Origin of the sequence: Burkholderia perseverans, assembly GCF_022870505.1 — a bacterium.
GTDB classification, from domain to species: Bacteria; Pseudomonadota; Gammaproteobacteria; order Burkholderiales; family Burkholderiaceae; genus Burkholderia; species Burkholderia plantarii.
This window is the reverse complement of sequence record NZ_CP045093.1, coordinates 2,081,171-2,138,232: the sequence shown is the minus strand read 5'-3', so window position 1 is coordinate 2,138,232 and position 57,062 is coordinate 2,081,171. Positions and strand designations below refer to the sequence as shown.

Annotated in this window: 50 protein-coding genes, 1 tRNA gene and 2 pseudogenes (1 of these 53 cut by a window edge); 44 read left to right on the top strand and 9 right to left on the bottom strand. The window is 68.1% G+C overall.

The features are described 5' to 3' along the window. The 7 genes from sdhA to BpN12_RS08745 form a co-directional block, all read left to right on the top strand. On the top strand, positions 1-501 hold the 3' end of the coding sequence (sdhA, locus tag BpN12_RS08775) for a succinate dehydrogenase flavoprotein subunit (protein WP_246792055.1). Its footprint begins 1,275 nt before the window's first position; only the last 501 of its 1,776 coding nucleotides appear in the window; its start codon lies off the left edge, out of view; its stop codon occupies positions 499-501. Positions 502-522: 21 nt separating this feature from the next. Beyond that, positions 523-1,224: a succinate dehydrogenase iron-sulfur subunit gene (locus tag BpN12_RS08770; RefSeq protein ID WP_246792054.1), complete on the top strand. Its 702-nt coding sequence runs from the start codon at positions 523-525 to the stop codon at positions 1,222-1,224. A gap of 11 nt (positions 1,225-1,235) precedes the next feature. Next, a complete protein-coding gene (locus BpN12_RS08765) occupies positions 1,236-1,508 on the top strand; it encodes an FAD assembly factor SdhE (protein WP_246792052.1) in 273 nt (90 codons plus the stop codon). A 53-nt stretch (positions 1,509-1,561) separates the two neighbouring features. Next, on the top strand, positions 1,562-2,866 hold the full coding sequence (gltA, locus tag BpN12_RS08760; protein WP_198252975.1) for a citrate synthase: 1,305 nt from the start codon (positions 1,562-1,564) through the stop codon (positions 2,864-2,866). Between the two features lie 166 nt (positions 2,867-3,032). Next, a complete protein-coding gene (locus BpN12_RS08755; RefSeq protein ID WP_246792050.1) occupies positions 3,033-3,422 on the top strand; it encodes a VOC family protein in 390 nt (129 codons plus the stop codon). A 116-nt stretch (positions 3,423-3,538) separates the two neighbouring features. Beyond that, positions 3,539-3,943: a hypothetical protein gene (locus tag BpN12_RS08750; RefSeq protein WP_246792048.1), complete on the top strand. Its 405-nt coding sequence runs from the start codon at positions 3,539-3,541 to the stop codon at positions 3,941-3,943. 160 nt (positions 3,944-4,103) lie between these two features. Continuing rightward, on the top strand, positions 4,104-4,913 hold the full coding sequence (locus BpN12_RS08745) for a helix-turn-helix transcriptional regulator (protein WP_246792046.1): 810 nt from the start codon (positions 4,104-4,106) through the stop codon (positions 4,911-4,913). 77 nt (positions 4,914-4,990) lie between these two features. Here the strand turns inward: BpN12_RS08745 and BpN12_RS08740 are convergent, their stop codons facing one another. Beyond that, positions 4,991-6,082, bottom strand: coding sequence for a threonine aldolase family protein (locus tag BpN12_RS08740; RefSeq protein ID WP_246792044.1), 1,092 nt, complete (start codon positions 6,080-6,082; stop codon positions 4,991-4,993). A 154-nt stretch (positions 6,083-6,236) separates the two neighbouring features. Between BpN12_RS08740 and BpN12_RS08735 the strand changes: the two genes are divergently transcribed. The 18 genes from BpN12_RS08735 (at position 6,237) to BpN12_RS08650 (ending at position 26,294) form a co-directional block, all read left to right on the top strand. Next, the gene (locus BpN12_RS08735) at positions 6,237-6,866 is read left to right on the top strand and encodes an alanyl-tRNA editing protein (protein ID WP_246792042.1); all 630 of its coding nucleotides are present in this window, start codon (positions 6,237-6,239) and stop codon (positions 6,864-6,866) included. Between the two features lie 230 nt (positions 6,867-7,096). Beyond that, positions 7,097-8,506: a 3-isopropylmalate dehydratase large subunit gene (gene leuC / locus BpN12_RS08730; RefSeq protein ID WP_246792041.1), complete on the top strand. Its 1,410-nt coding sequence runs from the start codon at positions 7,097-7,099 to the stop codon at positions 8,504-8,506. Between the two features lie 5 nt (positions 8,507-8,511). After that, complete coding sequence (locus tag BpN12_RS08725; RefSeq protein ID WP_246792039.1) at positions 8,512-8,655, top strand: entericidin A/B family lipoprotein; 144 nt, start codon at positions 8,512-8,514, stop codon at positions 8,653-8,655. A 71-nt stretch (positions 8,656-8,726) separates the two neighbouring features. Further along, positions 8,727-9,377 carry a 3-isopropylmalate dehydratase small subunit gene (leuD, locus tag BpN12_RS08720; protein ID WP_042628243.1) on the top strand — a complete coding sequence of 217 codons (651 nt, stop codon included), beginning with the start codon at positions 8,727-8,729 and terminating at the stop codon, positions 9,375-9,377. 85 nt (positions 9,378-9,462) lie between these two features. After that, positions 9,463-10,530, top strand: a complete 1,068-nt coding sequence (gene leuB, locus BpN12_RS08715; protein WP_246792037.1) for a 3-isopropylmalate dehydrogenase — start codon at positions 9,463-9,465, stop codon at positions 10,528-10,530. 375 nt (positions 10,531-10,905) lie between these two features. After that, a complete protein-coding gene (asd, locus tag BpN12_RS08710) occupies positions 10,906-12,027 on the top strand; it encodes an aspartate-semialdehyde dehydrogenase (RefSeq protein WP_246792036.1) in 1,122 nt (373 codons plus the stop codon). A gap of 342 nt (positions 12,028-12,369) precedes the next feature. Next, positions 12,370-14,916, top strand: coding sequence for a FimV/HubP family polar landmark protein (locus tag BpN12_RS08705; protein WP_246792034.1), 2,547 nt, complete (start codon positions 12,370-12,372; stop codon positions 14,914-14,916). Then, on the top strand, positions 14,916-15,749 hold the full coding sequence (gene truA / locus BpN12_RS08700; protein ID WP_246792033.1) for a tRNA pseudouridine(38-40) synthase TruA: 834 nt from the start codon (positions 14,916-14,918) through the stop codon (positions 15,747-15,749). The genes BpN12_RS08705 and truA overlap by 1 nt, the downstream gene beginning before the upstream one ends. A 43-nt stretch (positions 15,750-15,792) precedes the next feature. After that, on the top strand, positions 15,793-16,482 hold the full coding sequence (locus BpN12_RS08695; RefSeq protein WP_246792032.1) for a phosphoribosylanthranilate isomerase: 690 nt from the start codon (positions 15,793-15,795) through the stop codon (positions 16,480-16,482). Positions 16,483-16,535: 53 nt separating this feature from the next. Then, positions 16,536-17,729, top strand: a complete 1,194-nt coding sequence (gene trpB / locus BpN12_RS08690) for a tryptophan synthase subunit beta (protein WP_246792031.1) — start codon at positions 16,536-16,538, stop codon at positions 17,727-17,729. A gap of 7 nt (positions 17,730-17,736) precedes the next feature. Next, entirely contained in the window at positions 17,737-18,585 is an 849-nt protein-coding gene (locus BpN12_RS08685; protein WP_246792030.1) for a DNA-methyltransferase, read from the top strand. Between the two features lie 60 nt (positions 18,586-18,645). Continuing rightward, positions 18,646-19,458 (top strand): tryptophan synthase subunit alpha, encoded by an 813-nt coding sequence (trpA, locus tag BpN12_RS08680; protein ID WP_246792029.1) that lies wholly within the window; start codon positions 18,646-18,648, stop codon positions 19,456-19,458. A 104-nt stretch (positions 19,459-19,562) separates the two neighbouring features. Then, the gene (gene accD / locus BpN12_RS08675) at positions 19,563-20,435 is read left to right on the top strand and encodes an acetyl-CoA carboxylase, carboxyltransferase subunit beta (RefSeq protein ID WP_042628235.1); all 873 of its coding nucleotides are present in this window, start codon (positions 19,563-19,565) and stop codon (positions 20,433-20,435) included. Positions 20,436-20,549: 114 nt separating this feature from the next. After that, complete coding sequence (folC, locus tag BpN12_RS08670) at positions 20,550-21,860, top strand: bifunctional tetrahydrofolate synthase/dihydrofolate synthase (RefSeq protein WP_246792028.1); 1,311 nt, start codon at positions 20,550-20,552, stop codon at positions 21,858-21,860. A gap of 23 nt (positions 21,861-21,883) precedes the next feature. Then, a complete protein-coding gene (locus tag BpN12_RS08665; RefSeq protein ID WP_246792026.1) occupies positions 21,884-22,771 on the top strand; it encodes an SPOR domain-containing protein in 888 nt (295 codons plus the stop codon). 6 nt (positions 22,772-22,777) lie between these two features. Further along, positions 22,778-23,272, top strand: coding sequence for a CvpA family protein (locus BpN12_RS08660; RefSeq protein WP_246792025.1), 495 nt, complete (start codon positions 22,778-22,780; stop codon positions 23,270-23,272). Between the two features lie 46 nt (positions 23,273-23,318). Next, the gene (gene purF, locus BpN12_RS08655) at positions 23,319-24,851 is read left to right on the top strand and encodes an amidophosphoribosyltransferase (RefSeq protein WP_246792024.1); all 1,533 of its coding nucleotides are present in this window, start codon (positions 23,319-23,321) and stop codon (positions 24,849-24,851) included. A gap of 252 nt (positions 24,852-25,103) precedes the next feature. After that, positions 25,104-26,294 (top strand): O-succinylhomoserine sulfhydrylase, encoded by a 1,191-nt coding sequence (locus BpN12_RS08650; protein ID WP_246792023.1) that lies wholly within the window; start codon positions 25,104-25,106, stop codon positions 26,292-26,294. A gap of 123 nt (positions 26,295-26,417) precedes the next feature. On the opposite strand, the gene BpN12_RS08645 is transcribed toward BpN12_RS08650, so the two are convergent. The 3 genes from BpN12_RS08645 to BpN12_RS08635 are packed head-to-tail and all read right to left on the bottom strand — an operon-like array spanning position 26,418 to position 29,522. Next, the gene (locus BpN12_RS08645) at positions 26,418-27,416 is read right to left on the bottom strand and encodes an NAD-dependent epimerase/dehydratase family protein (protein ID WP_246792022.1); all 999 of its coding nucleotides are present in this window, start codon (positions 27,414-27,416) and stop codon (positions 26,418-26,420) included. Further along, a complete protein-coding gene (gene gmd, locus BpN12_RS08640) occupies positions 27,403-28,446 on the bottom strand; it encodes a GDP-mannose 4,6-dehydratase (RefSeq protein ID WP_246792021.1) in 1,044 nt (347 codons plus the stop codon). The genes BpN12_RS08645 and gmd overlap by 14 nt, the downstream gene beginning before the upstream one ends. Continuing rightward, complete coding sequence (locus BpN12_RS08635; RefSeq protein ID WP_246792020.1) at positions 28,443-29,522, bottom strand: acyltransferase family protein; 1,080 nt, start codon at positions 29,520-29,522, stop codon at positions 28,443-28,445. Before BpN12_RS08635 ends, gmd begins: the two co-directional genes overlap by 4 nt. Before the next feature lie 630 nt (positions 29,523-30,152). Here BpN12_RS08635 and BpN12_RS08630 point away from each other — a divergent pair. The 3 genes from BpN12_RS08630 to BpN12_RS08620 are packed head-to-tail and all read left to right on the top strand — an operon-like array spanning position 30,153 to position 36,262. Next, entirely contained in the window at positions 30,153-32,330 is a 2,178-nt protein-coding gene (locus BpN12_RS08630) for an NHL repeat-containing protein (RefSeq protein ID WP_246794668.1), read from the top strand. A gap of 48 nt (positions 32,331-32,378) precedes the next feature. Next, positions 32,379-33,845 (top strand): oligosaccharide flippase family protein, encoded by a 1,467-nt coding sequence (locus BpN12_RS08625; protein ID WP_246792018.1) that lies wholly within the window; start codon positions 32,379-32,381, stop codon positions 33,843-33,845. Then, entirely contained in the window at positions 33,842-36,262 is a 2,421-nt protein-coding gene (locus tag BpN12_RS08620) for a glycosyltransferase family 4 protein (RefSeq protein ID WP_246792017.1), read from the top strand. The genes BpN12_RS08625 and BpN12_RS08620 overlap by 4 nt, the downstream gene beginning before the upstream one ends. Before the next feature lie 457 nt (positions 36,263-36,719). Here BpN12_RS08620 and BpN12_RS08615 read toward each other — a convergent pair whose 3' ends face one another. Beyond that, on the bottom strand, positions 36,720-37,886 hold the full coding sequence (locus BpN12_RS08615) for an acyltransferase family protein (protein WP_246792016.1): 1,167 nt from the start codon (positions 37,884-37,886) through the stop codon (positions 36,720-36,722). Positions 37,887-38,133: 247 nt separating this feature from the next. Between BpN12_RS08615 and BpN12_RS08610 the strand changes: the two genes are divergently transcribed. From BpN12_RS08610 to BpN12_RS08600, 3 genes are all read left to right on the top strand, one after another. Beyond that, positions 38,134-38,274: a hypothetical protein gene (locus BpN12_RS08610; RefSeq protein WP_246792015.1), complete on the top strand. Its 141-nt coding sequence runs from the start codon at positions 38,134-38,136 to the stop codon at positions 38,272-38,274. Between the two features lie 121 nt (positions 38,275-38,395). Continuing rightward, positions 38,396-39,283: a UTP--glucose-1-phosphate uridylyltransferase GalU gene (gene galU, locus BpN12_RS08605; RefSeq protein WP_042628222.1), complete on the top strand. Its 888-nt coding sequence runs from the start codon at positions 38,396-38,398 to the stop codon at positions 39,281-39,283. 433 nt (positions 39,284-39,716) lie between these two features. Beyond that, positions 39,717-40,160, top strand: a complete 444-nt coding sequence (locus BpN12_RS08600; protein ID WP_042628221.1) for an HU family DNA-binding protein — start codon at positions 39,717-39,719, stop codon at positions 40,158-40,160. Between the two features lie 304 nt (positions 40,161-40,464). Here the strand turns inward: BpN12_RS08600 and BpN12_RS08595 are convergent, their stop codons facing one another. Together BpN12_RS08595 and BpN12_RS08590 are read right to left on the bottom strand one after the other, a co-directional pair. Continuing rightward, positions 40,465-41,616 carry a porin gene (locus BpN12_RS08595; RefSeq protein ID WP_246792014.1) on the bottom strand — a complete coding sequence of 384 codons (1,152 nt, stop codon included), beginning with the start codon at positions 41,614-41,616 and terminating at the stop codon, positions 40,465-40,467. 381 nt (positions 41,617-41,997) lie between these two features. After that, complete coding sequence (locus BpN12_RS08590; RefSeq protein WP_246792013.1) at positions 41,998-42,903, bottom strand: YihY/virulence factor BrkB family protein; 906 nt, start codon at positions 42,901-42,903, stop codon at positions 41,998-42,000. 358 nt (positions 42,904-43,261) lie between these two features. On the opposite strand from BpN12_RS08590, the gene BpN12_RS08585 reads away from it, so the two are divergent. From BpN12_RS08585 to BpN12_RS08540, 10 genes are all read left to right on the top strand, one after another. Continuing rightward, complete coding sequence (locus tag BpN12_RS08585) at positions 43,262-44,287, top strand: succinylglutamate desuccinylase/aspartoacylase family protein (RefSeq protein ID WP_246792012.1); 1,026 nt, start codon at positions 43,262-43,264, stop codon at positions 44,285-44,287. A gap of 534 nt (positions 44,288-44,821) precedes the next feature. Further along, positions 44,822-47,890 carry a formate dehydrogenase-N subunit alpha gene (gene fdnG, locus BpN12_RS08580; protein ID WP_246792011.1) on the top strand — a complete coding sequence of 1,023 codons (3,069 nt, stop codon included), beginning with the start codon at positions 44,822-44,824 and terminating at the stop codon, positions 47,888-47,890. 12 nt (positions 47,891-47,902) lie between these two features. Beyond that, positions 47,903-48,817, top strand: coding sequence for a formate dehydrogenase subunit beta (gene fdxH / locus BpN12_RS08575; protein WP_198253006.1), 915 nt, complete (start codon positions 47,903-47,905; stop codon positions 48,815-48,817). Then, positions 48,814-49,458, top strand: coding sequence for a formate dehydrogenase subunit gamma (locus tag BpN12_RS08570; protein ID WP_246792010.1), 645 nt, complete (start codon positions 48,814-48,816; stop codon positions 49,456-49,458). Before fdxH ends, BpN12_RS08570 begins: the two co-directional genes overlap by 4 nt. A 398-nt stretch (positions 49,459-49,856) precedes the next feature. Then, complete coding sequence (gene fdhE / locus BpN12_RS08565; protein ID WP_246792008.1) at positions 49,857-50,792, top strand: formate dehydrogenase accessory protein FdhE; 936 nt, start codon at positions 49,857-49,859, stop codon at positions 50,790-50,792. A gap of 13 nt (positions 50,793-50,805) precedes the next feature. Further along, positions 50,806-52,281 (top strand): L-seryl-tRNA(Sec) selenium transferase, encoded by a 1,476-nt coding sequence (selA, locus tag BpN12_RS08560; protein ID WP_246792006.1) that lies wholly within the window; start codon positions 50,806-50,808, stop codon positions 52,279-52,281. Beyond that, positions 52,278-54,188: a selenocysteine-specific translation elongation factor gene (selB, locus tag BpN12_RS08555; protein ID WP_246792005.1), complete on the top strand. Its 1,911-nt coding sequence runs from the start codon at positions 52,278-52,280 to the stop codon at positions 54,186-54,188. The genes selA and selB overlap by 4 nt, the downstream gene beginning before the upstream one ends. A gap of 37 nt (positions 54,189-54,225) precedes the next feature. After that, positions 54,226-54,321: transfer RNA gene (locus BpN12_RS08550), tRNA-Sec, on the top strand. Between the two features lie 150 nt (positions 54,322-54,471). Beyond that, positions 54,472-54,876: an Arm DNA-binding domain-containing protein gene (locus tag BpN12_RS08545; protein WP_246792004.1), complete on the top strand. Its 405-nt coding sequence runs from the start codon at positions 54,472-54,474 to the stop codon at positions 54,874-54,876. Then, a complete protein-coding gene (locus BpN12_RS08540) occupies positions 54,852-55,301 on the top strand; it encodes a hypothetical protein (RefSeq protein ID WP_246792003.1) in 450 nt (149 codons plus the stop codon). The genes BpN12_RS08545 and BpN12_RS08540 overlap by 25 nt, the downstream gene beginning before the upstream one ends. A 66-nt stretch (positions 55,302-55,367) precedes the next feature. Here the strand turns inward: BpN12_RS08540 and BpN12_RS08535 are convergent, their stop codons facing one another. Next, on the bottom strand, positions 55,368-55,658 hold the full coding sequence (locus tag BpN12_RS08535) for an addiction module antidote protein (RefSeq protein ID WP_246792001.1): 291 nt from the start codon (positions 55,656-55,658) through the stop codon (positions 55,368-55,370). Positions 55,659-55,661: 3 nt separating this feature from the next. Next, positions 55,662-55,956: pseudogene (locus BpN12_RS33440) on the bottom strand (type II toxin-antitoxin system RelE/ParE family toxin). Positions 55,957-56,002: 46 nt separating this feature from the next. On the opposite strand from BpN12_RS33440, the gene BpN12_RS08525 reads away from it, so the two are divergent. From BpN12_RS08525 to BpN12_RS08515, 3 genes and pseudogenes are all read left to right on the top strand, one after another. After that, complete coding sequence (locus BpN12_RS08525; RefSeq protein WP_246791999.1) at positions 56,003-56,317, top strand: hypothetical protein; 315 nt, start codon at positions 56,003-56,005, stop codon at positions 56,315-56,317. After that, positions 56,266-56,379: pseudogene (locus BpN12_RS08520) on the top strand (lysis system i-spanin subunit Rz); the annotation flags it as partial. The gene BpN12_RS08525 and the pseudogene BpN12_RS08520, both read left to right, overlap by 52 nt. Before the next feature lie 154 nt (positions 56,380-56,533). Continuing rightward, positions 56,534-56,857 (top strand): ArsR/SmtB family transcription factor, encoded by a 324-nt coding sequence (locus tag BpN12_RS08515; RefSeq protein ID WP_246791997.1) that lies wholly within the window; start codon positions 56,534-56,536, stop codon positions 56,855-56,857. The last annotated feature ends 205 nt before the right edge of the window (positions 56,858-57,062 follow it).

Sequence of the window (57,062 nt, the reverse complement as noted above, 5' to 3'; positions counted from 1 at the left end):
GTCAAGAAGCAGCGCGAGCACAAGCCGCTGCCGAAGGATGCGGCCGACTTCGCGCTGTCGCGTCTGGCCAAGCTCGACAGCTCGAGCTCGGGCGAGTACGCGCAAAGCGTCGCCAACGAGATTCGCGGCTCGATGCAGAAGCACGCCGGCGTGTTCCGCACCTCGGCGCTGCTGGCCGAGGGCGTGGAAGACATCAAGAAGGTCACGGAACGTGCCCAGCACATCCACCTGAAGGACAAGTCGAAGGTGTTCAACACCGCGCGCGTGGAAGCGCTCGAAGTGGCGAACCTCGTCGAAGTGGCGCGCGCCACCATGGTGTCGGCCGAAGCGCGCAAGGAAAGCCGCGGCGCGCATGCGCAGGACGACTACCCGCATCGCGACGACGAAAACTGGATGCGTCATACGCTGTGGTTCAGCGAAGGCGATCGTCTCGACTACAAGCCGGTGCACATGCAGCCGCTGACGGTCGAATCCGTGCCGCCGAAGGCGCGTACGTTCTAAGCCGAATTCGAGGAATCTGACATGGCTAAACGCATTTTCGAACTCTATCGTTACGATCCGGACAAGGACGCGGCGCCGCGCATGCAGACGTACGAAGTCGAGATCACGCATGAACGCATGCTGCTCGACGCGCTCGTCAAGCTGAAGGAAATCGACGAGACGCTGTCGTTCCGTCGCTCGTGCCGCGAAGGCGTGTGCGGCTCGGACGCGATGAACATCAACGGCAAGAACGGTCTGGCGTGTCTCACGAACCTGAACGAGCTGCCGGAGAAGATCGTGCTGCGTCCGCTGCCGGGCCTGCCGGTGGTGCGCGACCTGATCGTCGACATGACGCACTTCTTCAACCAGTACCACTCGATCAAGCCGTTCCTGATCAACGACACGCCGCCGCCCGAGAAGGAGCGTCTGCAGTCGCCGGAAGAACGCGAAGAGCTGGACGGCGTGTACGAGTGCATCCTGTGCGCGAGCTGCTCGACGTCGTGCCCGAGCTTCTGGTGGAATCCGGACAAGTTCGTCGGCCCGGCCGGCCTGCTGCAGGCTTACCGCTTCATCGCCGACAGCCGCGACGAAGCCACCGCCGAACGCCTCGACAACCTCGAGGATCCGTACCGTCTGTTCCGTTGCCACACGATCATGAACTGCGTCGACGTTTGCCCGAAGGGGCTGAACCCGACCAAGGCGATCGGCAAGATCAAGGAATTGATGGTTCGCCGCGCGGTCTGAGCTGATTCGACATGACTGAACCGTCGCACCAGTCCGACCCGCACCGCCGCGCGCGCCTTCGCTGGCGCGCGCGGCGCGGTCTGCTGGAGAACGATCTGATTTTCGAACGTTTCTTCAGCCGATACGAGCATGACCTCACCGATACCGACGTGGGCGCGCTGACCCGCCTGCTCGAACTATCCGACAACGACCTGATGGACTTGCTGCTTGCCCGCAAGGAACCGGAAGGCGACCTTGCCGGCCCGGACATTTCCCGGCTGCTGGAGATGCTGCGCAGTGCATGAGAGCGCTGCGCCCGTTATCGAATCCCGTTTCCATTTTCGATTGAGGATGTGCCATGACTCCGTCTGATGTTAAAGCCACGCTATCGTTCAGCGACAATTCGCCGAGCGTCGAACTGCCGATCTACAAGGGCACGATGGGCCCGGACGTGATCGACATCCGTAAGCTGTACGGCCAGACCGGCAAGTTCACGTATGACCCGGGCTTCATGTCCACGGCGTCGTGCAATTCGGAGATCACGTACATTGACGGGGACAAGGGCGAGCTGCTGTACCGCGGTTACCCCATCGACAATCTCGCGCAAAACGCGGACTTCCTCGAAACGTGCTACCTGCTGCTGAAGGGCGAACTGCCGAACGCCGCCCAGAAGGCGGAATTCGTCGACACCGTCACGAAGCACACGATGGTGCATGAGCAGATGCACTTCTTCTTCCGTGGCTTCCGTCGCGACGCCCACCCGATGGCGATCCTGGTCGCCGCGGTCGGCGCGCTGTCGGCGTTCTACCACGACTCGCTCGACATCAACGACCCGCGTCACCGCGAAGTCTCGGCGATCCGCATGATCGCCAAGCTGCCGACGCTCGTCGCGATGGCCTACAAGTACAGCATCGGCCAGCCGTTCGTCTATCCGAAGAACGAGCTGTCGTACAGCGCGAACTTCATGCACATGATGTTCTCGAACCCGTGCGAAGAGTACAAGGTCAACGACGTGCTGGTGCGCGCGCTCGACCGGATCCTGATCCTGCACGCCGACCACGAGCAGAACGCCTCGACCTCGACGGTGCGTCTGGCCGGTTCGTCGGGCGCGAACCCGTTCGCGTGTATCGCGGCCGGTATCGCGTGTCTGTGGGGTCCGGCGCACGGCGGTGCGAACGAAGCCGCGCTGAACATGCTCGAGCAGATCGGTTCGCCGGACAACATCCCCGAGTTCATCAAGCAGGTGAAGGACAAGAACTCGGGCGTGAAGCTGATGGGCTTCGGCCACCGCGTGTACAAGAACTACGATCCGCGTGCGAAGCTGATGCGCGAAACGTGCCATGAAGTGCTCGAAGAGCTCGGCCTGCACGACGATCCGCTGTTCAAGCTCGCGATGCAGCTCGAGAAGATCGCCCTCGAGGACGAATATTTCGTGTCGCGCAAGCTGTACCCGAACGTCGACTTCTACTCGGGCATCGTCCAGCGCGCGCTGGGCATCCCGACCTCGATGTTCACCTGCATCTTCGCGATGGCGCGTACCGTCGGCTGGATCGGCCAGTGGAACGAAATGATCGCCGATCCGGAGCAGAAGATCGGCCGTCCGCGTCAGCTGTTCGTCGGCGAGACGCCGCGCGAAGCGGCACCGATCGACAAGCGTTCGTGATCGTGTCCGGTCGCGATCGACCGGTCCCGCTTCACGCGTAAAGAACACCCCGGCGGCTTCGGCCTCCGGGGTGTTTTTTCTTGCGGGCGGGATGGCTCGCGGTGGCGCCGCGGTGCCGGGCGGCGCCGTGGCATGATCGGGGTTTTGATCCGCCCGGGAGCCGTCGATGCTGTCGCATGTCTGTATCGGAGTTCATGACGTCGAGCATGCCCATGCGTTCTACGCGCCGCTGATGGAGGCGCTGGGCCTGCCGCTGAAATTCCATGCGCCGCCCGACATGACGGGCTGGATGCCGGCCGACGCGGCGCGGCCGCTGTTGCTGATCTGCCGGCCGTTCGACGGCGGCGCGGCGGCGCCCGGCAACGGCCAGATGGTGGCGCTGCTCGCGCGCGACCGCGCCACCGTCGATCGCTGCCACGCGCTCGCGCTGGCGGCGGGCGGCAGTTGCGAAGGGCCGCCGGGGCTGCGCCCGCAATACCATGCCGATTACTACGGCGCATACTTCCGCGATCCGGACGGCAACAAGCTCTGCGTCTGCTGTCACGCGCCGGCATAGGGCTTGCCGATAGCGGCTTCCCAGCGGCGGCGCGCTGACAAAACTCGACAGGACCCACGCCGGATCGCCGCTACACTGCGGCCCACCATCGAATCCATCCGTTCACGAGGCCGCCCATGAATCGTCGTTCCGTCTTGCCGGCGCTGCTGATCGGGGCGCTGCTGGGGACCGTGCCCGGCGCGCGCGCCGACGTGATCGAGCAGAACATTCACGACGCCGCGGCCGGCACCGTGAAGAGCCAGGCCGGGGAGCCGGGCCGCTGCCGGCCGTCGCCGGGCCGGGCGCCGGTGCCGGCGCCGATGCTGCACGGCGAGGGCAACAGCCTGTTCGGCGCCGGCATGGGGCTCGCCTCGCTGGCCGTGCTGGCGGCGGGCGTGTCGATGTTCGCGCCGTCGAAGGACCCGCGCGACCTGCTGTTCGCGCCGCCGTGCGATCCGAAGCGGATCGCGAAGTCGTCGCCCGACGGTTATCCGTTCGTGCCGCCGTCCTCGGCTACGGCACCACCCGCGGCGACGGAATAGGGTACCGGCGCCGCCGTGCGCCGCGCGGGCGGATCACGGCGACGAGGCGATGGCGGGACGGCCGCCGGTGCATGCCCACGCGCTCGGGCAGGGCATGCTAAGCTCGTCGCGCCCCCAGCTTCCGCACCTGGTTTCCGTTTCCCGCCCCGCAGCCGTTCCCATGAAAGACCGTGTCGAATACACCCGCAGCCGCGATGTCCCCGGACTCGTGCTCGGCGACGCGCGTTTCAGCGATTTCCGTTTCGATCGCCACTACCACCTCGATTTCCATGTCGGCGTCATTACCGAGGGCGTGCAGCGCCAGCAGTTCGCGGGCCGCTCCGTGCTGCTCGGCCCGGGCAGCGTCTCGATCATGCCGCCGGGCGAGGTCCACGACGGCACGCGCGTGGGCGACGGCGCCTACACCTTGAAGACGTTCCGGCTGCCGACCGAACTGATGGCGAGCGTGATCGAGGAACTGTCGGGCCGCCCGGGCGAGCCGGCGCTGCGCGGCGCGGCGCTCGACGATCCCTCGCTCGCGCAGCGGCTCGGCGGCCTGCACGCGGCGCTGCGCGTCGAGTGCGGCGAGGCGGCGCTCGGCGTGCAGTCGGCCTGGCTCGCGCTGCTCGAACGGCTGTTCGCCGCCTCGGGCGCGCTGACGCCGCGCGAGGTGGGCGGCGCGCTGCCGGCGGCGCAATGGGCGCGCGTGCGCGACTACTGCGAGGCGCATCTGGCCGACAAGATCACGCTCGACGAACTGGCCGCGCTGTGCGGCGTCGATCGCTTCGTATTCCTGAAGCTGTTCAAGCGGACCACCGCGATGACGCCGCACGCGTGGCTGGTGCGGCTGCGCCTCGAGCGCGCGTGCCTGATGCTGCATCGCGGCACGCCATCGATCGCCGAGGTGGCGCAGGCGGTCGGCTTCTACGACCAGAGCCACTTCAATCGCGCGTTCCGGCGCGCGTTCGGCTGCGCGCCGTCGCGGTACTGACCACGCGGGCGCGTCGCGATGCGCGCACCGGGGGCGCGGGGCAGGTCACGACCTGCACCATGTCCGGACGGACCTGCTCAGGCCGCCGCGCTGAGCCCGCGCGCGAGCGCGATCAGCCGGTCGACTTCATCCTCGGTGGTCGCGAACGAGGTGACGAAGCGCACCACGCCCGGCGCCCAGCGGTCGTGATAGAAGGACACGCCGGCCGCCAGCAGCCCCGCGATCACCGCTTGCGGCAGCCGGCAGAACAGGATGTTCGCGGCGTTGCCGCCCACCAGCGCGACGCCGGGCAGCGACTGCAGCCCGTCGGCGAGGCGCTGGGCCATCGCGTTCGCGTGGCGCGCGTTGCGCAGCCACAGCCCGTCGGCCAGATAGGCGTCGAGCGGCGCGGACAGGAAACGCATCTTCGAACTCAGGTGGCCGGCGCGCTTGCGGCGAAACGCGAGTTCGGCCGCGCGGCGCGTGTCGAACAGCACCACGGCCTCCGAGCCCGGCACGCCGTTCTTGGTCGCGCCGAACGAGAGCGCGTCCACGCCCGCGCGCCAGGTCATCTCGGCGGGCGTGCAGCCGAGCGAGACCAGCGCGTTGGCGAAGCGCGCGCCGTCCATGTGCAGCGACAGCGATTCGGCGCGGCAGATCTCGCCGATCGCGCCGATCTCGTCGAGCGTGTAGACGCTGCCCACCTCGGTGGCCTGCGTGATGCTGACGGCCGACGGCTGCGTGGTGTGGACGTCGCCGCGCTTGGCGCGCGCCGCCGCGGCGAGCCGCGCCGGATCGAGCTTGGCGTCCGGCCCCTCGATCGTGACGAGCTTCGCGCCGTCGGCGAAGAACGCCGGCGCGCCGCATTCGTCGTTGTTGATGTGGCTGTCGGGATGGCAGAGCACGCTGCCCCAGGGCGGTGTCAGCGCGGCCAGCGCGAGCGAGTTCGCGGCCGTGCCGGTCGGCACGATGCAGACCGCCACCTCGTGCTCGAACAGCTCGGCGAGGCGCCGCTCGACGCTGGCCGTCCACGGGTCGGCGCCGTAGGCCGGCGCGTGGCCGCTGGCGCAGGCCACCAGCGCGTCGAGCACGGCCGGCGAGGCGCCGGCGGCGTTGTCGCTGCTGAAGTTGAGCGGCGCGCCGGCCGGGTTAGGGCTGACCCGGGAAGCGGGGGAGGCGGCGTGATCCATCGTGAATCCTGTCGAAAAAAGAAAACGGTGGCGGCAACCTTAGCGCGGCGCGCAGTGCCCCGATTGTAAAAAATTGAATGGCCCGGCCCCCTTGAGCGGCGGCGCCGGCGCCCGCATAGTCGGGGCCTCGATGGCATTCGCCCCAGGAGTTGTGATGACGATTCGACGCTATTTCGACAGCGATGCGCTGACGCTCGACACCGAAGTGCTGGCCTGCGAGCCCGACGACGACGGCCATTTCCGCGTGAGGCTGGCCGAGACGCCGTTCCATCCGCAGGGCGGCGGCCAGCCTTCCGACACCGGCCGGATCGGCGCGGCGCGCGTGCTGCACGTGGTTGCCGACGGCGAGGCGATCGTGCATCGCACCGAGCGCGCGGTGGCGCCGGGCGAGGTGTCCGTTGAAGTCGACGCGGCGACGCGCGCGCTGCATGCGCGGCTGCACTCGGCGGGCCACCTGATCGGCTATGCGGGCGCGGCGTCGGGCTGGCGCGCGGTGAAGGGCCACCACTGGCCCGGCGAGGCGCGCGTCGTGTTCGAGCCGGACGAGGGCGCGCGGCCGATCGAGGCCGGGGCGTTCGCGCGCGAGGTCGATGCCGTGGTGGCGGCCGCGCTGCCGCGCACGATGCGGATTCGCGACGGCGTGCGCGTCATCGGTTTCGGCGAGTTCGAGGCCTATGGCTGCGGCGGCACGCATGTGGCGTCGAGCGAGCAGGTCGGGCGGATCGTGATCGTCAGGCTCAAGGAGAAGAAGGGGCAGCTGACGGTGCATTACGAGGTGGCCTGAACGTGCGCCGGCCGCCTCGTCGCGGCATCCATCATCGGCTCCACGCGCCCTCCCGCCGCGGCCAAAATCAGGGCCGGGCTCCCGGGTAACACTTATCCAGGTATTGAAAATACCACTCAAACCACTGTTTTCATTGGGTTTTCCCGAGCGCGGGCCGTGCCGGGAGACGGCGTTGATGGCATAATCGCTACCATTGAAGCGCCCGTTGTCACCATAACCCCCGCATATCCATGGCACAGACTCTCTACGACAAATTGTGGAACTCTCACGTCGTCCACACCGAGGAGGACGGCACCGCGTTGCTCTACATCGACCGTCACCTGCTGCACGAAGTGACGAGTCCGCAGGCGTTCGAGGGCCTGAAGATCGCCGAGCGCCCGGTCTGGCGCATCAGCGCGAACCTCGCGGTGTCGGACCACAACGTGCCGACCACCGACCGCACGCACGGCATCGCCGATCCGGTCTCGAAGCTGCAGGTCGATACGCTCGACGCGAACTGCGACAGCTACGGCATCACCCAGTTCAAGATGAACGACCTGCGTCAGGGCATCGTCCACATCATCGGGCCGGAGCAGGGCGCGACGCTGCCGGGCATGACGATCGTCTGCGGTGATTCGCACACCTCCACGCACGGCGCGTTCGGCGCGCTCGCGCACGGCATCGGCACTTCGGAAGTCGAGCACGTGCTGGCCACCCAGACGCTGCTGCAGAAGAAGAGCAAGAACCTGCTCGTGAGGGTCGACGGCCAGCTGCCGCGCGGCTGCACGGCCAAGGACATCGTGCTCGCGATCATCGGCAGGATCGGCACCGCCGGCGGCACCGGCTACGCGATCGAATTCGGCGGCTCGATGATCCGCTCGCTGTCGATGGAAGGCCGCATGACGGTCTGCAACATGGCGATCGAGGCGGGCGCACGCGCCGGCATGGTGGCCGTGGACGACACCACGATCGACTACCTGAAGGGCCGGCCGTTCTCGCCGACGGGCGCCGAATGGGATCAGGCCGTGCAGTACTGGCGCGGTTTCGCGTCCGACGCGGGCGCGCATTTCGACCGCGTGGTCGAGCTGACCGCCGCCGACATCGTGCCGCAGGTCACCTGGGGCACCTCGCCGGAGATGGTCACGGCGGTGGACAGCCGCGTGCCCGATCCCGAGCGCGAGAAGGATCCGGTCAAGCGCAACGCGATGGAGCGCGCGCTGGCCTACATGGCGCTCGAACCGAATACGCCGATCGAATCGATCAAGGTCGACAAGATCTTCATCGGCTCCTGCACCAACGCCCGCATCGAGGACATCCGCGCGGCCGCCTACGTCGTGAAGAAGCTGAACCGGCGCGTGGCCGCGAACGTGCGGCTCGCGATGGTGGTGCCGGGTTCGGGCCTCGTGAAGGCGCAGGCCGAGCGCGAGGGGCTCGACAAGGTGTTCCTCGAGGCCGGCTTCGAATGGCGCGAGCCGGGCTGCTCGATGTGCCTCGCGATGAACGCCGACCGGCTCGATCCGGGCGAGCGCTGCGCGTCCACCTCGAACCGCAACTTCGAGGGGCGTCAGGGCGCGGGCGGCCGTACCCATCTGGTGAGTCCCGCGATGGCGGCGGCCGCGGCCATCGAAGGCCATTTCGTCGACATTCGCCGCCTCGGGTAAGCCTCATGCAACGCACGCAGCTGCGCCGCCTCGCGGCGGCTTTCGCCCTCGCGGGCATGGTGCTCGGTCTCGCGGCCTGCAACACGGTGGCGGGCATGGGCGAAGACCTCAACGCCGCCGGCCGCGCGATCACGCGCGCGGCGAGCTGAGCGGCGCGCCCCACCCGACGGACAATCGATTTCGCCGGCCCGCGGGCCGGCATCCAATCTGGTCACGGATCATGGAAAAATTCACTGTACACACCGGCGTCGTGGCGCCGCTCGATCGCGCGAACGTCGACACCGATGCGATCATCCCGAAGCAGTTCCTGAAGTCGATCAAGCGCACCGGCTTCGGCCCGAACGCGTTCGACGAATGGCGCTACCTCGATCACGGCGAGCCGGGCCAGGACAACTCGAAGCGGCCGCTGAACCCCGATTTCGTGCTGAACCAGCCGCGCTACCAGGGCGCCTCGGTGCTGCTCGCGCGCGAGAACTTCGGCTGCGGCAGCTCGCGCGAGCACGCGCCGTGGGCGCTGCAGCAGTACGGCTTCCGTGCGATCATCGCGCCGAGCTTCGCCGACATCTTCTTCAACAACTGCTTCAAGAACGGCCTGCTGCCGATCGTGCTGAGCGAGCGCGAAGTCACCTACCTGTTCGACGAGACCTATGCGTTCAACGGCTACCAGCTGACGATCGATCTCGACGCGCAGGTGGTGCGCACGGGCGACAACCGCGAATACGCGTTCGAGGTCAGCGCGTTCCGCAAGTACTGCCTGCTGAACGGCTTCGACGACATCGGCCTGACGCTGCGCCATGCCGACAAGATCCGTCAGTTCGAGGCCGAGCGGATCGCGCGCCAGCCCTGGCTGAACAACCGCCTGATCGGCTGAGGCGGCGCGCCGGCCGCGCGCGCGAAGCCGGCCGCGGCCGCCTGCGCGGCCGCGCCTGAATTCACAACCTACCCAGGAAAATCGCATGAAGATTGCAGTGCTGCCGGGCGACGGCATCGGTCCCGAGATCGTCAAGGAAGCGGTGAAGGTGCTCAACGCGCTCGACGAAACGTTCGAACTGGAACAGGCGCCCGTGGGCGGCGCCGGCTACGAGGCGGCCGGCCATCCGCTGCCGGAGGCCACGCTGGCGCTCGCGAAGCAGGCGGACGCGATCCTGTTCGGCGCGGTCGGCGACTGGAAGTACGACTCGCTCGAACGCGCGCTGCGTCCGGAGCAGGCGATCCTCGGCCTGCGCAAGCATCTGGAGCTGTTCGCGAACTTCCGCCCGGCGATCTGCTATTCGCAGCTCGTCGACGCGTCGCCGCTCAAGCCCGAGCTGATCGCCGGCCTCGACATCCTGATCGTGCGCGAACTGAACGGCGACATCTACTTCGGCCAGCCGCGCGGCACGCGCGAGGCGCCGGACGGCCCGTTCGCGGGTGCCCGCGAAGGCTTCGACACGATGCGCTATTCGGAGCCCGAAGTGCGCCGCATCGCACACGTCGCGTTCCAGGCGGCGCAGAAGCGCGGCAAGAAGCTGCTGTCGGTCGACAAGGCCAACGTGCTCGAAACCTCGCAGTTCTGGCGCGACCTGATGATCGACGTGTCGAAGGAATACGCCGACGTCGAGCTTTCGCACATGTACGTCGACAACGCGGCGATGCAGCTCGCGAAGGCGCCGAAGCAGTTCGACGTGATCGTCACCGGCAACATGTTCGGCGACATCCTCTCCGACGAGGCCGCGATGCTGACGGGCTCGATCGGCATGCTGCCGTCGGCCTCGCTCGACAAGAACAACAAGGGCCTGTACGAGCCCTCGCACGGCTCGGCGCCGGACATCGCGGGCAAGGGCGTGGCCAATCCGCTGGCCACCATCCTGTCGGCCGCGATGCTGCTGCGCTACTCGCTGAATCGCGCCGAGCAGGCCGACCGCATCGAGCGCGCCGTGCAGAAGGTGCTCGAACAGGGCTACCGTACCGGCGATATCGCGACGCCGGGCTGCCGGCAGGTCGGCACCGAGCAGATGGGCGACGCGGTGGTCGCCGCGCTGTAACGCGTGATCCGGCGGGCACCGGCATTGCCTGCCCGCAGCCGGTCGCCCGCCGTGGGTCACGACGCGAATCGGCGCGGTTTGTCCCTTGAAAATGGGGCATGTCCCGCGCCGTCCGCGATTGTTTCATGGGGTCGTTGTCCGGCCCTGAAGGTTTGTGTAGACTCCAACGCATGGCGCTGAATCTCTTGATCTCCCCGGTCCTGAATCCGCACGGCACAGCCCGTGTGGATGCGCACGCCATCGTCTCCACGAAAATCATCACCACGAAAACGATCACGAAAAGCTGATCGTCGTCCGTCGTGCCCGCCTGATTTCCCCGCGCGGTTACGCGGGGGGCGGAAAAGGCGGGGAAAACTCTCAAATAAAGGGTGAGTCATGAAGGTAGGTCTCGTAGGTTGGCGTGGCATGGTCGGCAGCGTGCTGATGCAGCGCATGCAGGAAGAGGGCGATTTCGATCTGATCGAGCCGGTGTTTTTCAGCACCAGCAACGCAGGCGGCAAGGCGCCGGCCTTCGCGAAAAACGAGACCACGCTGAAGGACGCGACCAGCATCGACGAGCTGAAGCGCTGCGATGCGATCATCACCTGCCAGGGCGGCGACTACACCAACGAGGTGTTCCCGAAGCTGCGCGAAGCCGGCTGGAAGGGCTACTGGATCGACGCGGCCTCGTCGCTGCGGATGAAGGACGATGCCGTCATCATCCTCGACCCGGTCAACCTCGACGTGATCAAGAATGCGCTCGTGAAGGGCACCCGCAACTTCATCGGCGGCAACTGCACCGTGAGCCTGATGCTGATGGCGCTGGGCGGCCTGTTCCGCGAGAACCTGGTGGACTGGATGACGGCCATGACGTACCAGGCCGCCTCGGGCGCCGGCGCGCAGAACATGCGCGAGCTGATCTCGCAGATGGGCGCGCTGCACGGCGCGGTGGCCGACCAGCTGGCCGATCCGTCCTCGGCGATCCTCGACATCGACCGCCGCGTGACGGCCGCGATGAACGGCGACGAGATGCCGGTGAGCCAGTTCGGCGTGCCGCTCGCCGGCTCGCTGATTCCGTGGATCGACAAGGATCTCGGCAACGGCATGTCGAAGGAAGAATGGAAGGGCGGCGCCGAAGCCAACAAGATCCTCGGCAAGCCGGGCATGGGCGAGCCGGGCTCGATCCCCGTCGACGGCCTGTGCGTGCGGGTCGGCGCGATGCGCTGCCACTCGCAGGCGCTCACGATCAAGCTGAAGAAGGACGTGCCGCTCGACGAGGTCAACGCGATCATCGCCTCGGGCAACGACTGGGTGAAGGTCGTGCCGAACGAGCGCGAAGCGTCGATGCGCGAGCTGTCGACGGCCGTCGTCACGGGCACGCTGTCGGTGCCGGTCGGCCGCCTGCGCAAGCTGGCGATGGGCGGTGAATACCTGTCGGCGTTCACGGTCGGCGACCAGCTGCTGTGGGGCGCGGCCGAGCCGCTGCGCCGGATGCTGCGCATCCTGCTCGACCGATAAGACCTGCGCGGTTCGCGTCCGCGAGGACGACGGCGGCGTTCGCGGTGCCCGGCAATCCGGCCGGGGGCGGCGAACGCCGCTTCGTTTTTGGCGCACCAACCGGGTAGTCCGTGCCGTAAGCGCCGTGTATGCCGCGCGGCGTGCTCGCGATTGCCTGGCTCCCACGCGTGTCGAATGCGATGAAATGCGCGAAATGCGCGGCGGGTAAAGTAAACTACGCGGTTACGATGCAATCCGGCGTCGCACGCGCAGGGCGCCTCGAGCCGCCGGCGCGTCCGTCCCCGAATCCTGTCCTCCTTCCAACGCGAACCAGGGCCGCGCGCTGCCGCGGCGAATGTGCCGATGACGCTGCGATTTTTCCCCGGTATTTCCTCCCTTGCCCGAATCCGACCGCCCGCCGGGGGCAGCGCTTTCGTGATTCGTTCGATCGCGGCCGCGGTCGTCGCGCTGATGTCGGCCGCCGCGCCGCTCGCTCAGGCGGCGCCCTCGGAGGCTGCCGCCGCGCCGCTCGCGATCACCGTGCGGCCGGGCCAGTCGCTGACCGATATCGCCGTGGCCGTCACGCAGTCACATGATCCCGTGGTGCTCGGCCGTGCAAGCCGCGCGCTGTTCGACGCGAATCCGCAGGCGTTCATGAAACACGATCCGAGCCGGCTGCGGCTTGGGTCGACACTGACCGTGCCGCCGCTCGATGCGAGCGGGGCGGCGCTGGCGGCTTCGGCGGCCTCGGTGCCGGGGGCGGCGGCGAGTGCCGCGCGTGCCGCTGGTGCTTCGACGGCAAGCGCGGCTGCGGCGCATGCGGGAAGCGCGGTGGCGGCGGGGGCTGCGGCACCGCGCGCCGGGAGCGGAGCGGCTGCGGCAGCCTCGGCGAGCGGGACGCGCGCGGGTGTGACGGCGGCACCGGCAGCCGGCGCGTCGGCGGGTTCGCCTGGCGCAGCACCGGCGGCCAATCCGGCCACGGCGGCGCCAGTTGCCGCGAACGGCGCGTCGCATGCGGTTGACGCCACGGCTGCGGCCACTGCGCCGGGAGCATCGTCGGCGAACGCGGGGGCTTCGGCCGCTGTCGCTGCGCCGTCGTCGGCGGCCGTGAACGCGGCGCCGGCGGCGCCTGTGGCACCCGCTGCCGTGGCGCATCCGGCCGATGCCAATTCGGCCGCCGGCACGAATAGCCCGCACAGCTGGAGCGGCTCGATCCACACCGCGCCGCCGGTCGGTTCGAGCGCGGCGGAAGCCGCATTGCTCGCGCCCGGCGCCACGCCCGGCAGCAGCGCCGCGCAGGCCTCGTCGGCGGCGCAGGCGCGTCCGTCGAGCCTCCAGCAATTGCTCGCGCTGAAGAACCGCGTGCTGATGGAGCTGCAGCAGCATGGCATCGGCAAGCCGTCCGCCGAGAACGCGGCGCCGGCGCCAAAGGGGGCCACGCCGGCATCGGCACCCGCATCGACTTCGGCATCGAACCCGGCCGCGGCCGGCGCATCGGCCACCGCCTCGGCCACCACCTCGGCCGCGAGTGCCGCCGAGGGTGGTTCTGCTGCCTCGGCCGCCGCGTCCGCATCCGCACCGGCTCCGGCCGTGGTGGCCGCGCCGAAGCCGGCCGCCGCCCAGCCGGCGTCGTCTTCCGTCCCGTTCGACCGGACCGCGGCGATCGCCATCGGCGTGGCTGCGGCCGCGCTGATCCTCGGTTTCGCGTTCCGCCGCCGCAAGCGCGCGGAGCCCGACGAGGCCGTGCCGACGCCGGCTCGGCAAACCCCGGAGCGCGACAGCGACGCGCATCCGACGCATACCGCCGAGACCGTCGTGCCCGCTGCCGCCGTTGCCGTGGCGGCCGATGCGGTCTCGCGCGAACCGGAACCGGCTCGCACGAGCGAGCCCGAGCCGCTTGCGCGTCAGGCGCAGGGCGAACCCGAGCCGATCGAGCCGCCCTTCGGGGCGCCGATGTCTCACGAGGCCGAGCCCATCGCGCCGATGGCGCTCGAAGACGAGCCGCTCCCGCCCGCGACCGAATCCGTCGAACCGTCGAAAACGACCGAGCCGCCGGTACTGACCGAGCAGCTGGCATCGCCCATCGCCGAACCGCCCGTGCCGAGCCAACCGCCGATGCCAGCCGAACCCGAACAGGCCGCACCGCCCGCGCCGACGCTTCCCGACGATTTGCCGGACGCAGCCGTGCCGCCGTCCGGCCAACCCGAAAGCGGGACGCCGCCCGCGCAGCACGAAGACGCCGCCGGGACGGCGCCCGTCCTCCCCACGAGCTCCACCGAATTGAATGACCTGACTTACCCCGCTTCGGCCGACGTGCCCGCGCACGAATTCCCGGCCGACGCGGTGTCCGCGCTCGACAGCCTCGACATGCCCTTGCCGCCGCGCGTCGGCGAGCCGGAGCCGGGCCTGTCGACACCGCCTGATTTTGCATCGCAAGAAGCAACTAACGGTCTGCCCGCCGAGACCCCGCGAACTTCATCCGCCGACGCATCGGCATCCGCGCCCGACTCGTCCGGCCAACCGGCATCCAGCCACGGCGAGCCGCCGGCCCCGATCGCGGGGACGGATGCATGGGACGACGACGAAGCGCTCGACCCGCCCGCATCCGGATCGGTCCCCGAGAGCCGTCCCGCGCCCGCGTTCGGATCGCTCGGCGGCGCGCAGTTCGGCGCGCTGAATCTCGACTTCGACCTCGACCTGCCGGTCGGCCCGAGCGCGACGCTGCCGCCGCCGACCGACGAGGCGCTCGACCGGATCGCGCAGAACAAGCTCGAACTGGCCGCCGAATACGTCGAACTCGGCGATCTGCACGGCGCCCGCATGCTGCTGAACGAGGTGATCGACGCGGGCCGCGCCGGCACCAGCGATGCCGCGCGCACGCTGCTCGCGAAACTCGCCGACGCGACGTGATGCGGATCGCGCTCGGCATTCAGTACGACGGAGCGGCGTTCCACGGCTGGCAGTCGCAGCCGCACGGCAACACCGTGCAGGACACGCTGGAACAGGCGCTGAAGGCGTTCGCGCTGGTGCCGCTGCAGACGGTGGTGGCGGGGCGCACCGACACCGGCGTCCACGGGCTCGGCCAGGTGGTCCATTTCGACACCGACCTCGACCGCACCGATTTCTCGTGGGTGCGCGGCACCAACGCGTTCCTGCCGCAGAGCGTGGCGGTGCAGTGGGCCAAGCCGATGCCCGAGACCTTCCACGCCCGTTTCGGCGCGTTCGAGCGCACCTACTACTACGCGCTCTACGTGCATCCGGTGCGCTCGCCGATGCTGGCCGCGCGCGCGGGCTGGGTGCATACGCCGCTCGACGTGGAGGCGATGCGCGCCGCCGCGGCGCACCTGATCGGCGAGCACGATTTCTCGTCGTTCCGCTCGTCGGAATGCCAGTCGAAGACGCCCGTCAAGCATCTGCACCAGATCGACATCCGGCCGTCGGGCAGCTTCATCCATTTCCGCTTCCGCGCCAACGCGTTCCTGCATCACATGGTGCGCAACCTGATGGGCTGCCTGATCGCGGTGGGGCGCGGCCGCTATCCGGCCGACTGGCTCGCCGAGGTGCTGGCCGCGCGCAATCGCGAGCGCGCCGCGCCGACCTTCCCGCCCGACGGCCTCTACCTGGCCCATGTCGGCTATCCTGAGCACTTCGCCGTGCCGCCCGCGCAGCTCGGCAGCGTGCCGTGGAGCACGGTCTGGGCCGATCTCGACGCGCCGCCGCCGGCACCGCCCGCCAATCCGTGATGCGGGCGGCGATGCCCGCGCCCGAGCCGATTCCTTGTTGACGATGACCGATACCCCGATTTCCCCCGGCGCCGCGCCGCGCCCCCGCACCCGCATCAAGCTGTGCGGGCTGTCCCGTCCCGCCGACGTCGAGCACGCGGTCGCGCTCGGCGCCGATGCGGTCGGTTTCGTGTTCTACCCGAAGAGCCCGCGCGCGGTCACGCCGCAGCAGGCCGCCGATCTCGCGCGCCGCCTGCCGCCGTTCGTCTCGGCGGTCGGCCTGTTCGTCAACGCGAGCATTGACGACCTCGCGCGCGTGCTCGACGCGGTGCCGCTCACCACGCTGCAGTTCCACGGCGACGAGACCCCCGAGCACTGCCTGACGCTCGCGCGGGAGGCACGCCTGCCGTGGCTGCGCGCGTTGCGCGTCGGCGACTCGACGCAGCGCGCCGATTTGGTAGAATCGGCACTTCACTATTCGACAGCCGCCGGCTGGTTGTTCGACACTCATGTGCCGGACTACGGCGGCAGCGGCAAGGTCTTCGATTGGTCACTTATTCCCGCAGAGCTCGTGCATCGGGCCGTTTTGAGTGGTGGCTTGAACGCTCGAAACGTCGGTGACGCGATTCGCCAGGTCCGCCCCTACGCGGTCGATGTCTCCAGTGGCATCGAGGTAGCGGGCGAGAAGGGCGTGAAGGATCACGCCCGGATGGCGGCGTTCGTGAGCGCGGTGCGCGACGCGGACGCCCGGTGAGCCAAAAGCCGGCACGGCCCCAGCGCCGCGCCGGCCGATCGAGAGACACAAGCATGTACAACCTTCCTGATGAGCAAGGCCATTTCGGCCCCTATGGCGGCGTGTTCGTCGCCGAAACGCTGATCCACGCGCTCGACGAACTGCGCGCCGCCTACGAGCGGTTTCGCGACGATCCCGAATTCGTCGCCGAATACAACCGCGAACTGAAGCACTTCGTCGGCCGCCCGTCGCCGATCTACCACGCGCAGCGCTGGAGCGAGATGCTCGGCGGCGCGCAGATCTACCTGAAGCGCGAGGACCTGAACCACACCGGCGCCCACAAGGTGAACAACGTGATCGGCCAGGCGCTGCTCGCGCGCCGGATGGGCAAGAAGCGCGTGATCGCCGAGACCGGCGCGGGCCAGCACGGCGTGGCCACGGCCACCATCTGCGCGCGCTTCGGCATGGAGTGCGTGGTCTACATGGGCGCCGAGGACGTGCGCCGCCAGGCCGCCAACGTCTACCGCATGAAGCTGCTCGGCGCGACCGTGGTGCCGGTGGAATCGGGCTCGCGCACGCTGAAGGACGCGCTCAACGAGGCGATGCGCGACTGGGTCACCAACATCGAGTCGACCTTCTACATCATCGGCACGGTGGCCGGCCCGCATCCGTACCCGATGCTGGTGCGCGACTTCCAGCGCGTGATCGGCGACGAGTGCAAGGTGCAGATGCCCGAGATGACGGGGCGCCAGCCCGACGCGGTGATCGCCTGCGTCGGCGGCGGCTCGAACGCGATGGGGATCTTCTACCCGTACATCGACGACACGAGCGTGCAGCTGATCGGCGTCGAGGCGGCCGGCGACGGCCTGGACACGGGGCGCCACGCGGCCTCGCTGACGGGCGGCAGCCCCGGCGTGCTGCACGGCAACCGCACCTACCTGCTGCAGGATGCCGACGGCCAGATCATCGAGACGCATTCGGTGTCGGCGGGCCTCGATTATCCCGGCGTCGGCCCCGAGCACGCCTGGCTCAAGGACAGCGGCCGCGCGCAGTACGTGCCGATCACCGACGAGGAGGCGCTGAAGGCGTTCCACGATTGCTGCCGGATCGAGGGCATCATCCCGGCCCTCGAGTCGAGCCACGCGATCGCCTACGGCGCGAAGCTCGCGCCGAGCCTGCCGAAGGACAAGATCCTGCTCGTCAACCTGTCGGGCCGCGGCGACAAGGACATGCATACCGTCGCCGAGCGCGGCGGCATCACGCTCTGACGCCCGGATGCGCGACCTGATCGAAGAGCCCGCCGGCGGCGCGGCGAGCGAGACCGGCGCGGCTTCGGCCGCGGCGTCCGCGCGTGCGCTGCCCGGCGGCATCGACCTGCGCCACCGCGATTTCCTGACCGATGCGGCGAACCTGCCGGACGCCTCGATCGACCTGATCGTCGCCGATCCGCCGTATGGGCTCGGCAAGGACTACGGCAACGACTCCGACAAGCTGCAGGGCGACGCGCATCTCGCGTGGACGCGCCAGTGGCTCGAGCTCGCGATCCCGAAGCTCAAGGCCAGCGGCTCGCTGTACGTGTTCTGCACCTGGCAGTACGCGCCCGAAATCTTCAGCTTCCTGAAGACGCGTCTCACGATGGTCAACGAGATCATCTGGGACCGGCGCGTGCCGAGCATGGGCGGCACCACGCGGCGCTACACGTCGGTTCACGACAACATCGGGTTTTTCGCGGTGTCGAAGGGCTATTACTTCGATCTCGATCCGGTCCGCATTCCCTACGACGCCGAAACGAAGAAGGCCCGTTCGCGCAAATTGTTCGAAGGCAGCAAGTGGCTCGAAATGGGCTACAACCCGAAGGACGTCTGGTCGATTTCGCGGCTGCACCGCCAGCATGCGGAGCGCGTCGACCATCCGACCCAGAAGCCGCTCGAACTCGTCGAGCGGATGGTGCTGTCGAGCTGCCCGCCGGGCGGCGTGGTGCTGGACCCGTTCATGGGCAGCGGCACCACGGCCGTGGCGTGCGCGCGGCACGGACGCGGCTTCGTCGGCTACGAGATCAACGAAAGTTATTGCGCGATCGCGCACGAGCGCGTGGCCGCGCTCGCCGCGCCGGCGGATGCGTGACGCGGGCCGGATGCCCGCCTGTACGCCGCCGATCGCCACCGAATCAAGGAAAGCGACACCATGTCCCGAATCCAGAATACCTTCGCAGCACTGGCCGCCCAGGGTCGTAAAGGGCTGATCCCGTTCATCACGGCGGGCGACCCGGACCCGGCGAAGACCGTCGATTTCATGCATGCGCTGGCCGCGGGCGGCGCCGACGTGATCGAGCTCGGCGTGCCGTTCTCGGACCCGATGGCCGACGGCCCGGTGATCCAGCGTTCGTCGGAGCGCGCGCTGGCGCGCGGCGTCACGCTGCGTCACGTGCTCGACGATGTCAGGCGCTTTCGCGAGCGCGACGACAAGACCCCCGTGGTGCTGATGGGCTATGCCAATCCGATCGAGCGAATGGGCGCCGAGGCGTTCGCCGCCGCGGCGAGCGCGGCCGGTGTGGACGGCGTGCTGGTGGTGGACTATCCGCCCGAGGAGGCGGCCGGTTTCGCCGCCACGATGCGCGCCGCAGGTATTGACCCGATTTTCCTGCTCGCACCGACCTCGACCGAGGAACGGATGGCCGAAGTGGGCCGGATCGCGAGCGGCTACGTGTATTACGTGTCGCTGAAGGGGGTAACCGGCGCCGGAAATCTGGATGTTTCCAGCATTGCGGGTAAAATCCCGGCCATCAAGTCGCGCGTGCCGGTTCCGGTCGGCGTCGGCTTCGGGATTCGCGACGCCGCCACGGCGCGCGCGGTGGCCGAAGTTGCCGATGCCGTCGTGATCGGCAGCCGCCTCGTGCAGCTGCTCGAGGACACGGCGCCGGACGCGGCCGCGGGCGCGCTGCAGGCATTCATCGCCGACATCCGCGCCGCGCTCGACGGCGAGGCGAAGGCGGCCTGACGGGCCGCTGCCGCCGGTTGCCGTCGCCGCATCCGCACGCGCACCGTCCGGAAACACCGAACGCGGGCCGCCATCCGGCCCGCCATGAAGAAGGAAACCAAACGATGAGCTGGCTCGACAAGCTGTTGCCGCCGAAGATCAAGCAGACCGACCCGAAGAGCCGCAAGGGCATCCCCGAGGGGCTGTGGGTCAAGTGTCCGTCGTGCGAGGCCGTGCTGTATCGCTCCGATGTCGAAGCGAACCTGCACGTCTGCCCGAAGTGCGACCACCACATGCGGATCGGCGCGCGCGAGCGCCTCGACGCGCTGCTCGACGCGGAAGGCCGCTACGAGATCGGCCAGGAAATCGTGCCGGTGGACACGCTGAAGTTCAAGGACAGCCGCAAGTATCCCGATCGCCTGAAGGAAGCGATGGAGGATACCGGCGAGACCGACGCGATGGTGGTGATGGGCGGCGCGATCCGCACGCTGCCGGTGGTGGCGGCCTGCTTCGAGTTCTCGTTCATGGGCGGCTCGATGGGCTCGGTGGTGGGCGAGCGCTTCGCGCGCGGCGCGCAGAACGCGCTCGAACAGCACGTGCCGTTCATCTGCGTGACCGCCTCGGGCGGCGCGCGGATGCAGGAAAGCCTGCTGTCGCTGATGCAGATGGCCAAGACCACGGCGATGCTGACCAAGCTGTCCGAGGCGAAGCTGCCGTTCATCTCGGTGCTGACCGATCCGACCATGGGCGGCGTGTCGGCGAGCTTCGCGTTCCTCGGCGACGTGGTGATCGCCGAGCCGAAGGCGCTGATCGGCTTCGCCGGCCCGCGCGTGATCGAGCAGACCGTGCGCGAGAAGCTGCCGGAAGGCTTCCAGCGCTCCGAGTTCCTGCTGAAATCGGGCGCGATCGACATGATCGTCGACCGCCGCAAGATGCGCGACGAGATCGCGCAGCTGCTCGCGCTGCTGCAGCGCCAGCCGGCCGACGCGCTCGCGTAACGCGGCGCGCGCCGCGCGGCCTCCGCCGACGCGTCGTCCGGCCCGGCCGGGCGGCGCGTTTTTCGTTTTTCCGGGCACGCCCGTTCGCGGGCGTCCAGCTTCGCAGTGGTACAGATGAGCACATTTCCCACTCTCGACGCGTGGCTTTCGCACCTCGAAACCGCGCATCCGGTCGGCATCGACATGGGCCTCGCCCGCGTCACGAAGGTCAAGGAGGCGCTCGGGCTCTCGTTCGCGTGCCCGGTCATCACGGTGGGCGGCACCAACGGCAAGGGCTCGACCTGCGCGTTCCTCGAAACGATCCTGCTGAAGGCCGGCTATCGCGTCGGCTGCCATACCTCGCCGCACCTGCTGGCGTTCAACGAGCGCGCGCGGATCGGCGGCGCGAACGTCGACGACGCGGCGCTGCTGCCGCATTTCGAGGCGGTGGAGGCGGCGCGCCTGAGCCTGGCCGAGCCGGTCACGCTGACCTATTTCGAATTCACGACGCTGGTGATCCTGCGCCTGTTCGCGGCCAGCGAGCTCGACGCGGTGATCCTCGAAGTGGGGCTGGGCGGGCGGCTCGACGCGATGAACATGCTCGACGCCGACTGCGCGGTCGTCACCAGCATCGACATCGACCACACCGAGTACCTCGGCGACACGCGCGAGAAGATCGGCTTCGAGAAGGCCGGGATCTTCCGCGCCGGCACGCCGGCCGTCTGCGGCGACCCCTCGCCGCCGCAGACGCTGATCGACCACGCGAACGCGATCGGCGCGGACCTCTGGCTGGTGGGGCGCGATTTCCGCTACGAGGTGCAGCCCGGCAGCGAGCGCCAGCAATGGAGCTACCTGGGCCGCGACAAGCGCTACCCGGCGCTCGCCTATCCGTCGCTGCGCGGCGCGAACCAGCTGATCAACGCGTCGGCCGCGCTGGCCGCGCTCGAATCGCTGCGCGCGCGGCTGCCGGTGTCGGCGCAGGACATCCGGCTCGGCCTCGCCAACGTCGAGCTGCCCGGGCGCTTCCAGGTGCTGCCCGGCAAGCCGGCGATCGTGCTCGATGTGGCGCATAACCCGCACGCGTCGGCCGTGCTCGCGCAAAACCTCGGCAACATGGGATTCTTTCCGTACACTTACGCGGTGTTCGGCGCGATGCACGACAAGGACATCGCGGGCGTGCTGCGGCAACTGAAGGGCGAGATCGACCACTGGTGCGTGACCGACCTGCCGCTGCCGCGCGCCGCCTCGGCCGAGGCGCTCGAGGCGGTGTTGCGCGAAGCGGGCGTCGAGGACGGCCCCGACAGCAGCGTGACGCGCTACGCGTCGCCTGCCGAGGCATTTCGAGATAGCCTGAAGCGGGCCTCGGAGAATGATAGAATCGTGGTCTTTGGTAGTTTTTATACGGTAGCCGGCGTGATGGCCTACCGTAAATCGCAGCAACACTGACGGGCAGTTCGGATCAGCCATACATGGGAATCTTCTCGTTCGGCAAGAAGAAAGACGACGACGCGCCACCCCGGCGCGGGTCACGGTCCGGGTCTCGGTCTGACTCCCGGGCCAGTCGCGGTGAACGTGCCGAGCGCGGCGAGCGGGCCGAACGGCGCACGCGCCGCGCCGAGCGCCCCGACGCGGACGCCATGCTGCTCGACCCGACCCTCCCCGAGAAACAACGCGCGCGCCGCCGCCTGGTCGGCGCGATCGCGTTGGTGGTGGCCGCCGTGATCGTGCTGCCGATGGTGCTCGACTCGCACCCGAAGCCCGTCACCGACGACATCGCGATCGACATCCCGAACAAGCCGGCGCATGCCGCGCCCGCGCGCAACGACGAGGCCATCGACACGCAGGCGGGCGTCGCGCACGACGCGCCGCCCGCCTCGGGCGCCGCCGATGCGGATGACGACTCGGCGCCCGCGCAGGCGGCCGCTTCCGGTTCGACCCCTTCCGACACGTCCAGCCCTGCCACCGCGCAGGCGTCCCGGACCCAATCGCAACCGTCGTCGCCGCCGGCCGTCGCCGCCGCGAAGCCGGCTGCACCGCAGGCCGCGCCCAAACCCGCCGCGCCGAAGCCGCCCGTCGCCCAGGCGAAGCCGCCGGCGCCCGCCGCCGAGCAGGGCGCCGCGTCGCCCGCGTCGCCGGCCGGCGCGCGCTTCGCGGTGCAGCTCGGCTCGTTCAAGGACGAGGCGACCGCGCGCGGCTGGATGGACAAATTGAAATCGGCGGGCGTGCCCGTATATATGGAGCATCGCAAGCAGGCGGACGGCAGCACGACTACACTGCTTCGTGCCGGCCCGTTCGCCGATCGCGCGGCCGCGTCGGCCGCCGTCGCGAAGGTGCGCGATGCGGGCTTGACCCAGTAAGCGCCGATGCTGACTGCTTTCGACTACGCCGTGCTGGCGGTGATCGGTCTGTCGGCGTTGCGCGGCGCGTGGCGCGGCTTCGTGTCCGAGATCTTCGGGCTGATCGGCTGGATCGCGGCGTTCATCATCGCCTGCCGCTATGTCGGCGTGGTGCTGCCTTTTATCCCGTCCACCTGGCCGGGCGGCGCGCTGACCCAGTGGGTGATTGCGTTCGGGGTGATCGTGATCGGCGTGGTGCTGGTCGCGGGCGTGGCCAACGCGCTGCTGTCGAGGCTCGCGCAGGCGACCGGGCTGGGCGGCGTGGACCGCTCGCTCGGGCTGCTGTTCGGCCTGGTGCGCGGCGTGCTGCTGGTGTTGCTGCTGGTGGCGGCGGCCGGGCTGACCGAGCTGCCGAAACAGGATTTCTGGCGCAACGCGTTGTTGCGTCCCTTCGCCGAGCAAGGCGTGCGCGAACTGAAGCCGTTCTTGCCTGACGCGCTGGCTGCGTACATCCACATCTGAGTGCGCGGCGGCCAAACCGTTTTTGTATCCTTGAAGGACCCATGCCATGTGCGGCATCGTAGGCTTTATCTCTCACTCCCCGGTCAACCAGCTCATCTATGACAGCCTGCTGCTGCTGCAGCATCGCGGTCAGGACGCGGCGGGCATCGTGACGGCGGACGGCAGCAACTTCCACATGCACAAGGCCAACGGCATGGTGCGCGACGTGTTCCGCACGCGCAACATGCGCAGCCTGCCGGGCACCTCGGGGATCGGCCAGGTCCGCTATCCGACGGCCGGTTCGGCATCGAGCGAGGCCGAGGCCCAGCCGTTCTACGTCAACGCGCCGTTCGGCGTCGTGCTCGCGCACAACGGCAACCTGACGAACATGGAACAGCTCAAGGACGAGATGTTCCGCATCGACCGCCGCCACATCAACACGAATTCCGACAGCGAGGTGCTGCTGAACGTGTTCGCGCACGAGCTGCAGCTGGCCACCACCGGCCTCGAACTCGATCCGGCCGCGGTGTTCAAGGCCGTGGCGGGCGTGCATCGCCGCGCGCAGGGTTCGTATGCGATCGTCTCGCAGATCGCCGGCTACGGCATGCTCGCGTTCCGCGACCCGTTCGGCATCCGCCCGCTCTGCATCGGCAAGCTCGAGACCGAACAGGGCACGGAATGGATGATCGCCTCGGAATCGGTGGCGGTGGAAGGCATCGGCTTCGAATTCGTGCGCGACGTCGCGCCGGGCGAGGCGGTGTTCGTCACGCTCGACGGCAGCTTCCACAGCCAGCAGTGCGCCGAGAACCCGAGCCTGAACCCGTGCATGTTCGAGTGGGTCTACCTCGCGCGTCCCGATTCGTGCCTCGACGGCGTGCCCGTCTACAACGTGCGCCTGCGCATGGGCGACTACCTCGCCGAGAAGATCAAGCGCGAGCTGAAGGACGTGCCGATCGACGTCGTGATGCCGATCCCCGATTCGTCGCGGCCGGCCGCGATGCAGGTGGCCGCCAAGCTCGGCGTCGAGTATCGCGAGGGCTTCTTCAAGAACCGCTACGTGGGCCGCACCTTCATCATGCCGGGCCAGGCGGTGCGCAAGAAGTCGGTGCGCCAGAAGCTGAACGCGATGAGCATCGAGTTCAAGGACAAGCACGTGCTGATCGTCGACGACTCGATCGTGCGCGGCACGACCTCGCACGAAATCGTGCAGATGGCGCGCGACGCCGGCGCGAAGTCGGTGATCTTCGCCTCGGCCGCGCCGCCCGTGAAGTTCCCGAACGTCTACGGGATCGACATGCCGACCCGCAACGAACTGGTCGCGCACGGCCGCACCGACGAGGAAGTGGCGAAGATGATCGGCGCCGACTACCTGATCTACCAGGACGTGGACGACCTGCGCCGCGCGGTGCGCGACATCAACCCGGCGATCGAGGACTTCGAGGCGTCGTGCTTCGACGGCCGCTATATCACCGGCCACGTCACGCCCGAGTACCTCGATTCGCTCGAACGCGCGCGTCTCGCGCCGGCCTCGCAGCTCGATCGCGACCAGAACGGCGAGTCGGGCCGCTCGCAGATGAACCTGCAACTGTCGGTCGAGTGAAACGCCGCGCCCGTCGGCACGCGTGTTACGATGGGCGTTGCGTCGATTTGATCTCAGCTTGCGGACGCGGGGCAGTTACCCGAAACAGCTAAAGCGAAGGCCGGCCGGAATGCCGGCCCGAGTTGAAAGCTGCCACGCCGCACCCTGAAGCCCGCCGATGCCGACGCGTCGCGGGCTTTTTCGTTGGCCCTCGCGGCCTTCAGTGGCGCGCCCACGGCGCGGTGCGCCCGAATGAAACCGGATGAACCAGACATGGACGACTCTTTCAACTTCGACACGCTCGCGATTCGCTCGGGCACGCTGCGCAGCGAATACAACGAGCATTCGGAAGCGATCTTCCTGACCTCGAGCTTCTGCTTCACGAGCGCCGCCGATGCGGCCGAGCGCTTCGCGAACTCCGAGGACAACTACACGTATTCGCGCTTCACGAACCCGACCGTCACGATGTTCCAGGACCGGCTCGCGGCGCTGGAAGGCGGCGAGGCCTGCATCGCGACGGCCTCGGGGATGGCGGCGATCATGGCGGTGGTGATGTCGGCGCTGCAGTCGGGCGACCATCTGGTCAGCTCGCGCAGCCTGTTCGGCTCGACGCTCGGCATGTTCTCGCAGATCTTCAGCAAGTTCGGCATCACCACCACCTTCGTGGATCCGACAGACCTGGGCGCGTGGCGCGCGGCGGTGCGCCCCGAGACGAAGATGTTCTTCCTCGAAACACCGTCGAACCCGCTCACCGAGATCGCCGACATCGCCGCGATCTCGAAGGTGGCGAAGGAAGCCAACGCGCTGTTCGTGGTCGACAACTGCTTCTGCAGCCCGGCGCTGCAGCAGCCGCTCAAGCTCGGCGCCGACGTGGTGATGCACTCGGCCACCAAGTTCCTCGACGGCCAGGGGCGCGTGCTGGGCGGCGCGCTGGTGGGTTCGAAGGCGTTCATCACCGGCAAGGTGTTCCCGTTCGTGCGCAGCGCCGGGCCGACGCTGTCGGCGTTCAACGCGTGGGTGTTGCTCAAGGGCATGGAGACGCTGTCGCTGCGCGTCGAGAAGCAGTCGGCGAACGCGCTCGAGATCGCGCGCTGGCTCGACAGCCATCCGGCCGTCAAGCGCGTGTTCTATCCGGGGCTCGAATCGCATCCGCAGTACGAGATCGCGAAGCGCCAGCAGAAGTCGGGCGGGGCGGTGGTGTCGTTCGAGCTGAACGGCGATACGCCCGAGGCGCAGCGCGCGAACGCATGGCGCGTGATCGACAACACGAAGATCGTGTCGATCACCGCGAACGTCGGCGACACGCGCACCACGATCACGCATCCGGCCACCACCACGCACTCGCGCATCACCCCCGAGGCGCGCGCGGCGGCGGGCATCAGCGAAGGGCTGATCCGGCTGGCGGTGGGGCTGGAGAACGCCGGCGACATCCGCGACGACCTCGCGCGCGGGCTCGCGGGCTGAGGCGATAACGAACAAGGGAGGTCCGGCGCAGGCCGGACCGGCGGCGGCGCGGCGGTGCGCGCTTGACGTGGTGCGTACCACGCCGCCGCCGCCCGGCATCGACGCGCCGTTCAGTTCACCCGTTCAGCTCGCCGCCAGGTACTGCGAAGCGGCCGGATAGGTGCCGCTTTCTCCCGACGAGAGGCGCGCCTTCATCGCCTCGACCATCCAGCGCAGCGTGTCGTCGAGCGGCGTGACGGGCAGGTCGCCGAAGCGCGCGCGCAGCTTCTCGCGCGAACCCACCAGCTTCTTCACCTCGTTGCCGCGCACGAAACGCGGATCGACGGTCACGTCGATCACGTAGCCGACGATGCGCGACAGCATCACGATCACTTCCTTCAGCGAATACGCATGCTCCGAGCAGACGTTGAACGTCTCGCCGGCCGGCGCCGCGTCGACGAGGCGCGTATAGGCCTCGGCGATGTCGCGCACGTCGGAGAAGTCGCGGCTCACGTCGAGATTGCCGAGCAGGATGCGCGGCTCGTGGTTCGCGTAGTGCGAGACGAGCTTCGGCAGCAGGTAGGTGTCGAGCTGGCCGACACCGGTGTAGTTGAACGGCCGCGCGATCACGATCGGCAGCTTGTCCGACCATTGGCGCGCCGCGTGCTCCATGGCGAGCTTGCTGACCGCGTAGTCGTTGGCCGGCTGCGGCGGCACCAGTTCGTCGAGCGACTCGACGCTGGCATTGCCGTAGACGTTCGCGCTGCTCGCCAGCAGCACGCAGCCCGGCTTCGCGCCGGCGTCGACGAGCGCCGTCAGCAGGTTGCGCGTGCCGACCACGTTGACGAGGTAGAGGTCGCGCGGATCGTTGTTCGCCACGTGCGCACAGGCGGCCAGATGCACCACCACGTCCGGGCTCGATTGCTCGACCGCGGCGCGCAGCGAGTCGAGGTCGAGCAGGTCGGCCTCGAGCATCTGGTGGCGGGCCACCAGCGAACGGCGCCGCGCGGCGGTGCCGGGCGCCACGGTCCCCCACACTTCGTAGCCGGCCGCCTCGAGGCTCGTCGCGACGTAGCGGCCCGTGAAGCCGGCCAGGCCGGTGACGAGCGCGCGGCGCGGCGGGTTCGAATCAGAAGGTTTCATGATGAAGGTTCCGCGTGAGATCGGCTTCGACCATCATCTGGCAGAGCTGCTCGAGGGTCGTGCGGGGCTGCCAGTCCAGTTTTTCCCTTGCCTTGTCGGCGCAGCCGATCAGCAGATCGACTTCGGCCGGCCGGTAGAAGCGCGGGTTCACCTCCACCAGGACGCGGCCGGTGGCCGTGTCGATGCCGCGCTCGCGTTCCTCCTTGCCGCTCCATTCGATCTGGTAGCCGGCCGCGGCGAACGCCATCTGCGCGAAATCGCGGACCGTCTCGGTGCGGTTGGTGGCGAGCACGAAGGTGTCGGGCTCGTCCACCTGCAGCATGCGCCGCATGCCGTCGACGTATTCGAGCGCGAAGCCCCAGTCGCGTTTCGCGTCGAGGTTGCCGAGTTCGAGCTTGACGGCCTTGCCGAGCTTGATCTTCGCAACCGTGTCGGTGATCTTGCGCGTGACGAACTCGCGGCCGCGCAGCGGCGATTCATGATTGAACAGGATGCCGCTGGCCGCGAAGATGCCATAGGACTCGCGATAGTTGACGGTCATCCAGTGCGCGAACAGCTTGGCGACGCCGTAGGGGCTGCGCGGGTAGAACGGGGTCGATTCGATCTGGGGAATGGCCTGCACCTTGCCGAACATCTCCGAGGTCGAGGCCTGGTAGAAGCGCGTGCGCGGGCTCACGGCGCGGATCGCCTCGAGCAGGTTCAGCGTGCCGAGCCCGGTCACGCCGGCGGTCGTCATCGGCTGGTCGAACGAGACGCCGACGAAGCTCTGCGCGGCGAGATTGTACAGCTCGTCGGGCTGGACGCGCTCGATCAGCCGCAGGCTCGAACCGGCATCGGTGAGGTCGTGCTCGACCAGCGTCAGGTTCGGATGCTCGGCCACGCCGAGCTCGGCGATGCGCCAGAAGTTGACCGAGCTGGTGCGGCGGTAGGTGCCGGTGACCTGATAACCGCCGTCGAGCAGCAGCTTGGCCAGATAGGCGCCGTCCTGCCCGGAGATGCCGGTGATGATCGCCTTGCGTGCAGAATTCATAGCGGGTTCCTGATGGAGCGTGTGGAAGGCCGGAGCGCGGCCTGCCGCGCCGGCACGGGCGCGGAGCGCGTGAGGCGCCGTTCGAAGCCGAACCAGGTGAGCGTCGCGTAGGCGAGCGTGATGACGAGCGCGAGCGCGGCGCTCTCGTAGCGGCTCAGATGCCATGACCAGAGCGCGTACAGCACGCTCAGGTGGACGAGATAGATCGTGTAGCTGATGGTGCCGACGTAGACCAGCACCGGATGCGTCAGCACGCGCTGCACGAGGCCGCGCCCGCGCAGCGCGATCACCACGATCGAGGTGCAGAGCACGAGCGAGATGCTGTAGAGCGCGGCGTTCGACAGCGGCGTGTTGGCGGCGCGAAAGCGCGGGTTCGACAGATGCAGCCAGGCCAGCAGCGCGAGCGCGATGCAGGCGGCGGCCACCGCCACGCCGGTGTACGGTTCGAGCGCGCGGCGGTCGCGGCGCAGCACCACGGCGAGCAGCGCGCCGGCCGCGAGCAGGTCCATGCGGAACGGCGTGAGGTAGTAGATCGGCCAGAACGAATCGAACCACGGCGTCGCGATCGCGCGCAGCACGGGTGCCGCCACCACCAGCGCGGCGGCCACCCAGGCGAGCCAGCGCGCGGGGCAGAACAGCACCACGAACGGCCAGAAGATGTAGAACTGCTCCTCCACCGCGAGCGACCACAGCACGTTCAGGCTCTCGTGGCCGATGCTGCCGAGCGACAGCCCGATGTTGGTCGAGAAGAACGCGTACCACGGCCAGTGCGCGAGCCAGCCCGCGCCGAACAGCAGCGTGGAGACCACCAGCAGCAGCGCATACGACGGCAGGATGCGCCGCGCGCGCCGCACGTAGAAATGGCGGAACAGCGGCAGGCCGCGCTCCTTGCGGTCGAGCAGGATGCCGGTGATCAGCAGCCCGCTCAGCACGAAGAACAGATCCACGCCCATCCACAGCGGCGCCTTCACGGCATGCTGCAGGAACACGGCCATCACGGCGATCGCGCGCAGGCCGTCGAGCTGGACGATGCGGCCTGCGTGCGGAGTCGGCGGAGGAAGTGTGTCGGTCGTCATCGTGTCCGTTCAGCCCTGGGGAAGCGGCACGCAGAGGCACGCGTGCCTGGTTCGTGAGTGACGCGGGTCGGGGCCCTGCGTTTGACGAATGCCGAACGGCGCGCGGGCGATCACGTCACGTCGATCATCTGAAAACCCGCGGAGCGCCCGAACGGCATTCGAATCGTTTCACCGGTTCGGACAATCGCCCGATCGGCGCAACGATTCTGTCTGGATTCTAGGGAAAAGAAATCGGCAAAAAATAGCGATGTGGGTCGGCGCGGGGTGTCGAGGTGGGGGCGGTGCAATCGTTTTCGAGGGAGCGATCATCGCACGATTGCCGGTACAAGTTACGGGAATTTCCTCGTCGCACACGCTGAATTTGCCGAATTGTTCGCAAAACGGATCGCGAATGCCGGTGCTCGCGGTTTTGATGCGTTGCGGGGAATTATTCGCAATTTCTTGTGATTATTTTCGCTTGTAACCTGCGTCGGCCCGTGCCTCGTGGCGCGGCCCGCTGCGAACGCAATTGCTGCGAACACACGCAAGGGCCGCCGGCCGGCACGGACACGGACCGTTTTGCCCATCCGTCCACTCCGGAGAGCCCCATTGCGACGTTCCCCCCCGATCGCCCTGATTGCCCTGATCGCCCTGATCCTCGCCGCGTGCCTGCCACTGCACGCCCGGGGCGCGACCGCGACCCCACTCGACGCCACCAACTCGTGGATCGGCAACACCTATGGTTACGGCGACGGCAGCTGGACCCAGATCGACATCCGCGCGATCGCCGTCACGCCCGCAGGCAAGGTCTACACGAATGCGCCGTGGGACGAGAGCGGCGCCGAGGCGAGCGTCTACCAGAACGGCCGGATGCTCGGCTTTGCGGGCGGCACGCACGGCTGGGGCGATGCCGGCGGCAACGCGATCGCCGTCAACGACCGCTACGCCTACGTCGCGATCGGTGTCGGCAACGAGAAGGGCCGGCTCGTGAACCCCGGCATCTGGCCGGAGAAGGGCCACCAGTGGTATGGCATCTCGCGGCGCGCGATCAGCGACCTGAAGCGGCCCGCGCCGTTTCGCGCGGCGGCCGCCAGCGACGCGCGCGGCAAGCTCGCCGCGAGCTTCCTGAAGATCAACGACGTGCCCGTCGACACGCATGCCGAGATCGCCGGCCTTGCCGCCTCGAACAAGCGCCTCTACGCCACCGATCCGCAGCACGACAGCGTGGACGTCTACGACGCCGAGTCGATGGACAAGCTCGCCTCGTTCACGGCGCACGAGCCGGGCCGCATCGCGCTCGCCGCCGACGGCACGCTGTGGCTGCTGACCGATTCGGTGAACGGCCCCGCGAAGCTCGCGCACCTGCAAGCCGACGGCCGCGCGATCGACGACGCGCCGGCGCTGCCGGCCGGCACCGACGCGGTGGACGTGGCGGTCGATCCGAAGGGCCGCCTGCTGATCGCCGACAACGGCCCGCGCCAGCAGATCCTGATCTACGCGAAGTCGGACAAGGGCTACGCGCCGGGCGGCACGCTCGGCGAGCGCGGCGGCATTTTCGCCGGCGTCGCGGGCCGCCCCGGGCCGCAGCGCTTCAACGGCCTGACCGGCGTGGGCGCCGATCGCGACGGCAACATCTACGTGGCGATGAACGGCATCGGCGTGAAGCAGGGCTCGATCGGCGCCGGGCTCGGCGCGACGCTCGCCAGCTACGCGCCGGACGGCAAGCTGCGCTGGCAGGTGGACGGCCTGCTGTTCGTGGACGGCGCCTGGATCGATCCGGCGCGGCCGGACAGCGTCTACACCGGCAACAAGCGCTTCGAGCTCGACTTCTCGAAGCCGGCGGGCCACGAGTGGCGCTACGCGGGCTTCCTGACGAACCGCTTCAAGTATCCGCAGGATCCCGTGTTCACCACCGACCAGTGGCCCGGCATGCCGACCGCGCGCCGGCTCGACGGCCACACGTTCCTGTACCTGACCGACATGTACGCGGATCACCTGAAGATCTACCGTTTCGATCCGAAGCGCGACGGCGAGACCGCGATCCCGTCGGGGCTGATCGCCGGGCGCGCGCGACCGGTGGACCGGGTGCCGAACCGGCCGTCGGGCGGCGACTGGATCTGGCGCGACCAGAACGGCAACGGCCGCTTCGAGGACGGCGAGTTCTCGCTGAACACGACCGGCAAGCCGAAGGCGGCGGGCGGCTGGGGCTGGTGGGTCGACACCCACGGCGACATCTGGCGCACCAGCGAGACGCGCGGCATCCACCGCTTCCGCTATGGCGGCCTCGACAAGGCCGGCAACCCGGTCTATTCGTTCGACAAGCTGACCGACTATCCGACGCCGGCGCCGTTCACCGAGCTGCGCCGCGCGATCTACGAGCCCGACACCGACACACTCTACGTGACGGGCTACACGGCCGACATGCCGCCGAAGGGCGGCATCAACAAGGAGGTCGGCCCGGTGCTGGTGCGTTACGACAAGTGGTCGAGCGGCTCGCCGGTGCAGCGCTACAAGCTCGCGCTGCCGTGGCAGCTCGACGCCAAGCCGATCTTCGACCTGATCGGCATCACCGTCGAGGGGCGCTACCTGTTCGGCGTCGAGCCGGCCGGCATCGTCCACGTCTACGACAAGGAGAACGGCCACGAGCTCGGCGTGATCAAGCCGGGCGCCGAGGTCGGACATGCCTCGGGCTGGGTGGACGTGCCGTTCGGCATCAGCGCGCATCGCCGCGACAACGGCGAGTACCTGATCTTCGTGGAGGAAGACGCGCGGGGCAAGGTGATGATGTACCGGTGGACGCCGCGAGCAACGGAGACGACGAAGCAATGACGATGAAGATGACGGTGGTGAACGCGCGGCACGGCGCAGGGCGGCGCCATGGATAAACGCATCCTGAAGAACGTCGCGGTGAATTTCATCGGGCTGATCCTGCCGACCTTCGTCTCGCTCGTGACGGTGCCGGCCTACATCCACGCGCTCGGCGTCGACCGTTACGGCGTGGTGAGCCTGGTCTGGACGCTGATCGGCTACTTCGGCATCCTCGATCTCGGCATGAGCATGGCCGCGCAGAACCAGATCTCGAAGGCGCTCGCGAGCGGCGACCCGGAACAGTGCGAGCGCGTGTTCTGGAGCGCCTGCTGGCTGAATCTGGCCACCGGCATCGCGGGCGGCCTGCTGATCTATTTCGGCGCGTTCATCTACACCTCGTACTTCACCAAGGTCTCGGCCGAGCTGCAGCACGAGGTCTATCACGCGCTGCCGTGGCTTGCCTGCGCGATCCCGATCGCGAACGTGTCGTGGGTGTTCTCGGGCGCGATCAACGGCGCCGAGCGCTTCGGCATCTACAACGCGAACCAGACCTTCGGCACCTTCCTGTTCCAGCTGCTGCCGCTGTTCGCGGCCTGGCTGATCGCGCCAACGCTGCCGGCGGTGCTGGCCGCCGCGGTGCTGGCGCGCCTGATCGCGGCGATCCTGCTCGGCCGCGCGAGCCTGCGCGTGCTGAACATCCGGCACGTCGCGCCGCCGCGCTGGCGCACCGCCAAGGAACTGTTCACGTTCGGCGGCTGGATGCTGATCGCCAGCACCGCGAGCATGGTGGCCGACTCGCTCGACCGCGTGATGCTCGGCGCGCATCTGGGCGCGCGCTACGTGACCTACTACACGGTGCCGCAGAACCTCGTCACGCGGCTCAACATGCTGCCGAACGCGGTGGTGCGCACGCTGTTTCCGCGGCTGTCGGCCGTCGATCGCGACCATGCCGACCACCTCGTGCGGCAGTCGCTCGAATTCCTCAACGGCGTGTTCACGCCGGTGGCGATCGTGGCGATCTTCGCGCTGCAGCCGTTCCTCGAACTCTGGGTCGGTCACGATCTCGCCACCCAGTCCTCGCCGGTCGGCCGCGTGCTGGTGATCGGCATCTGGCTGGTGGGGCAGGCCGGCGTGATGCGGATCCTGATCCAGTCGCAGGTCAACCCGGCCCGCGCCGCGCTGGCCGGGCTCGTCGAGCTGCCGTTCTTCATCGGCGGGCTCTGGTTCGGCATCACGCATTTCGGCCTGATCGGCGCGGCGGTGGTGGTGGTCGCGCGCGCGCTGGTCGACTACGGCGTGCTGCTGGTGCTGGCCTCGGTCAAGCGCCGGCCGATCGTGGTCGACATGGCCGCGCACCTGGCCTTCCTGTTCGCCAGCCTCGCGCTGGCCTGGACGATGCCGACGCTGGTGCAGGCCGTCGCGCTCTGCGCACTCGTCGCCGCGCTCAACATCGCGTGGTCCTTCATGATGACGCCCGGCCTGCGCGCGCTCGCGCGCGGCGTGCTGGGGCGCCTGATTCCCGGGAAAAGCGTATGAAAGGCGAACTCGTAGAACGCTCCGTGCCGTCGTTTGCACGGCAGATCCAGACGGCCGCCGCCGCGCGCGCGGCCGGCAAGCCGTCGGGCAAGCCGCTGCGCGTGGCGATCGTCCACGACTGGCTCGTCACCTATGCGGGCGCCGAGCGCGTGCTCGAACAGATCATCGCGTGCTTTCCCGACGCCGACCTGTTCAGTCTCGTCGATTTCCTCGACGATCGCAGCTTCCTGCACGACCGGCCGGTCACCACCTCGTTCATCCAGAAGCTGCCGTTCGCGCGCAAGAAGTATCGGGCCTACCTGCCGCTGATGCCGCTCGCGATCGAGCAGCTCGACGTGTCGGCCTACGACCTCGTGATCTCCAGCAGCCACGCGGTGGCCAAGGGCGTGCTGACCGGGCCGGACCAGATCCACGTCAGCTACGTGCATTCGCCGATCCGCTATGCGTGGGACCTGCAGCACCAGTATCTCGAGCAGTCGCAGCTCACGCGCGGCGTGAAATCGTATGCGGCGCGGCTGATCCTGCATTACATCCGCAACTGGGACAGCCGCACGTCCAATTCGGTGGACGGCTTCATAGCCAATTCGGCGTTCATCGCGCGGCGCATCCGCAAGGTCTACCAGCGCGACGCGGCGGTGGTGTTCCCGCCGGTGGACGTCGACGCGTTCTCGCTCGCCACCGACAAGGAAGACTTCTACGTCACCGCCTCGCGGATGGTGCCGTATAAAAAAATCGACCTGATCGTCGAGGCCTTCGCGCGCATGCCGGGGCGGCGGCTGGTGGTGATCGGCGACGGTCCCGACATGGACAAGGTGCGCGCCAAGGCCGGCCCGAACGTCGAGGTTCTCGGCTACCAGCCGTTCAAGGTGCTGCAGGACCACATGCGCCGCGCGCGGGCGTTCGTGTTCGCGGCCGAGGAGGATTTCGGCATCTCGGTGGTCGAGGCGCAGGCCTGCGGCACGCCGGTGATCGCGTTCGGCAAGGGCGGCGCGCTCGAAACCGTGCGCGACGGCAGCGCCGACACGGCGCCCACCGGCCTGTTCTTCGACGAGCAGAGCGTGCCGGCGATCGTGGCGGCCGTCGATGCGTTCGAGCAGGCGCCCGGGCGCTTCACGCCCGAGGCCTGCCGCGCCAACGCCGAGCGCTTCGCGACCCAGCATTTCCGGCGCCGGCTGGTGGAGCAGATCGAGAGCCTGCTGCCCGACGCACAGGCGCGCGCCCGGGCCGGCGCGCGCGATGCGGGCACCGTGGCGGCATCGCGCGTGCGCGCGCTGGTGCTCGACCAGAGCGGCGTGCTCGGCGGCGCCGAGCTGTCCCTGCTCGAATTCGTCACGCACTGGCATGGCAGCGCCAACGTGCTGCTGTTCGACGACGGCCCGTTCCACGCGGCGCTCGCCGAGGCGGGCGTGGACGTCACGGTGCTGCGCTCGCGCGGCCTCGACGGCGTGCGCAAGCAGGGCGGCGTCTCGCTGCGCGCGGCGGGCGGGCTGTTCTCGCTGGTGCGCGAGGTGGTGCGGCGCGCGCGCGACGTCGACGTGATCTACGCGAACACGCAGCGCGCGATGGTGGTGGGCGCGATCGCCGGGCGCATCGCGCGCAAGCCGGTGGTCTGGCATCTGCGCGACATCGTCAGCGACGCGCATTTCGGCGCGAAGCAGCTGTTCGCGATCCGGCGCTGCGCGAAGCTCGGCGTGACGCGCGTGATCGCCAACTCGAACGCGTCGGCGCAGGCCTATCTGGCGCTGACGGGCGGCGCGCAGGAGTCGGTGGACGTGGTCTTCAACGGCATCGACGCGGCGCCGTTCGTGGCGCTGGAGGGCGTGCCGCGCGCCACGCTGCGCGCGCGCCTCGGGCTGCCCGAGCAGGCCTGGCTGGTCGGCTCGTTCAGCCGCCTCGCGCGCTGGAAGGGCCAGCACCTGCTGCTCGAGGCCGCCACGCGCGATCCGGACCTGCACGTGGTGCTGGTGGGCGCGCCGCTGTTCGGCGAGGACGAATACGCGGCCGAGCTGCAGGACCTCGTCGCGCAGCGCGGGCTCGGCGACCGGGTATTCTTCGCCGGCTTCCAGCGCGACATCGCGTCGTGGATGAAGGCGGTGGACGTGGTCGCGCACACCTCGATCACGCCGGAGCCGTTCGGCCGCGTGATCGTGGAGGGCATGCTCGCGAAGCGGCCGGTGGTGGCCGCGCGCGCGGGCGGAGTGGTCGAGATCATCGACGACGGCGTGAACGGGCTGCTCTGCGAGCCCGGCGACGTGCCGTCGCTGAGCGCGGCGCTCGCCGCGCTGCGCCGCGATCCGGCGCGCTGCGAACGGCTCGTCGCGAACGGCTTCGAGACGGCCACGCGGCGCTTCGGCACGCATACCTATGTCGAGGCCGTCGAGCGGATTCTGGTGGAGGTCGCGCGCGACAAGCGCTGATGTAATGGCCGGGGAGGGCGCGGCGGCGCGGCGGGATCGCGCGCCACGCCGCCCGAGCGTTCCCCCAGTCTCCGGCGCGGGCGCGCGCGATCCGTCCGCGAAGCCTCGTCCGCGAGCGGCTGGCGCGGCGTCTTCTCAACACCTTCAGGCGATGATGCTCCGCGTGCAGCGCCGGCGCATGGCCGAGACGATCATGCTTGCCCGCCAGCGGCATCCATCGAACCGCTCCACGGCGCTTTCAGCAGGCCGCTGACGCCGCTCGCCGACGACTTCCACGTATTCCCGGGCCGCCGCCGCCGTCACCGGATGTCGCCGGCATGACCGGCAGCGCACGCTCGATGCGTGCGCCTGCCGCCGGCACGGGCAGGCAAGCTCACACCCGCCACGCATCGTCACCATACCGCCGGCGCGGCCCCATCCGCACCACCCGGCAGCATCCCCGCCATCGTCCAGCCCCTCACGCCGCCAGCGTCGGCGCGGCCGGCCGCGGTTTGCCGCCCGACGGCTTCAGACTCGCCGACCAGCGCATCGCGGGCCGCTCGACGGCCCGATAAAACAGCCACGCCAGCGGAATCGCGACCGCGATGAACGCGAACGACGGCCAGATCGATTCCTGCAACTGCGAGCGGTACAGCAGCGAGGCGAAGCAGACGAACAGCGGCAGGTGGATCAGGTAAAGCGAATAGCTGAAATCGCCGAGCCACGCGAACAGCCGCACGATCGCGCCGGACGGCGCCGGCCGCGCGATCGCCGCGTGCAGGCAGCAGGCGAAGCCGATCGACCAGAGCTGGAACGCGCCGTACTGGCCGGCGCGGAACGCCACGCACCCGAGCGCGATGCCGGCCGCGCCGGCCAGATACCAGCCGCGCGACGGCGCCGGGCCGGCCGCGCGCCGCACGCGCAGGTCGGCGATCAGCGCGCCGAGCGTCCACGACAGCCAGTACGACGTGAAGACCTGGATGTCGTGCCGCTCGAACAGCCAGGCCGACGCCACGTTGACGAGCGCCACCGCCAGCACCACCGGCATGATGCCGATCCGCTTGCGCAGCGCGAGCCAGAGCGGGTAGACGGCGTAGAACTGCACCTCGAGCGACAGCGTCCAGAGCGCGCCGTTCGAGCCGTAGGTCTTGCCGGCAATGCCCTGCAGCGACAGCAGGTTCACCGCGAACGCCATCCAGCCGATCTCGCGGATCTTGTGGCTCACCGGCGTGATCTGCAGGCTGATCAGGTCGAGCGCAAGCGTGACGAGCAGCGCGGCGAGCAGCACCGGATAGATGCGCGCGAAACGACGCGCCCAGAAGTTCAGCGTATCGAGACGATAGCCGGGCGCGGCGGCCAGCTTCAGCGCCGAGCCGCGATGGATGCAGTAGCCGCTGATCACGAAGAAGATCGGCACGCCGGCCGAGCCCCACGCGAACGGGAACGTCAGGTACGCGGCCAGCGCGCCCGCGTCGAGCGCGTGGCCGTGCGTCTGGTGGAATGCCTGCATGCCGATCCAGACCACCTGCCGGCAATGGAAATACGCCACCAGCAGCGCCGCGAAGCCGCGCAGCGCGTCGATCAGGGCGTCCTTGTGGTCGAGGGTGGCCGGCCGCGCGAGTGCCGGCCCGCTGTGGGAATTCATGCGTCGGTGTCCTTGCCTTGGAAGTGCGGGAAGCGCGCCGCGCGCCGGCGATTCCGCCGCCGGACGCAACGCGCGCACGCTCATCCTAGAACGTGAGAAATCGAACGATGAACAAAAAAAACGCGGCCCGAAATTGCAACAAGACGTTTCGGCGTCCCGGCTTTTCCAGGTGGTGAAACGCGCCCAATTATTTCTCGATTTTTTTTTGATAGTTTGGGTTCGGGTCGAAACAGACGAGGAGTTCAGGATGGACATCAACTGGATTGCAAGCGGTGCCGTGCTGTTCGTGATGGTCATGTTGTCAGCCTATCGCGACGCGCTGAAAAACGAACCGATCAGCCGTTTCGGTTTCGATAGCGGCAACGCGCTGGCCGAGGAGCTCGAGTGACCGCGGACAGGCATCGCGGCCGGCGTGCCGCGTGCGCTGCCGGCCGCGCGCGCCGTGCCGGCTCCGTGGTTTCCGCAGGCCGCCCGCTGCGCGCGGCCATCACTTTCACCGGAATGTAATCATGCTCAAAGTCAAGAAGGCCGTGTTTCCCGTTGCCGGGCTGGGAACGCGGTTCCTGCCGGCGACCAAGGCCAGCCCGAAGGAAATGCTGCCCGTGGTGGACAAGCCGCTGATCCAGTACGCGGTGGAGGAGGCGATCAACGCCGGCATCACCGAGATGATCTTCGTGACCGGGCGCAGCAAGCGCGCGATCGAGGATCACTTCGACAAATCCTACGAGATCGAGGCGGAACTCGAGGCGCGCGGCAAGGACAAGCTGCTCGAGCTCGTGCGCGGCATCAAGCCGAGCCACGTCGACTGCTATTACGTGCGCCAGCCCGAAGCGCTCGGGCTCGGCCACGCGGTGCTGTGCGCCGAGAAGCTGGTGCATGGCGAACCGTTCGCGGTGATCCTCGCCGACGATCTGCTGCACGGCGAGCAGCCCGTGCTCAAGCAGCTGGTGGACGTGTTCAACCACTATCACAGCTCGGTGATCGGCGTCGAAACGATCGCGCGCGAGGACAGCCGTTCGTATGGCGTGGTCGAGGGGCGCGAGTGGGAAGAGGACGTGATCAAGCTGTCGGGCATCGTCGAGAAGCCGGCGCCGGAAAACGCGCCGTCGAACCTCGGCGTGGTCGGCCGCTACGTGCTGATGCCGAGCATCTTCGATCACCTGCGCCGGATTCGCCCCGGCGCGGGCGGCGAGCTGCAGCTGACCGACGCCGTGCAGTCGCTGCTGACCGAGGAGCAGGTGCTCGCGTACCGCTATTACGGGACGCGCTTCGACTGCGGCAGCAAGCTCGGCTACCTGAAGGCGACCGTCGAGCTCGCGCTCGAGCATCCCGAGGTACGCCGCGAATTCGAGGCCTACCTGCGCACCTGCCTGCCGGTGCTGGCCGCCGTCGCCTGAGGCGACGAGGTCCGCTGAAAACACGCCGCGGCGTTCCGGTTCATGTCGTCCATGTGGTGGTTGTTCCCTTCGCCCCGGCGCAGCGCCGGGGCTTTTTTACGCGTGCTCGGCACGCACGGTGCCGTGCCGGATGGCTTGCCGAAGCCGTTATAGAAGAGCCTATTGAAGCCTTCATGGAAGGCGCATCGATGCCGCGGCCGACGCGGTGACGGCCCACCGAATCGCACATAATTCGACTTGCGCCGACCTCGCCCGGCGCGTTCACCACCATGCCGGCGCACACGACAGTCTGCGCCGAGCAACAAAACCTGCCGAAAACCCGCATATCGCGCACAAAAGTGCAGCACAAAGCGCCGCGCCGCTTGTAGAATCCGGCCTTGAAGCATGCACATCGTATGCTTCGCATCCAACGACCACACCTGGTAGGAGAAACATGGCGACTTCCGCAAAAAAGGTGGCCAATAAGGCTGCCGCACCGGCCAAGAAAGTGGCTGCCAAAAAAGCAGCGCCCGCGAAGAAAGTAGTGGCCAAGAAGGCTGCCGCGAAGGTGCCGGCCGCTCCGACGCCGATCAAGGACAGCTTCACCAAGGCATCGCTCGCCACGCATATCGCCGAGCGCGCCGAAGTCGAGCTGAAGACGGTCAAGGCCGTGCTCGCGACGCTGGAAAACGTGATCCTCGGCTCGATCCACAAGAAGGGTGCAGGCGAATTCACGCTGCCGGGTCTGCTGAAGATCTCGGCACAGGCAGTCGCGGCGAAGAAGAAGCGTTTCGGCAAGGATCCGTTCACGGGTGAAGAGCGCTGGTTCCCGGCGAAGCCCGCGAGCGTGCGCGTGAAGGCACGTGCGCTGAAGAAGCTGAAGGACGCAGCAGCCTGAGGGAATTGCTGAGGCGCCCGGCGTCATCCGGCCGTCACGGTAGCCCAAAAAGATCCCCGCGTGCGGCAAGCGCGCGGGGATTTTTTTATGCGCCGGCCGGCCGTGAGGAGGTGTCCTGACCACGGCGTGACCGCCGCGTGCTGCTTCGGCATCCGTAGCGACGCGGCACGCTGCATGACGGCTGCCCGCGGCGCGCCGGGGCGAAAAAAAACCAGCCGTCGGCAATGCGCCTCGGGCTGGTTTTCCAGGGCGGCCGTCGCGCGGTGCCGGCAGGCACCGCGGCAAGCCGCTGGTGATGCTTTTTTTAGAACTTGTGGCGCAGGCCGAGTGCGACCAGCTCCTGCGAGCTCGTGCCGGCGATGCCATACGAGCCGATCGATGCCTGGGCTGCCTGCGTCGAGCCATCGGCCAGACGTTGCGTGCCGCTCGCGTGCTGGTACGCGCCGACCAGGTAGATGTCGGTGCGCTTGGACAGCGAGTAGTCGCCACCCAGCGAAACCTGGTGGTACTTCGCGTCCGTGTCGCCGCTCGCCTTCGTGTACGAGTAGCCGAGGCCCAGCAGGATCGCCGGCGTGGCCTGGAACGTCGCGAATGCACGGCCGGTGTTGAACTTCTCGGTCTGCGCGAACGACGAGAAGCTGTCGCGCTTGTATTGCGAGTTGCTGTAGCCGAGGCCGGCCGTGAACGGGCCGAACGTGTACTGGCCGGCAACCTGGCCGATGCCGATCGACTTCGCGTTGGTGTAGCCGCTGTTGATCGGGCCGTCGAAGATCGCGTCCGAGGTACCGCCCCAGTTCGCGCCGCGCGATGCGCCGTACAGGTTCGATGCGTAGAAGTAGCCGCCTGCCACGCCGATCGGGCCGTTGTTGTAGGCCACCGCAGCCGACCACGTCTGCCCCGAACCGTTCGAGCCCGCGACGCCGCCCAGCGCGTACATGCCTTCGAACTGCAGGCCCGCGAACACCGGCGAGGTGTACTTGACGACGTTGTTCACGCGCAGGCTGTTGTCGTTGTTGTCGACGTCGCCCGGCGTGGCGAACACGCTGCCGAAGTAGTTGTCGGCCGTGACGGCCTGGACCATGTCGACCAGCGGGTCGTACTGGCGGCCAAGCGTCAGCGTGCCGTAGTGATCGCTTTGCAGGCCGACGTAAGCCTGGCGGCCGAACATCTTGCCGCCCTGGCCGAGCGTGCCGTTGTTGGAGTTGAAGCCGTTTTCCAACTGGAACACCGCCTTCAGGCCACCGCCCAGGTCTTCCGCACCCTTCAGGCCCCAGCGGCTGCCCTGCAGGTTGCCGCTGTTCATGGCCCAGGTGTTGTTACCCTGGCCGCCGCTACCGTGGACGTAGGTGATTGCCGTGTCGATGATGCCGTACAGCGTCACGCTCGATTGGGCGTGAGCGGCACCTGCTGCGCCGAGCAGGGCCAGGGAGAGGGCAGACAGAGCGATTTTTTTCATAGGAAAAGTTCTCCACGCAAAGTGATTCGTTATTTATTTGTTGCGGAATGGAGAATAGCGCAGTGCAGAACACGCAAGAAACCGAGAAAAATAAAGTGTCTCCAAAACGTCACAGCGATAAACTTCTTTGAATATCAATTAGATAGAAGATTGTTACGAAAATTGATGATATTTCCGAGTGAGTTGCTGTGATTGTTGTGGAAATTGAGGGTCATGACGGCACGGCACCGCGAAGCAGCGATTTTTCGCCGAAAACGCACGAATTCAAACGTTTGCGCGTGGGGTGCGTGTCATTTCGTGCCGGGCGCCGGACGGCACGAGGCGGGCCGGGCGGGCCGGCCAAGGCAGGGAGGGACGGTTCGCGGCGGATGCCGCCGCGTATCAGGGATTGTGCGGACTAGCCGCGCGGTTTTGGGCGCGCTGGTGTTCAGCGTCGCCGCGCGCGGCCGCGAACTCGGCGCCGAGCAGCAGCACGGCCGCCGAGAAGTACAGCCACATCAGCAGGACCGCGAGCGAGCCCGCGGCGCCGAACGCGCTGGCCGTGCCCGCGTGCGCGAGGTACAGCGCGAACAGCTTCTTGCCCGCCGAGAACAGCACGGCCGAGACGATCCCGCCCGTGAGCGCGTCGCGGCGCGTCACGTGCGCGTCGGGCAGGAACTTCAGCAGCGCCGCGAACGCGGCGGCCAGGATCGCGATGCCGGCCGTGAACTGCAGCAGGTTGCCGATCACCACGAACGGCGTGTTGCCCCACAGCCAGCGGCCGATGAACGTGATGGCCGTGTCGAGCATCAGCGAGACGATCAGCAGGAACGCCACGCCGAGCACCAGCCCGAACGAGATCAGCCGCACCCGCACCAGCCCGAACATCGACGACCAGCGCTTCTCGGCCGACGGCCAGACCACGCCGAGCGCCGTGTTCAGCGACGAGAACGTCGCCGAGGCGCCCACCACCAGCAGCAGGACCGAGACGGCCGCCGCCACGCCGCCGCCGCTGCCCTTGCGATGCGCGTTCTCGACGATGGTCTGCACGCCGGCCGCGGCATCGTTGCCGATCAGGTTGTGGACCTGGCTGAACACCTCGCCGCGCGCGGCGTCGGCGCCGAAGAACCAGCCCGCCACGGCGATCACCATCACCAGCATCGGCGCGAGCGAGAACGCCGAATAGAACGCGATGGCGGCGGCCATGGTCGTGCAGTGGTCCGCCGAGAAGCGCCGGAACGCGTCAAGCGCCCAGTTCACGTTGGTCTTGACGAGCTTTTCCTGCGGTTGCGAGAGCAAGGGCTTCATAGGTATCGACGTCGAGCGCGAAGCGCGCCGTTCACGGTTGTTTTTGGGTCGGACGCATCATCTTTCAAAAAGTTTATTCGATCGCACGCGCGGTGCCGCTCGCCTGCACGCATCCGCGCCGGCTGGCGCCCGTCCCCTCGATCCGGGCCGGGCGCGCGTGGCGGGCGTCGGGGCCGGAACGCGCGCCGCGTTCACGCGCGAGCGCCGGACACGACGCGCAAACGCCATGCCCGGCATGCTCCGGCAGCGCGAGCCCTGCCGCCGCGCCGCGCCGCGCGCCGTGATGCGCGCGCGGCGCCCTGATTCCCGCGAATGCCGGTAAGCTGCGGTATCGTTTCCGAGCCCGCCAACCCTGATCATGACCGACGTATCCCCCCGACTTCCGAACCCGATCCGCTGTGAAATCGATCTCGACGCCGACGGCAAGCAGGCCGGTTACCTGCGCCTGCCGCACTCGGTGCATCGCTCCGCCTATGGCTGGCTGCCGGTGCCGATCGCCTCGATTCGCAACGGCGAGGGGCCGGTCGTGCTGGTGATGTCGGGCAACCACGGCGACGAATACGAAGGGCAGGTGCTGACCTCGCGGCTGATGCGCGAGCTGACGCCGGAGGCGGTGCGCGGGCAGGTGATCGTGCTGCCGATGGCGAATTTCCCGGCCGCCGAGGCCGGGCTGCGCACCTCGCCGCTCGACGACGGCAACCTGAACCGCACGTTCCCGGGCGATCCGGCCGGCACGCCGACGCAGATGATCGCCGACTACCTCGAGCACACGCTGCTCGCGCGCGCCGATTATCTGGTCGACCTGCATTCGGGCGGCAGCTCGCTGATCTACGACGGCGGCAACCTGATCGCGCTCGATCCGCGCGACGCCGACGAGGAAGTCCGCGTGAAGGCGCTGCTCGGCGCGTTCGGCATGCCGCGCGCGTTCCTGCACGCGCCGAATCCCACCTATGCGTCGGCCGCCGCGCGCCGCCAGGGCGCGATCTCGATCCTCACCGAGCTGGGCGGCGCCGGCATGACCGACGCGAAGCTGCTGCGCCAGGGCTGGCAGGGGCTGCTGCATTTCCTCGGCTTCATCGGCGTGGTGCAGGGGCCGCTCGTGCCGGACGGCCCGCCCGCCGTCACGCGCTTCATGCGCGCGAGCGGGCCGCAGCATTTCGTGTTCGCCTACGAGCACGGCATCTACGAGCCGCTCGTCGAACTCGGCGAGATCGTGCAGGCCGGCCAGCCCGCGGCGCGCATCCATTTCCCCGAGACGCCGCTGCGCGAGCCGGTGGTCCATCGCTTCGACGCGTCGGGCGAGGTGGTGTGCCGCCGCGTGCCCGCGCAGACGCGGCGCGGCGACTGCCTGTTCCAGCTCGCCGAGCCGCACGACACGCTCTGACGCGCCCGCCCGCGTCGTCGTCTTCCGCCTTCCCGCGCCGCGCTGCCTGCCGCTCGTGGTCCGGCACGCGCGGCACTTCGTTGCGCATGCAACGCATTCGCGTGCTTCGTTCCGGCGCGTCGCATCGCTCGTAACCGCTCGGGTCCGCGATTCACACTCGCTATGTTTTTATATATACAGTGAGATGAAAGCACGGCATTTCCGATGATGAATCGATTGATAAGCGATTCGCAGAAGTCCTTGTCGTGTTGCATAGCGAATGGTTGAAATGCCTTCAATCGTTATGTTTTATAGGATATAACGAGGTGCGCGAAAGGATCGCGGAAAGCCTTGCGGTGCAAGGCCATGAGCCGGACGCGACGGCGCCGGCGGTGGCAGGGGAATTGACGAAATCGTCGGATCCGGGCGGACCCGACTAGCTATCGGAAAAACGGTTTCCTATAAACGAAATGAGACGAAACGCGTAAAATCGCCTCGCGACTCTGTCGTCATATGAAATACCTACGTCCCCCCTACATCACCGCCGAGACCATCATGCTCCACCTGTCCCGGCGCCAGTTCTTGAAGGTGACCGCCTCCACGCTCGCCGGCTCGAGTCTCGCCCTGTTGGGATTCTCGCCCGCCGACGCGCTCGCGGAGGTTCGCCAATACAAGCTGGCGCGTACCGTCGAAACCCGCAACACCTGCCCATACTGCTCGGTGGGCTGCGGGATCCTGATGTACTCCCTCGGTGACGGCGCGAAGAACGCCAAGTCGAGCATCATCCATATCGAAGGCGATCCCGACCATCCGGTGAACCGCGGCACGCTGTGCCCGAAGGGCGCGAGCCTGATCGACTTCATCCACAGCCCGAGCCGGCTCACGCAGCCCGAATACCGCGCGCCCGGCTCCGACAAGTGGGAGCCGATCTCGTGGGAAGCGGCGCTCGACCGGATCGCGAAGCTGATGAAGGAAGACCGCGACGCGAACTTCGTCGAGACCACGCCGGACGGCCAGAAGGTCAACCGCTGGCTGACCACCGGCATGCTGGCCGCGTCGGCGGGCAGCAACGAAGTCGGTTATCTGACGCACAAGACGGTGCGCAGCCTCGGGATGCTCGCATTCGACAACCAGGCACGTGTCTGACACGGCCCGACGGTGGCAGGTCTTGCCCCGACGTTTGGCCGCGGCGCGATGACGAACCATTGGGTCGACATCAAGAACGCAGACATCATTCTGGTTATGGGCGGCAATGCCGCTGAAGCCCACCCCTGCGGCTTCAAATGGGTGACCGAAGCGAAGGCGCACCGCAAGGCGCGGCTGATCGTGGTCGACCCGCGTTTCACACGCACGGCATCGGTAGCGGACTACTACGCACCGATTCGTACCGGCACGGACATCGCGTTCCTCGGCGGGGTGATCAACTACCTGCTCGCGAACGACAAGATCCAGCACGAGTACGTGCGCAACTACACGGACTTCCCGTTCATCGTCCGTGAGGATTTCGCGTTCAACGACGGGGTCTATTCCGGCTACAACCCGGACAAGCACGCCTACGACAAGGCCACGTGGGATTACGAGCGTGGCGACGACGGCTTCGTGAAGGTCGACCCGACGCTGTCGCATCCGCGCTGCGTCTACAACCTGATGAAGCAGCATTACGCGCGCTACACGCCCGAGATGGTCGAGAAGACCTGCGGCACGCCCAAGGACAAGTTCCTGAAGGTGTGCGAGATGCTCGCGACCACGGCCGTGCCCGGCCGCGCCGGCACGATCCTCTACGCGCTCGGCTGGACCCACCACTCGGTCGGCGCGCAGATGATTCGCACCGGCGCGATGGTGCAGCTGCTGCTCGGCAACATCGGCATCGCCGGCGGCGGCATGAACGCGCTGCGCGGCCACTCGAACATCCAGGGGCTGACCGACCTCGGCCTGATGTCGAACCTGCTGCCCGGCTACATGACGCTGCCCTCGCAGGCCGAGCAGGACTACGAGGCCTACATCGGCAAGCGCGCGACGCAGCCGCTGCGGCCCAACCAGCTCAGCTACTGGAAGAACTACCGCGCGTTCTTCGTGAGCTTCATGAAGTCGTGGTGGGGCGACGCGGCCACCGCCGAGAACAACTTCGGCTACGACTACCTGCCGAAGCTCGACAAGCCCTACGACCTGCTGCAGACCATCGAGCTGATGGCGCAGGGCAAGATGAACGGCTACATCTGCCAGGGCTTCAACCCGCTCGCGGCCGCGCCCGCGAAGGTGAAGACGGCGGCCGCGCTGGCCCGGCTGAAGTGGCTCGTGGTCATGGATCCGCTCGCCACCGAAACGTCCGAGTTCTGGAAGCCGCACGGCGACTACAACGTGGTCGATCCGGCCGCGGTGCAGACCGAGGTGTTCCGGCTGCCCACCACCTGCTTCGCCGAGGAGCGCGGCTCGCTCGTCAATTCGGGCCGCGTGCTGCAATGGCACTGGAAGGGCGCCGATGCGCCGGGCGAGGCGCGCAGCGACCTCGAGATCATGTCGGGAATCTTCCTGCGCATGCGCGAGGCCTACAAGAAGGACGGCGGCAAGTATCCGGACCCGATCGTCAATCTGACCTGGCCGTATGCGAACCCGGAAAGCCCGACGCCCGAGGAACTCGCGATGGAGTTCAACGGCCGCGCGCTCACCGACCTGACCGATCCGAAGGACCCGGCCAAGGTGCTGGTCAAGCGCGGCGAGCAGCTGGCCGGCTTCGCGCAGCTGAAGGACGACGGCAGCACCGCGAGCGGCTGCTGGATCTTCTGCGGCGCGTGGACGGCGGCCGGCAACCAGATGGGGCGGCGCGACAACTCGGACCCGACCGGCATCGGCCAGACCCTGAACTGGGCCTGGGCGTGGCCCGCGAACCGGCGGATCCTCTACAACCGTGCCTCCTGCGACACCGCCGGCAAGCCGTTCGACCCGACCCGCAAGCTGATCGGCTGGAACGGTCGCGCCTGGGGCGGGGCCGATGTGCCCGACTACAAGGTCGACGAGGCACCCGAGACCGGCATGGGGCCGTTCATCATGAACCCGGAAGGCGTGGCGCGCTTCTTCGCCCGCGACGGCATGAACGAAGGCCCGTTCCCCGAGCACTACGAGCCGTTCGAGACGCCGCTCGCGGCCAACCCGCTCAACCCGGGCAACCCGCGTGCGCTGAACAACCCGGCCGCGCGCGTGTTCCCGGACGACCGGGCCTCGTTCGGCACGCCCGACAAGTTCCCGCACACGGCCACCACCTACCGGCTCACCGAGCACTTCCACTACTGGACCAAGCACGCGCGGCTCAATGCGATCGTGCAGCCCCAGCAGTTCGTCGAGATCGGCGAGGACCTGGCGAAGGAGGTGGGCGTGGTGCATGGCGACAAGGTGAAGGTGTCGTCGAACCGCGGCTACATCGTGGCGGTGGCGCTCGTGACCAAGCGGATCAAGCCGCTGATGGTGGAGGGGCGCAAGGTGCAGACGGTGGGCATTCCGCTGCACTGGGGCTTCAAGGGGCTGACGAAGCCCGGCTATCTCGCGAACACCCTGACTCCGTCGGTCGGCGACGGCAACTCGCAGACACCGGAATTCAAGTCGTTCCTGGTGAAAGTGGAAAAGGCATAAGGGGAACCCGAGATGGCATTGCAATCACTGGACATCAAACGGGTGTCCGCCACCACCACCCCGCCGCCCACCGCGCGCGATCCGGTCACGGGCACCGTCGCGAAGCTGATCGACGTGTCGAAGTGCATCGGCTGCAAGGCGTGCCAGACGGCCTGCATGGAGTGGAACGACCTGCGTGACGAGGTGGGCACCAACGTCGGCGTCTACGACAACCCGGCCGACCTGACCGAGCATTCGTGGACGGTGATGCGGTTTTCCGAATACGAGAACCCGGCCGGCGACCTCGAGTGGCTGATCCGCAAGGACGGCTGCATGCACTGCGAGGATCCGGGCTGCCTGAAGGCCTGCCCGTCGCCGGGCGCGATCGTGCAGTACAACAACGGCATCGTCGATTTCCACGAGGAGAACTGCATCGGTTGCGGCTATTGCGTGACCGGCTGCCCGTTCAACATCCCGCGGATCTCGAAGCAGGACAACCGTGCCTACAAATGCACGCTGTGCTCGGATCGCGTCGCCGTCGGCCAGGAACCCGCCTGCGTGAAGACCTGCCCGACCGGCGCCATCATGTTCGGCACCAAGGAGGACATGAAGCGCCAGGCGGCCGACCGGATCGAGGACCTGAAGGATCGCGGCTTCGCCCACGCGGGGCTGTACGACCCGCAGGGCGTGGGCGGCACGCACGTGATGTACGTGCTGCACCACGCGGACAAGCCGTCGCTGTACCACGGCCTGCCCGACAATCCGTCGATCAGCCCGTTCGTGAAGCTCTGGAAGGGCATCGCCAAGCCGCTGGCGGTGGCCGGCCTCGCGCTGACCGCGCTGGCCGGGTTCTTCCACTACACGCGGGTCGGTCCGAACGAGGTGACGGAGGAGGAGGACGCCGCCGCCCGTGAGGAAGCCCGCCGGATCAAGGAGGACGTGAAATGAGCCACCCGGACCCGAACCTGATCGTCCGCTACTCCGCGAACGAACGCTCGAACCACTGGATCACCGCGATCTCGTTCGTGCTGCTCGCGCTGTCCGGCCTCGCGCTGTTTCATCCGTCGATGTTCTGGCTCACCGCGCTGTTCGGCGGCGGGCAATGGACGCGCATCCTGCATCCGTTCGTCGGCGTCGTGATGTTCGTGTCGTTCGCGATCATGGTGGTGCGCTACTGGCACCACAACCTGATCGACGCCGACGACCGCCGCTGGCTCGGGCAGATGAACGACGTGCTGAACAACCGCGAGGAAAACCTGCCGCCCGTGGGCCGCTACAACGCCGGGCAGAAGCTGCTGTTCTTCACGCTCGTCATCTGCCTGCTGGTGCTGCTGCTGTCGGGCATCGTGATCTGGCGCCGGTACTTCTCGTTCTATTTCCCGATCGGGATCATCCGGCTCGCGGCCGTGGCGCATGCGGCCGCCGCGTTCGTGCTGATCGCCAGCATCATCGTCCACATCTACGCGGCGCTGTGGGTGAAGGGCTCGATCGGCGCGATGGTGCGCGGCACGGTGTCGTTCGGCTGGGCGCGCAAGCACCATCCGAAGTGGTTCCGTCAGGCGGTGAAGGAGTCGGGCCGCGCGCGCTAGGCGCGTGGCGCGGTACTCGCCATCGGGCGCCGGCCGGCTCGCGTCAGGGCCGGCCGGCGCCGATCGGGCCATCCGCGGATGGCCTTTGTTTTTAGAGCGTGGCCGGCCGCGGGCAGGGCGATTGTTTCGTGATTGTTTCCTGATACGAAGCGATCGCGCGCGGCATGGCCAGGCAGGCTCGCGCCACGGTCCGGTTCGTGGCGCCCGCCGCACGGAAGCGGTATGCTTCACGGCGGCGCGTTGCCTGCCGTCGGCTGCCCCGGGCCGGCCCTGCGAGCCGGCCTTCATTCCCGATCGGCATCGATCCTCGCGGCGGCGCTCGCGCCCCGCGCATGCCGGTCGCGGCGAATCATCCGGCGCCCCGGCGGCGCCGGCACAGACTGTACTGGGTGACCCACGTGACACAACGCATACTCGATCCGAACGACATCGCGGCGCTCGATCATTCGGCGATTCCGCGCTTCCGGCTGCCCGAGCGCGCCACCGTGTTTGCCGAGCGCGCCGCGCGGCTGCGCAAGCTCGCCGACCTCAATCCGATTTCCGGCTACCTGCGCCTGATGGCGACGCTCGCCGACGCGCAGCAGGCCGTGCTCGACACGCTCGACGCCGCGCCGCCCAGCGCCGAGGCGATCCGCCAGGCGCAGGCGCATTCGATGCCGGTGCTGCCGGCCATGAGCGGCGCGCGCGACCCGCAATGGCGCACCGTGCTGCAGCGCCTGCTCGACGGCATCGAGCAGGCCGGGCTCGTCACGCCGCCGCTCGCGAAGCTGATCGACGCGCTGCGCCTGAAGAGCGCGGCCGAACTCGACGCGCAGGCCGATGCTGTCGTCGCGCTGCGGCTGGCCGAAGTCGAGCCCGCCTCGGCGCCGTTCATCGCGGCCGCGCTGCAGGTGGTGTGGACCGATCTCGCCTCGCGCGTGGCGCCCGGCGACGTGCCGTATCTCGACCAGCCCGGCCTGTGCCCCGTGTGCGGCTCGCATCCGGTCGCGAGCGTGATCCGCGTCGGCGGCCAGTACAACGGCTATCGCTTCCTGCAATGCTCGCTCTGCACGAGCGAGTGGCACATGGTGCGCACCAAGTGCTCGCACTGCGATTCGACCAAGGGCATCGCCTATCACGGCGTGGAAGGCGGCAGCGAGGCGATCAAGGCCGAATCGTGCGACGAATGCCATACCTATCGCAAGATCGGCTACCAGGAGAAGGACTACGCGTTCGAGCCGCTCGCCGACGATCTCGCCAGCCTCACGCTCGACCTGCTGATGAACGAGGCCGGCTACCAGCGCGCGTCGCCGAATCCGCTGCTGTGGCCCGAGCTGTCGTCGTCCGACGCCTGAGCGGAGCACGCCTTTGAGTGATAGCGATAACGGCTTGACCGAACTGAAGGCGCTGCTCGCGCGCGTGCCGTCCGTGGAGCGGATCGTGTCGTCCGACGCGGTGCGCCCGCTGATCGACAGCCATGGCCGCACGCGCGTGCTCGGCGCCGTGCGCGCCGCGCTCGACGCCTGGCGCGAGCAGGCGCGGCGCGACCCGGCCGGCGTGAGCGCGCCCGACGACGCCGGCCTTGCCGCCGAGGTCCGCACGCGGCTCGCGGCGGCCGACGCGAGCGCGCTGAAGCCCGTCTTCAACCTGACCGGCACCGTGCTGCACACCAACCTCGGGCGCGCGCTGCTGCCCGACGAGGCCGTGCGCGACGTGGTGGCCGCGCTGACGCGGCCGATGAACCTCGAGTTCGATCTCGACACCGGCAAGCGCGGCGACCGCGACGACCTGATCGACGGCCTGATCTGCGAGCTGACCGGCGCCGAGGCCGCCACCGTCGTCAACAACAACGCCGCCGCCGTGCTGCTGACGCTGTCCGCGCTCGCGTCGAGGAAGGACGTGATCGTCTCGCGCGGCGAACTCGTGGAGATCGGCGGCGCGTTCCGGATTCCCGACATCATGAGCCGCGCCGGCGCGCGGCTGCGCGAGGTCGGCACCACCAACCGCACTCACGCGCGCGACTACGCCGAGGCGATCGGGCCGCGCACCGCGCTGCTGATGAAGGTCCACTGCAGCAACTACGCGATCAGCGGCTTCACCAAGGAAGTGCCGATCGAGGAACTCGCGCCGCTCGGCCGCGAGCGCGGCGTGCCGGTGGCCGTCGACCTCGGCAGCGGCACGCTCGTCGACCTCTCGCAATGGGGGCTGCCGCACGAGCCCACCGTGCGCGACACCATCGCCGCCGGCGCCGATCTCGTCACGTTCAGCGGCGACAAGCTGCTCGGCGGCCCGCAGGCCGGCCTGATCGTCGGCTCGCGCGAACTCGTCGCGAAGATCAAGAAGCATCCGCTCAAGCGCGCGCTGCGCGTCGGCAAGCTCACGCTGGCCGCGCTCGAACCCGTGCTGCGGCTCTATCGTGCGCCCGAATTCCTGCGCGAGCGGCTCACCACGCTGCGCCTGCTCACGCGCCCGCAGGCCGAGATCGCGGCCGCGGCCGGGCGCCTGCTGCCCGCGTTCCAGCGCGCCGTCGGCGAGGCGTTCGCGGTCAGCGCCGAGCCGATGTTCAGCCAGATCGGCAGCGGCGCGCTGCCGGTGGACGTGCTGCCGAGCCATGGGCTGGTGGTGCGCGCCATCGGTACCCGGCGCAGCGGCCGCGCGCTCGGGCAGCTGGAGGCGCGGCTGCGCGAGTGGCCGCGGCCCGTGATCGGCCGCATCGCCGACGACGCACTGCGGCTCGACCTGCGCTGCCTCGAAGCCGCCGACGAGGCCACGCTGATCGCGCAGTGCATGGCAGCGGCCACCGCCGCCGCCGCGCCCGGCGAGCCCGGAGGCGCGCGCTCATGATCGTCGGCACCGCGGGCCACATCGATCACGGCAAGACCACGCTGGTGCGCGCGCTGACCGGCGTGGACACCGACCGGCTGAAGGAGGAGAAGGCGCGCGGCATCTCGATCGAGCTCGGTTACGCCTACACGCCGCTCGACAACGGCGACGTGCTCGGCATGATCGACGTGCCCGGCCACGAGCGGCTGGTTCACACCATGGCCGCCGGCGCGTGCGGGATCGACGTGGCGCTGCTCGTGATCGCCGCCGACGACGGCGTGATGCCGCAAACGCGCGAGCATCTCGCGATCCTGCAACTGCTCGGCGTCACGCACGGGCTCGTCGCGCTGACCAAATGCGATCGCGTGGACGCCGCGCGCCTCGCGCACGTGGCCGACGAGATTCGCGCCGAGCTGGCCGGCACCGCGCTGGCCGCGGCGCCGATCTTCGAGACGCGCGCCACCCAGGTTGGCGACGCCGGCGTGGCCGCGCTCGGCGCCGCGCTGCGCGAGCTGGCCGAGCAATGGCGCGCGCGACGCGACGACGGGCTGTTCCGGCTCGCCGTCGATCGCGTGTTCACGCTGAGCGGGCAGGGCACCGTGGTGACCGGCACCGCGTTCGCCGGGCGCGTGCATGCCGGCGAGGCGCTGACCGTCGCGCGCACTGGCGAGGTCGTGCGCGTGCGCGGCCTGCATGCGCAGAACCGGGCCGCCGACACCGGACATGCCGGCGAGCGCTGCGCGCTGAACCTGGCCGGCATCGACAAGGCCGCGCTCGCGCGTGGCGACGTGGTGGCCGATGCGCGGCTCGCGAGCGTGTCGCCGCGCATCGACGTCGAACTGAGCCTGCTGGCCGACGCGAATCTCACGCTCACGCACTGGGCGCCGCTGCACGTGCATCTCGGCACGCAGCACCAGGTCGCGCACGTCGTGCCGATCGACGGCGACGCGCTGGCCGCCGCGCAACGCGGCCGCGTGCAGCTGGTGTTCGACGCGCCCGTGTTCGCGATGCCCGGCGACCGCTTCATCGTGCGCAACGCGCAGGCCACGCGCACCGTGGGGGGCGGCCGCGTGCTCGATCCGTTCGGTCCCGCGCACAAGCGCCGGACCATTGCGCGCCGCGCGTGGCTCGACGCGCTGGCCGTGTGGCTCGACCAAGGGCAACTCGGGCCGCTGCTCGACGAGGCGCCGCTCGGCGTGCCGATCGCGACGCTGGTGCATCTGACCGGGCTGGCCGCCGAGGCGCTGCCGCTGCCCGAGAACGCGGCCGTGGTGCCCGGCGCGGACGGGCCGCGCGCGATCGCGCCGCGTTATCGCGAGGCGCTGCGCCGGCGCGTGCTGGAGGCGCTGGCCGTGTTCCATGAGCGCACGCCCGACGAGCCGGGGCCGGAACTCGGGCGGCTGCGCCGCATCGCGCTGCCGCTCGCCGACGAGCCGCTGTGGCGCGCGCTGATCGATGCGATGGTGGCCGAGGGCAGCGTGGCGCGGCAGGGGCAGTGGGTGCATCTGCCGACGCACACGGCGAGCCTCGAGCCCGCCGACGAGGCGCTCGCGCAGCGGCTGCTGCCGCTGCTGGCGGCGGGGCGCTTCGATGCGCCGTGGGTGCGCGATCTCGCGACCGCGACGGGCGCCGGCGAGGAGACGGTACGCACGCTGCTGCGCAAGCTCGCGCGGCGCGGCGAGGTGCATCAGGTGGTGCGTGACCTGTTCTACGCGCGCGAGGTGGTGGCCGAGCTCGCGCGGATCATCGCCGCGCTGGCGGAGCAGGGCGGTGGTGCGGTGGACGCGGCGACGTTTCGCGACGCGACCGGGCTGGGCCGTAAACGCGCGATCCAGATTCTCGAATTCTTCGATCGGGTTGGGTATACTCGCTTTCACCGCGACCGCCACTTGCTGCGCGGGGAGAATGCTAAAGGTGCGCTCTCGTAGGTGTTTAAGTAGGTGTGGCGGCGCGCGACACGCTCGCGGAAGGCATTCGTATCCGGTGGTGCGGCCAGGCTTCAAACCTGGTTGGGGACGTCAATCGTTCCCGGGTTGGTTCGACTCCAGCTGCCTTCCGCCATTCAAGGCTCTCAAGCTTTCTCGTTTACTCCCGATCATCACCTCCTGAGCCTTATCTGGTGGGCGTTTTGGGGGTGTCGCCATTCTTGCTCGGCCTCTCATGTTCCCGCAGAATTGAAGCCTCTTTTGGGGGTAGATTTGGGGGTGAGGGATGGCGCGGCAACTGCACCGGCTGACCGCAATGGGCATCGCGAAGCTGGTCGATCCGGGATATTACGCTGACGGTGGCGGCCTGTATTTGCAGATCACGCTGAGCGGCTCGAGGTCGTGGGTCTACAAATTTATGCTCGCCGGGCGATCGCGTGAGATGGGGCTGGGCGCTCTCTCGGTTCTCTCCCTGGCAGCGGCCCGAAAAGAGGCCGTCGAATGCCGGGCCTTGGTGAAGCAGGGCATCGATCCGATCGAGAATCGCCGCCGTGTCCAGACCGAGCGCGCAGCCGCTGATGCGCCAGGTGTGACGTTCAAGCAAGCCGCCGAGGCCTACATCGCGGATCGAGTGCCGACCTGGCGCAATGCGAAACACGCGAAGCAGTGGACAGCGACTTTGGACACGTAGGCGTTCGGTTCAGCGACCACCACGATCACTCGACGCGGCAGAAGACGAACGCCGATCGGGTCTATCGCTGGCTCGATGACGACGACAACGATCGCAATCTGCTGTCAGTGAACATGCTGCCGTCGATTCTTGCGGGCCTGCCGGTCGAGAGCCAACTTGCTGTGTTGGGCGAGATCCTGTCGCCGTCGGGGCTGTCGGTTCGGCCGATCGATCGTCGTTGTGACGGCGAGGTCCATCCGGCGGAGGTTGTCCGCGCGATCCTCAGCAGCAACCACCGAACCGAGTCGGCGGCAGCCGATCTGCTCGACGGTATTGATCCAGGCGAACTGCGCCGCTTGCACGTCAGCCTGAGCGATGAGATCGGCATGAAGAAAACGCTGCTTGGCCGTGTTGAAGCCGCGATGGTGAAAGCGGGCGAGGGCTGATACATGCCACTCCACCGCAGTGGTAGACGACAGCGCGCCGATCTTCCAGTGTCAGGCGCTCAGTATTCAGCGCGCCGGGGTAAAGGTGACTTGTACACCGAGTGCTTGGATGACTCGCTGAATCGTGTCGTAGCGTGGATGCGCGCCGGGCGCGAGCGCTTTGTACAGGCTTTCGCGATTGAGGCCGGCATCTGTTGCGACCTTCGTCATCCCGCGTGCGCGCGCAACCGCGCTGATCGCCGACAGCAGCACGTCCGGATTGGAATCCTCGGCGGCAGCGGCGAGGAATTCTGCGATTGTCTCTTCGCTGTCGAGATAGTCAGCGGCGTCGAACACCGCGTAGTTGGTGGTAGGCATCGGTTACTTCTCCAATTCACGGGCCATTTGGACTGCGCGCTTGATGTCGCTCTTCTGCGTGGACTTGTCACCGCCGGTGAGCAGGAAATACACGACGGCCCCCTGTCGCACGTAGTACACGCGATAACCGGGACCCACATCAATTTTCATTTCACACACGCCTTCTCAGAACACGGTATTCGCCGAAGTTGCCGTGCTGCGCACTGATCAGCCGAGCTGCGATACGAGCCTTGGCACGAGCGTCGCGCAGGTCACGGAGCCATTCGTTGAATTCGTCGGAGCGGATCAGCGTGTTCATGATTTCATTGTAGCCGATCGGCTACAAAATGCAAAGGGAGGTAGGGATGGCAAAGGATTCAGTTGAGGCATATGGCGGTACGGGCGAGTGCGCTGCCGTGTTCTTCGATCCCGACGATCTGGTGATCATCACCGACCCGAACCACGCGCTATTTGACCGTCGAGCGCTGCTGCCATTCGACGAGCCGATGGTACTGAACTTCATCTCGACCGGGCGCATTTATCAGACGATCACGGTGACGAAAGACATCGAGACCGGCAAAACCCTTGTGGTCGACGGCCGGCGCCGGGTGATCAACGCACGTGAGGCAAACGCGCTTTCGCTGTCGCTGGGGACGACGAGCGTGAAATCGACAAACTGAGGGTTTTGCAGGAATACGTGTGTGCGGTGCGGCCTGGGACTGCGGGATGCAGCAGTTTGTAGCCACCGCGTGCGTTGCATTGCGGTTGAGCTCTCGATGGCCGTCCGTTGTCGACCCGAAACGGCCACTTGAGCCGGATTCCCAAGTGGCTGCTTTCAAGCCGGAAGCGGCCTGAATTTTCTTGCCGCTTCTTTATATTTCGAATATATTGGAAATATGGAAGAAAAAGACATCGTTCGCGCCCTCGCGGCGCTCGCCCATGACTTGCGATTACGCGTGTTCCGCATGTTGGTTGTCGCCGGTCCGGAAGGCCTCACTCCAGGCACCATCGCGACTCAACTCGATGTGCCGAATGCGACGCTCTCCTTTCACCTCAAGGAACTGATGAACGCAGGGCTGGTCACGCAGGAGCGCGACGGGCGCACGTTGATTTATCGGGCCGCCTACGAGCAGATGAATGCCGTCCTCGGTTTCCTGACAGAGAACTGCTGCCAAGGCCAGCCCTGCCTCAGCCCGCGCGCAGGTTCGTGCCCATGCTGAACGAGAACGCCCCCAACATCGTCGCTGCGCGCCATAGCGCGTCGAAACCGGCCATTGGCTTCTTCGAGCGCTACCTGAACCGCCCCGGGAATCGTGGAGGCTGGTTGGTTTAAGTTAATACAGGCACGTCAGCGGTATTTCTGAGTTGCCTGTAGTAGTTTGCCTCAGCCTCAGCGGGCGGGATATGGCCGAGCGGTTCCATCAG

Excerpts from the sequence above, each read along its gene's own strand:
- BpN12_RS08770 (WP_246792054.1), top strand. The coding sequence starts at position 523 with ATGGCTAAACGCATTTTCGAACTCTATCGTTACGATCCGGACAAGGAC.
- BpN12_RS08765 (WP_246792052.1), top strand. The coding sequence starts at position 1,236 with ATGACTGAACCGTCGCACCAGTCCGACCCGCACCGCCGCGCGCGCCTT.
- gltA (WP_198252975.1), top strand. The coding sequence starts at position 1,562 with ATGACTCCGTCTGATGTTAAAGCCACGCTATCGTTCAGCGACAATTCG.
- BpN12_RS08755 (WP_246792050.1), top strand. The coding sequence starts at position 3,033 with ATGCTGTCGCATGTCTGTATCGGAGTTCATGACGTCGAGCATGCCCAT.
- BpN12_RS08750 (WP_246792048.1), top strand. The coding sequence starts at position 3,539 with ATGAATCGTCGTTCCGTCTTGCCGGCGCTGCTGATCGGGGCGCTGCTG.
- BpN12_RS08745 (WP_246792046.1), top strand. The coding sequence starts at position 4,104 with ATGAAAGACCGTGTCGAATACACCCGCAGCCGCGATGTCCCCGGACTC.
- BpN12_RS08740 (WP_246792044.1), bottom strand. The coding sequence starts at position 6,082 with ATGGATCACGCCGCCTCCCCCGCTTCCCGGGTCAGCCCTAACCCGGCC.
- BpN12_RS08735 (WP_246792042.1), top strand. The coding sequence starts at position 6,237 with ATGACGATTCGACGCTATTTCGACAGCGATGCGCTGACGCTCGACACC.
- leuC (WP_246792041.1), top strand. The coding sequence starts at position 7,097 with ATGGCACAGACTCTCTACGACAAATTGTGGAACTCTCACGTCGTCCAC.
- BpN12_RS08725 (WP_246792039.1), top strand. The coding sequence starts at position 8,512 with ATGCAACGCACGCAGCTGCGCCGCCTCGCGGCGGCTTTCGCCCTCGCG.
- leuD (WP_042628243.1), top strand. The coding sequence starts at position 8,727 with ATGGAAAAATTCACTGTACACACCGGCGTCGTGGCGCCGCTCGATCGC.
- leuB (WP_246792037.1), top strand. The coding sequence starts at position 9,463 with ATGAAGATTGCAGTGCTGCCGGGCGACGGCATCGGTCCCGAGATCGTC.
- asd (WP_246792036.1), top strand. The coding sequence starts at position 10,906 with ATGAAGGTAGGTCTCGTAGGTTGGCGTGGCATGGTCGGCAGCGTGCTG.
- BpN12_RS08705 (WP_246792034.1), top strand. The coding sequence starts at position 12,370 with ATGACGCTGCGATTTTTCCCCGGTATTTCCTCCCTTGCCCGAATCCGA.
- truA (WP_246792033.1), top strand. The coding sequence starts at position 14,916 with ATGCGGATCGCGCTCGGCATTCAGTACGACGGAGCGGCGTTCCACGGC.
- BpN12_RS08695 (WP_246792032.1), top strand. The coding sequence starts at position 15,793 with ATGACCGATACCCCGATTTCCCCCGGCGCCGCGCCGCGCCCCCGCACC.
- trpB (WP_246792031.1), top strand. The coding sequence starts at position 16,536 with ATGTACAACCTTCCTGATGAGCAAGGCCATTTCGGCCCCTATGGCGGC.
- BpN12_RS08685 (WP_246792030.1), top strand. The coding sequence starts at position 17,737 with ATGCGCGACCTGATCGAAGAGCCCGCCGGCGGCGCGGCGAGCGAGACC.
- trpA (WP_246792029.1), top strand. The coding sequence starts at position 18,646 with ATGTCCCGAATCCAGAATACCTTCGCAGCACTGGCCGCCCAGGGTCGT.
- accD (WP_042628235.1), top strand. The coding sequence starts at position 19,563 with ATGAGCTGGCTCGACAAGCTGTTGCCGCCGAAGATCAAGCAGACCGAC.
- folC (WP_246792028.1), top strand. The coding sequence starts at position 20,550 with ATGAGCACATTTCCCACTCTCGACGCGTGGCTTTCGCACCTCGAAACC.
- BpN12_RS08665 (WP_246792026.1), top strand. The coding sequence starts at position 21,884 with ATGGGAATCTTCTCGTTCGGCAAGAAGAAAGACGACGACGCGCCACCC.
- BpN12_RS08660 (WP_246792025.1), top strand. The coding sequence starts at position 22,778 with ATGCTGACTGCTTTCGACTACGCCGTGCTGGCGGTGATCGGTCTGTCG.
- purF (WP_246792024.1), top strand. The coding sequence starts at position 23,319 with ATGTGCGGCATCGTAGGCTTTATCTCTCACTCCCCGGTCAACCAGCTC.
- BpN12_RS08650 (WP_246792023.1), top strand. The coding sequence starts at position 25,104 with ATGGACGACTCTTTCAACTTCGACACGCTCGCGATTCGCTCGGGCACG.
- BpN12_RS08645 (WP_246792022.1), bottom strand. The coding sequence starts at position 27,416 with ATGAAACCTTCTGATTCGAACCCGCCGCGCCGCGCGCTCGTCACCGGC.
- gmd (WP_246792021.1), bottom strand. The coding sequence starts at position 28,446 with ATGAATTCTGCACGCAAGGCGATCATCACCGGCATCTCCGGGCAGGAC.
- BpN12_RS08635 (WP_246792020.1), bottom strand. The coding sequence starts at position 29,522 with ATGACGACCGACACACTTCCTCCGCCGACTCCGCACGCAGGCCGCATC.
- BpN12_RS08625 (WP_246792018.1), top strand. The coding sequence starts at position 32,379 with ATGGATAAACGCATCCTGAAGAACGTCGCGGTGAATTTCATCGGGCTG.
- BpN12_RS08620 (WP_246792017.1), top strand. The coding sequence starts at position 33,842 with ATGAAAGGCGAACTCGTAGAACGCTCCGTGCCGTCGTTTGCACGGCAG.
- BpN12_RS08615 (WP_246792016.1), bottom strand. The coding sequence starts at position 37,886 with ATGAATTCCCACAGCGGGCCGGCACTCGCGCGGCCGGCCACCCTCGAC.
- BpN12_RS08610 (WP_246792015.1), top strand. The coding sequence starts at position 38,134 with ATGGACATCAACTGGATTGCAAGCGGTGCCGTGCTGTTCGTGATGGTC.
- galU (WP_042628222.1), top strand. The coding sequence starts at position 38,396 with ATGCTCAAAGTCAAGAAGGCCGTGTTTCCCGTTGCCGGGCTGGGAACG.
- BpN12_RS08600 (WP_042628221.1), top strand. The coding sequence starts at position 39,717 with ATGGCGACTTCCGCAAAAAAGGTGGCCAATAAGGCTGCCGCACCGGCC.
- BpN12_RS08595 (WP_246792014.1), bottom strand. The coding sequence starts at position 41,616 with ATGAAAAAAATCGCTCTGTCTGCCCTCTCCCTGGCCCTGCTCGGCGCA.
- BpN12_RS08590 (WP_246792013.1), bottom strand. The coding sequence starts at position 42,903 with ATGAAGCCCTTGCTCTCGCAACCGCAGGAAAAGCTCGTCAAGACCAAC.
- BpN12_RS08585 (WP_246792012.1), top strand. The coding sequence starts at position 43,262 with ATGACCGACGTATCCCCCCGACTTCCGAACCCGATCCGCTGTGAAATC.
- fdxH (WP_198253006.1), top strand. The coding sequence starts at position 47,903 with ATGGCATTGCAATCACTGGACATCAAACGGGTGTCCGCCACCACCACC.
- BpN12_RS08570 (WP_246792010.1), top strand. The coding sequence starts at position 48,814 with ATGAGCCACCCGGACCCGAACCTGATCGTCCGCTACTCCGCGAACGAA.
- selB (WP_246792005.1), top strand. The coding sequence starts at position 52,278 with ATGATCGTCGGCACCGCGGGCCACATCGATCACGGCAAGACCACGCTG.
- BpN12_RS08545 (WP_246792004.1), top strand. The coding sequence starts at position 54,472 with ATGGCGCGGCAACTGCACCGGCTGACCGCAATGGGCATCGCGAAGCTG.
- BpN12_RS08535 (WP_246792001.1), bottom strand. The coding sequence starts at position 55,658 with ATGCCTACCACCAACTACGCGGTGTTCGACGCCGCTGACTATCTCGAC.
- BpN12_RS08525 (WP_246791999.1), top strand. The coding sequence starts at position 56,003 with ATGGCAAAGGATTCAGTTGAGGCATATGGCGGTACGGGCGAGTGCGCT.
- BpN12_RS08515 (WP_246791997.1), top strand. The coding sequence starts at position 56,534 with ATGGAAGAAAAAGACATCGTTCGCGCCCTCGCGGCGCTCGCCCATGAC.